Genomic DNA, 54,929 nt, shown 5'->3' with positions numbered 1-54,929 from the left:
AGGCAAGCCGGTTGATTTTGGGCCGGAGGCACTGACCATGCCAGGCGGCTCCATCGCCTTTCCGCAAGGCGACGTAGAGGTACACGTTTTTGATGCGGTAAATGAGAGCGCGCTTCGCCCTGGGCCGAGAAAGGGCGTTCGCCTGGTACACAAGCCGTCCGGTATCGAGGTGAGTCGCTTTACAGAGGACAGTCTTGATTTAAACCGTCAGCGCGCTTTGTTAGACCTGCTGGAAGCGCTTGCAAACCGAGGCAAGACGGCTCCCCTTGCTGGAGTAGAGGCGCTGGCGCTTGGGGCGACCATTTACAGGCGGCCCGAGCGTGGTAACGCCCCTGATTGGGCCGAGGCCGAGCGCATCGCCAATCTGCCTGCCGTTCATGAGGCGCTAAAGAACTTTGCCCATGATGCGACCGATAGCAATGGCGTAGAGATTGTGCTTGCCGTACTGGACGAGGCATTCAAAGCGAAGGGGAGTCGGTAGCATGAAACACAGACCAAAGGGCAGCATGTGCGTGACGTGCGCCCATGCTTTGCGTAACTGCTCGCACCTGCCGTTTGAGGCCATGCCGGTCATTGCCAGGGATCGCGACGGCGTGTCAGTGGTGCGCTGTGGTGACTTCATGCGGGCCGGTAACGACCGCGATAGCACGCGCCTACTGTCGAACCTGGCTGGCGCATATCCTAATAACACCCTAGTACAGGCTGCCTACCGCGCCTACTTGGCTCAGAGCCTGACGTCTAATGAGGCGCTGGCCGAGGTATTCGAAGCCCTGATTGAGTTCCAGCAGGCCCGCATCGCGGAAGACTTGCACAAGGCAATGATGGCCCCGCTATCGCCGATGCTTGGCAAGTTCAACACAACCGTGTGAAATACAGCACCCTGCTAGCAGGACGGCAGCAGAGCGCGTGCTGTACGCTAGCAGGCTGATACCAACTAGAACGTAAGGACAGACGATGAAAATTGCAGTAGCGAACCCGAAGGGCGGCGTAGGCAAAACGATGATAAGCGTTCAGATATCGATAGAACGCGCGCGTATTGGTCGCAAGGTACTGCTAGCGGACGGAGACCCGCAAAAGACCAGCAGCAACGCCACAACGGTGCGTATGCGGGCCGGTATCGAGCCTGTCGTGATGGGCGCGCATCTGCCGCATGGCGATGAGTTCTTTCACCAGGTCGCCAACCAAGGCGCATTGTACGACGATGTGGTGATGGACGTGGGTGGTTTCGACTCCGAGGCCCTGCGTTCGGCCCTGGTACTGGCTGACGTGCTGCTGGTGCCGGTTCATCCACGCGCGTTCGATAGCTGGGCGCTGGGCCGCATGAGCCAACTCATTCAGGACGCCAACCGTTCGCGCGTCATGGCCAATCGCTCGCCCGTCACGACCTACTGCATTCTCAGCAAAGCTGACCCGCTAATTAAGGGCAAGCACACCAGCGACAACCTATCCACCATAGAAGCCATCGATCATTTTGAGACGCTGCCGTATCTCGAAGCCCCCTTGGTTGACCGCAAGTCATTTGCGCTATCGGCGGCAATGGGCCTTTCCGTTGAGGAGATGCCCAAGGCCGAGCGTGACGAGAAGGCGTGCGAGGAGCTGCGCACGTTAATGGCGGCCATCTTCGAGAACGTAATACCGCCGCGTATCGATGAAACAGAGGAAGTAAAACCGTCATGAAAAAAGCACGCCCAAGCCATCTGCCGCCAGATGATGCGGTAAGCCTGGAGCAGGCCACTCAGGCATTCCGAAAAGGAGCCGAGCCTGCCTTTACCGAGCCGGAAAAGGAAGCCCCAAAAGCGCCAGTGCGCCAGCCTAAGACCAAGGCCGGAACCGAGCGCGTCACGCCCGTTCTGGAAACCAGCATGGTGCTGGAGCTGGACGAGGCCGCCGAGATCATGAGCCGCAAGACGGGCACCAAATACAGCCGCAATTCCGTTATCCGCGTCGCCTGCCGTGAGTTCCTAGACCGGCTGCAATCCTCCGACAAGTAAGCCCCTCTGCCGCCTGCCCGTCGCGGGCGGCATCTCCCTCTCAATTCCTGTATCAGACGCTTGCAAAGCCTTTGGCCGTTTGCGAAGATATTGCGTATATTTGCCGCGTCTGGCATGAAATTGTTTCGCATGAGCTAGGAGTTATGGCAAAAAAACGAATCCCTATTGTTGGGCCTACCAAGCGGCCCACGAAAGATGAGGTTTTAGAGGCCCGAAAGGCGGTCGGTTATTCTCAGACCGAGGCCGCCAATGTCATTCGGGTATCGCTGCGCCAGTGGCAAAACTACGAAAGCGGCGAGAGTGAAATGCACCCTATTTTCTGGCGCTACTTCTGCCAAACCTTCAACCTGGAGCCCTAACGATGAACGCTGATTATCAGGCAGAACAAGCAAAGCGCGCCGAGGAGGCTGCGCAGTACCAGGCGTGGATTCATGGGCTTTCGTATGGCGATAAGGTCGCCTATGGGAATGGTCGGACCTGGACCCTTTATACGGTCGAGCGCTTAACCGCTACGCAGATCGTAACTCTTGAGGGCGCACGCTTTCGCCTAAAGGATGGCGGGCAGGTCGGCGTTAATCAGTATTGGCATATCCAGCCGGTCACGGATGAAGTGCAGGCCCAAATGCAAGAGCGCGCCAACCGCACCCGCTTTGCCTGCCTCAAGCCCGAAAGGCTAAGTGCTCAGCAGATTGCTGCTGCGCTCAAGGCCATTGACGACCTGGACCTTAAGCCCATGTGGACAAAGGCGGAAATAACCGAGTTTGACCAGCTGGTAAACGCAGTTAGCAGCCTTAACCAGGTTAAGCGCATCGAGGCCAATTTCAAGCAACGCGAGTTCGTCGAGAAGCATGGCCAGGAGAAGTGCGACGCCATGTTCAAGCACCTGGAGAGCGGCGGCGAGAAAGAAGACGGCCCATTAGTCAAGGCCAGTCCGGCCAAGTAAGGAAAGCGTCATGCTGCGCGATGAGCGGGAGCGTATTCGCAAGGAGCTAGAAGCACATTCGGGGAAGTGCGTTGTATGGCTGGCTGAGCAGTTGTTAGACCTGCTCAATGCCGCCGATAAAACCGAACGACTGGAGCGGCATATACAGCAGCTTGAACTAGAGCTTGCCGAGCACCGCCAGGACACTGATAAACCTTAAGGTGACGTATGAGTAGTCTCACCATAGGCCAACGGATCGCCGAGACCGAGGCCGAAATTGCGCGGTTAGTTGAGGCCGCAAGTAAAGCGCATCAATATTCAGGCTATGCCGATACCGCGCAGGCCCGTCGCGTTGACAAAGAATATGCGTATGAGCTTGATGCGCGCATCAGGAACCTGCGCCGCTCCCTTTCCATTGAGATAGGCGATATCGCGCTCTATCCAATGCCGACCGATCCTGGCGCGGTGGATGCAGATGGCTTTTCGGCCTTTGCCAGGCTCTGCCGCGACGCCGAGGAGGAGCGCAAAGCGGCCCGCCGTGAAGCCATGCGCCCCGCGCTTGAAAATCAGCGCCGGTTCGGAAAGTTAGAAAAAATGACCATCGTCCAGCAGATAGCATGCGGCATCCGATCAAAGACCGCGCCGCATCCGTTCATTGTTGACCCGATTACGCGCGAGCCGTTGACCGCTTAAATCCTATTTTCTGTTCAGGATAAGCCGTATGAACCGCACGCCTCTCGCCGCTCCACTGCTGGATACTGCCAGCACTCCTGCCCCCAAGACTACGGCACGCCCCGCGCGCGTGCCCAAGCCCACCAAGGCCGAGAAGAAGGCCGCCAAGCGTAAGCGCCAGGACCAGCGTTACCTAGTGCCGCTAATGCTGGCTGTGACGCGCCAGAACATTCGCCAGATTCTGGAGAATGCCGAGCAGCACACCTGGCAGCTCCACGACCAAGGCATGCTGAGCCTGCTGCTGAGCCCCGAGGTTGTATTGACCATTGGCAGTAACGAGGACCGCGCGCCTAACACGGCCTGCATCCAGACGCACCGCTATGGCTATGAGCACATGGTTTTGAGTGGCGAGGCTATCGATACCACGTATGTGGCGCACCTGGGCGGCCTGGGCCATGCCCGCCAGGAGGCGACGGTGGACGAGGCGGGCTACAGTCCTGTCGGCTTCAAAGTGTTCTGCGGCCTGGATGAGGTCCGCACCGTTACCTTGCGCATTGGCGAAAGCGTGATTCATACGCCTGACGAGCCGTGCTGCTTTACGCTGGCGCATGGCGCTGTAGTCGTGTCTCGTCGTGACGTTGAGAGCGACCGGCAGACGGCCTACTTCTACAGCCGCAAGGAAGCCCGCGAGAATCTGCCGCGCGTTGCTACTGCATCGAGCGAGGACGTGGCCCGCATCGTCGGCCAGGCCCTTGAGCTGTGGCGCATCTCCAGCGGGGAGGCTGCGTAATGACTCGCAAGCACCAGCATTACTTTCATAGCGTCGAGCACCTGTCCGTCATTGACGTGTACCGCATCTGTGAGATGTATGTGGACGACCCCAGCGGCGCGACGCAGCACGCAATCAAAAAGCTGCTTCTGCCTGGCCAGCGTGGCGGTGGAAAGGGCCGGATTAAGGACCTACGAGAGGCCGCCGATACGATCAAGCGCCGTATCGAGATGCTGCTAGAGGATGAGGCGGCAGAGGCCGTTATTGCTGCGCCCATGCCTGACCTTGATGAAGCGCTTAGCGCTATGTTGGTCGCGCAGCAGGAAGATGCAGTGGAGGCGGGCCAGGCCGTAGCGCCGGAAGGCTGGGAGCGTGGTGACGTGCTACGGCTTCGCATTGATGTGGGCGTAAGCGCTTGGAAGGTAGGTGATGAGCTTTTTGTTCAGCGGCATAGTAAGGGTGCCGCCTGCTCATACATAACGGTTTCAAACGTGCTCAGAGAGCCGCATGCCTTGCCGCCAGAGGGCTGCCATGACTTTTGCTTTCCATCGAATTGCCTGGCGCTTACTCAAGCGTTCGAGTGGATGCGCGCCCGAAATTAGAGCCAGCGCCCTGCTAGCATAATGCACGCATGGGGCTGTCATACTGATAGCTCCATTTTTGAACCAAAAGATAACAAATTTTGTTATCAGGTGCTTGCAAACGGCAAGTGACTTGCGTAGTCTTCTCTCTGCCCGATACAGGGCAAGAATGCGGCATAGATCGCACTTCTATACCTAAGTCCAGCTGGATGGCTGGCCACCAGAGAGAACACAAAATGTCACGTCATAACGTTGTTTTTGCTCGTGCTTTAACTTTCATTTCGTCCCGCTATGGTCGCAAGGCAGCCACGCTGTACGTGCGTCAGCGCCTGCAAGGTTTTACGGCGCGTGAGGCTCGTTTAAATGCCGTTCATGCCGATAAGGCTATTCGCCCATGCTCTGCCGCTGAATACGACGCCGCTCTGTTAAGCGCGGGCGTTCGTGTCGAGTTCAACCGACTAGGCGACATTCTGGTTAAGCGTGAAGGGCAGGTTATTGCCATGTCCGTCGCTCGCGGCTCCGAGATCGCCTACTTCATCGACCAGCGTCAGAAAGCAGCTTAAGGACCGTCCGTAATGAGCTACTACAAATCCAACGATCCGCACGTATTGGCCGCACGCCAGCAGTTCATTGCCGCCTGCCATCGAGTGCAGCGCGAAGGTGAAGCCTTTGCCGCGACCTTTCCCGATGCCGTCGCCGTGTTCCATAACGATGCCAGGGGCCGCCGCTTTGCGGGCCTGCGCTTCACTGGCGTGGATAACGACGCAGTGCTGGACTGCTGGACAGATGCCAACCCGTCGCGCGGCTTCTCTCGCGTACCGCGCAATGTGCCAATGGAAGGCTACCCGCCTGGCCGTGACGATGAAGTCATGGAGGATATCGAGGTGCTACGCGGACGTTGGGTACATAACGCGCCTTACTTCGAAGCCGATATGACGCCGCTACTGGCAACCCTGGGTATCGACCTGCATAGCACGAGCGCAGGGCACGGCCTGCATTGGTTTGACGGCCTGGACGGTTATTTCTACTTCCATGCTCGCACCGCTGCCGATGCGTGCTGCATTGAAATCCTGGGTAGCGAGTACCGCGCCGCCGAAGACGCCCGCATGGCCTCCGAAACCGACCAGCGCCAGCAGGGCCGCGTGTTCTAAATCCCTCCCACCTGAGCGGGCTGTAGAGCCCGCCTTTCCAAAGGTAGACACCATGAGCAAGCACACTATTGCGAGCCTAACGAGAGCGGGCGTTATCAAGCGCGGCGACAAGGGAATGCACGTCGAATTATCAGCCTTACGCCTGGTTGAGAACTTCAATATGCGGGAGGAGGGCGAGCGCCTGGAGAAATCCATTGACGAGCTGGCGGAGGCCATCATTGACGGTATCAAGCGCGGCAAGCCGCTCAAGCTGCCTAATATCGAGGTTGAGCCTAACGAGTTCGGCACGCTGGACGTTGTCGAAGGGCACCGCCGCACCAGGGCTTACCGCAAGGTCGTTGCAGCAGGCTATGACGTTGGCCGCATCTTTATCGATGAGTTCAAGGGCTCGTCAGCCGAGAAGAAGGCGCGCATTGCCAGCAGTAACAACCAGCTGCCGCTACTGCCTATCGAGCAGGCCAGGCTGTATGCCTCCCTGCGCGACGAGGATGGTTTGAACAACCAGCAGATTGCCGACCTTGTGTTTAAGAAGCGCCAGCACGTTGAGCAGATGCTCAAGCTGTATGACGCAGGTCCCGAGGTAATGGAGCAGGTCAGTACAGGCGTGATATCTGCCGCGACCGCTGTGGACCTGGCGCGCAAGCATGGCGATGACACGGCCAAGGTGATCCGCCAGGAGCACGCCAAAGCGATCAAGCAAGGCCAGCAGAAGGTCATGCCCAAGACAATCAAGGCAGGCTCCGTGCCTAAGAGCCTGGTAGATGACCTGGTAGCAGTTGCCAAACGCTTTGCTAGCGAGCTGCCTGCCGAGGTGCTGGCGCAGGTCCAGCGCTACCGCAGCGGGGAGAAAGCGCTAGGCGATTCGACGGCACAAATCAGCATACGCACCCTAAACGCCCTGGTAGCCACTGCCTTGCACGTTAGCGACGTTAAGGCAGACAAGGAGCGCCAGGCCGAGGAAAAGCGCCAGCAGGCCGCGCAGGAGGCTCAGAGCAATGATGTTTAATCCTGGAGACCGCGCAGTGATCGTTAATAGCGAGGATTCGCGCTGCCTTGGCTCAGGCGTGGCTATTGAGGCCGCGCTAGGCAATGGCCCTGATGTTAAGTACCAGGGCGACTGCTGGCGCGTCGAGACAACCGAGCCCGTCTATGCCGTGCGCCTGGTACATGGCCAATTCATGGGCTGTACGATGATAAGCGGCGCGCTTGCAATGGATTCGCCTGTAGACGTGTTCCGCGAAAGCTATCTGATGCCCATAGGCGGGCTTCCTCTGGCCGAAACGGCAGGTCAGCTTGAGGTATCGCTATGATTGACTTTGGTTTCCTTGGCGATGCGACGTTGCGCACTAAGATTCGCTGCACCGCTGATGTGGTTGAAGCGCTCTTGGATAAGCGGTCTCCCAGCGTGGGCACTGTCGCTGCTAACCGCGTGAGTCTGGAAGCTCCGCCGTTCCCTAAAAAGCCAGGCGCAGATAGCCCCGCAGATTGCGAGGCCAGGCGCGAGCTGGGCAAGACGATAGAGGCCATGTTCGCCATGAGCCTTGGCTTTGAGAGCGAAACCTATACCCGCCAGATAGTAGATGTGCCACGCGCGCCAGCCCCCGCGCTCAGGTATCAGGAAATGCTTGATTCAATTGAGAAGGCGGCTACCACTATCAAGGAGGATCGTCTATCCAGCGCGGACCGCAATCTAATGATGCAGTTGCGCCCGACTCCAATGCTGACCGGAACCGTCAATCATTTGCAGGAGCGCAAGTGGGCGCACCGTGTCATGTATCAGCGCCAGCGCCGGTTCAACGAGCGACCAATGTGGATGGTCGTTCGGACAGCTGACGGCCTGTACGTCCATCCTGACCTAGCGCGCAAGATCAGCGAGGCTATCGCCAAGGAGCAGTAAGCGTGTCGTATGCCTTGATGAAGCGGAACCGCGAGGTTCTGGAAATCGCATGGAGGCCATTGATTAAAAACCGGACAGCCGCCAGCGGGGAGCGCGAGCGCTACTGTCCAGCCTGTGAGGAGTGGCTACCGATGACCGATCACTGGTTTAGGTTTATCGCGGCCCGAGGGTATTACCGCAGCATTTGCCTGGACTGCGAAACAAGCGAGGTTCGCGAAAGGCGCAGTAAGGCGCGCGTGCTGGCGCGTATCGAGGTAACGCTATGATGCTTAAAGTTCGCCGGTATAACAAACCACCACGGCCACGAATACCCATCGAGCAACGCAAGAAATGGCGCAAAAACCGACGTGGCCAGCTTGAGCGGCACTGCCGCTGCTGCGAGAAGTGGAAGCCGGTAGAGGCGTTCGGCTTTATCGAAAGCGCAGGGCATTACCGCAGCTTGTGCAAGCCATGCGATAGCCAAGTACAAAAGGAGTACCGACTTCGGAAAATGGCTGCCGCCTAGCCTTTTCTGCCGCTGTACCGTGTCCAGATTCCCATTCTGGACACGCTCCATGTCTGACGCCACACACGACGACGAAGTGCTGCAAGCCTTAAGCGCAGCCTATACCGAAAACGCAACGGAAACCGCCAAACGCTGCCTGGAGCAGATCGTCGCGCACTTTCCTATCAGCGTAGTGCGCGAGGCGTTCAAGCGGCTTGAGGCCGAGTTAGGCTGTGGCTGCTAAGAAACAGTTATCCCTTGTCGCCGATCCGCGCTGGAAGGCGTTTGCTGAGCGCTATGCGCTGGATGCTGCCCGCTTCGCCATCGAAGTGTGCGGCATGTCGATTACTGACCAGCAGTGGGAGCTGTTCGATAGCGTCAGTCCTTTCGGATCAAGAACGACGGTTTCATCCGGCCACGGCTGCTTTGCGGCTGGGACTGAGATCATGCAGGCGGACGGCTCAGTTATTGCCGTCGAGGATGTGCTAACAGGCCATCGATTGATGGCTGATGACGGGATTAATTATCGGACGGTGATCGAGCTAAAGCGCGGTCGCGAAACGATGTACCGCGTCACGTATGCAGATGGCACAAGTCACACGGTCAATGCTTCCCACGCGCTTTGCGTGGCGAATGGCCTGCACGATCCGCTTGAAGAAGTAACCGTTACCGAGTGGCTGGCAGACCCTAACCGTAAGCGATTTTGCCGTCGGGTTTTGCGTGAGTCGGGCCGCAAGCCGAGAGTTGTTGAGCTGCCGATTAAGTCAGTGGAGTGCCTGGGCGAGGGTGACTATTTTGGTTTTACCCTAGACGGCAATCATCGGTTTTTGGGTGGTGACGGGACAATCCTGCGAAACACTGGCAAGACGCGCAGCTTTGCCGTTATCGCACTGTGGCACATGCTCTGCTTCCAAGATTCGAACACCTACCTGACTGCGCCCAAGCTTGCGACACTGCAAGAGGGTATCTGGAAAGAGTTTTCAACCCTTAAGGAGTTGATCGAGCAAGGCGCACAAGGCTGGATTGCCGAATACTTCGAGATCAAGGCCAAGAAGGTCTACGTCAAGGGTGCGGGCCTGCGCTGGTTCGTGACCTGCCGTACTGCGCCGCGTGGCTCGCCAGAAGGCATGGCCGGTACACACGGTAACTACCTGCTATGGCTGGCGGACGAAGCGTCGGGTATTCCAGAAGCCAACTTGAAAGTTATCGCAGGCGCTCTGACAGACAAACGCAACCGCTTTGCGATGGCCTCCCAGCCGACGCGCTCGTCTGGCTTCTTTTATGACTCGCACCACGCCTGGAGCGTGGAGAATGGCGGGAACTGGAACGCGCTTATCTTCAATTCCGAAGAGTCCATTCTTGTCTCGCTGGAGTTCCTGCGCGACAAGATGCTGGAGTACGGCGGGCGCGATTCCGTTGAATATCAGATCAAGGTGCAGGGCCGATTCCCTGAGCACTCCGACAAGTACCTGATATCGCGTAAGAGCCTTGAGCGCCGCATCGGAGCCCCGCGCGTCATTGCCGAGCATGAGCCCTACGGCAATATGCTGCTGGTGGACGTGGGCGCAGGCGTGTTCCGTGACAAGACGGTTGCGATTCATGCGCGCGTCATTGGCCAGGGCGGGCCGGAAGCGCCAGACCCGCGCCGAATGGACGCTATGAGCATTCCGGTATTTACCAACTCCTGGGACTGGACGGACGCCGCTGGTATGGTTGCCCATCATGCTCGTGAGCTTTCCAATTGCACCGTGATGGTGGACGTTGGCGGCCAGGGCGTGCAGTTCGTCAAGCTGCTGGAGCGCCTGGGCGTACCCAATATCATCAAGGTCAATTGGGGACACATGAACTTCCGTAAGGAGTACCGCGACCGCTTTGTCAGTCAGCGGGCACAGTGCAACGTCCACCTAAAGTTTGCTGTTGAAAAGGACCGTATCAGCATCGTCGATCAGCACACTAAAGACCTGCTAGACCAGGGTGGACGTCTGCCGTTTGGGTTCGACGACAAAGGTCGCTGGACGATCATGAGCAAGGATGAAATGAAGCACAAAGAAGGCTTGCCGTCGCCTGACTTATTGGACGCTCTCGCCTTTGGGTTCCTTGAGAGCGCGCACTACATTCAGGCTGATAACGACGTGCAGTCGGAAGCGGGAGACCGCAAACGGCAGAGCGTTAATGCGGCGCTTGAGGCGCTGGGCCTTGCGTCGTAATTTTTGTAATCATATGGTGCAGAATCTGTTATCAGGTGATACAATCCGAAAACTTGGCTAGAGCACCTGACCGCAAGTCACTTGCAAGCCCAGCAGACCAAGGCATAGACCCTGGCAAGCCTTCTAAAGTAATGGAGTGTCACCAGTGAAAGTAACAACCGCAAACGTAACCAGACTCACGCTAACCGAGCTAGCTGAGTTCTCCCTTGATCCTGTGACCGTGATCCTTGAGGACTACGCGAAAGGCCAGGGCAAAATCATTATCGAGTGCTACGGCTCGTCCTGGTCGAGCTATTGGGGCGCAATGGGCGGGCGCAGCGTTGCTCAGTTCTTTATCGACTGCGATAGCGACTACTTGATTGGCTGCATGAGCCATGTCAGTCAAAAGCGATTCGACTCTGAGGCTTTGAAACAGGTCATGAAACGCGCCTTGCTGGCTGCCAGGCGTGACTATTCGATGTGGGGGAAATCGCCTGCCTCGGTTGATCGCTTCCAGCTTTTGCCGTTAGACGCTGGCGCGGCGCGTAATGCGTTTGATGAGCTTGATTCCATCTATGACGGATACGAGTTCTATAACCTGCCATCTCATCTAATGGAGGCCTTTTTCGGTATCGATTGGATGACATACGCCAGCCAATACGGCCAGGTTCCTAACGATGACTACCTGTATCTGGAGCGCATCGTTAAGGCCGTTCAAGCGGGCCTTGCCGAGTCTCTGAAAAGTGCCTCGAACATGGCCGAAAATGAGGCGCAAGACCCTGTAAAAGCTAAGTTTTTACTAGATTTTGCCGAATACCTAAGAGCCGAAGCTGAGCGGATTGGCAACGGCCATCAAGCAGGACTCCTCTACGCAGCCGACCGCGCCGCCGCGCAAGCCTACCAGGCTGATAGGTCGCTTATTCCATCGAGGCAGTAGTAATGAGCGCGACCATTCTTGAGCATGTCAAAGAAGCGTGTATTGAGGCGCTGCAATGCCTGCCGTCGGGCCACGTAAAGCAGCTGACAACAAAGAGCGTGGTCGATAACGACTGGTTTTGTGTATCCAATGGCCTGGGCGCTCCAACGCTTAGCATTGCTACACGCGCCGGTATGACTAACGCAACGTGCCGTGCTGAGCTGATAAAGCTGGCCGCCAGAGGCGAGATTATCAAGATGCAGAAAGCGGCCAGCAAAATAACCTGGTGGCCGGTCGGTCTGTGCGATGAAATCGCCAAGGGCTATTTGCAGCCGCATCGGTAGGAAACCAGCCGTAAAGAGGCCCTTTTCCACCTGGCAAAGTGGCCTCTTTTGATTACCTTCGAGCCATCGCCATGCAAGAGAAACAGACCTGTTTCGTATGCGGCCACGTCACCACGCCGCAAAACCCTCAGTCGCATACCTGCGCGTATGTTCTGCGCAATACCGTGCGCCTGATGAGCGAGGAAATGGCCGCCCTGCGCGTGACGCTAAGCGCTGAGCAGGCCCGCGTAGCAGAAGCGGACGCCCGCGCAAGGGCTATGTATAAGCGCGGCCATAGGGCTGGCCTGCGCCTTGCAATGCGCCTGGTTAAGCGTCTGACGGCTGGCGCGTTCGTGCGCCGTCGTGCGGTGGAAAGTGTTTTAACTGTTATCGAGCACGCGGACCTAGACCGCTAACTGTTCTCATGAGGTTGTTACCATGAGTCAACCTGTAAATTCGTTCACGCCAGGCACGTTTGCCTATGAGGCCGAGGCCCTGCGCCTAAAGGGCCTGCCGCGCCGGACTGCTGCCAAGCAGTTAGGCATTCCTGAAACCAGCTTTCGCCAAATGTGCGCATCGGCTGGCGTCACGAGCTGGCCTAATCATCACTTGGGTGCGAAAACAACGCGCGCCAAGGGCTTGCGCTGCGTCAAGGGTATAACGGGCTCTATCGACGAGCTATGCCGTCATTTTGGCGTCGTCGGTGTCGCGACGGCCTATCGCCGAATCAAAGAGGGCTGGCGCGCAGCTGATGCCGTGTTATTGCCGCGCGGCGCGCCAAAGCCTGCTGGTACGGTAACGCCTGAAAAGCCTGCTGTGGTCGGCGTAATAAGTGTGCCGCCTGAGCTGTATGCGCTGGCCGAAAATACGCCCTTTGAACTGCTGGCCTCGGTGGTCACGCAGTATCGCGAAGCATATCGCTAGCCGTTCGGAAAGTGACCGCGCAGGCTCGCTCTGAGCTTGCGCACACTGCGCTGCATGAAAGAAGCAGCCAACTTTTACAAAGCCGTCCGTACCTTCTCCGCGACTCGCGAGACCTGGCACGACGCAATTCGCTACGATGTTAAGCCCGACGAGGAATATAACCTGCCGCTGGTGTCTCAGCGCGTCTATGGCAATCGTGACGAATCCCTAGCCGTGATGGCCGCCGCTGGCCTGGATCGATTCGACCAGAAGCTTACGCAGCGCACCATTATCCTACCCACACATGCGCAGCTTGAAGCCATAAAGCAGCAGACCGGCTTTACCAGCACCGCCATTATTCAGAGCTGATTATTAGCCTGTAGTTTCTATATAATCGAACCGATAACATTGATTGAAAGGTTCGATATGGCAAGGAAGCACCTTTGTGGTCTTTACAAGATCACAAGTCCAAGCGGAAAAATGTATATCGGCAGTTCGGCCAATATACAGAAGCGAATAAATGAGCATCGCGGCCACTTTGCGCGCGGCGACCACTACAATGCGAAACTTCGGTATGCCGCTCGAAAATATGGTGCGCAGGCCATGCAATTCGATATCGTGCTGCTGTGTGAGCGGGAGACGTTACGAGACCTTGAGCAGCTGGCTATTAATCATATCCAGCCTGAATACAATATTGAGGTAACTGTAGCCAAGGTGCTGCATGACTTCTGGAAAGACCCTGAGTGGCGCAAGAGAAATAGCCAGCGCTGCGCTGTTCAGAATCGAGAGCGCTGGAAAGACCCTGAATACAGGGCCGCGCAGTTGAAAATTATGAGCTGCCAGGCTCAATGCCCTGAGCGTCGCGCCAGTGCTGCCGAGCGCCTTAAGGCAAGATGGCTTGATGAAGAATACAGGCAGAAGATGGCCGTTCAGTCTGGCAAGATATTCAAGCGTCTTTTTGCTGATCCTGAATACCGCGAAAAGCATTCCAGGCGGCAGTCGGCCTTAATGCGCTCTCGCTTGGAGAATAGCCCGTCGTTTCGTGAGCACCTGGCCAAAATCGGAGTCGGCGTAAACAAAAGGCCATTATTCTGCATAACGACAGGAGAGTATTTTCCTGGCGTGGCCGATGCCGCCAAGGCTAAAGGTATATCGGTGTCCGTCATTAACAAGCAGTTTGACGGCAAGCCAACTAGGTCCGCTTTGCAGTGGCGTTACCTGACTGCTGAGGAGCTTATCGCTCGCGGCATTGATCCTGCTAAGGTTCGCACGGACAAGCCTTCTAAGGGCCGGAAAAGGGATTATGTAAAGCCACACAAGCCAGTGCTGTGCGTGGAGCTTAATAAGGTCTTTGCAAGTGCGGGAGAGGCGCATGCGGCTTTTGGCTTGGAGAAGTCTGGAGCGATACCTAGCGCTATAAGCAAAGGTCGGAAAGCGCTAGGTTATAGCTGGCGCTATCTGGCGGAAAATGAGGCACCTAAAGTCTTTGATAGCTATTCGTTTGCTGCCCTGGCTGACCTTCGCAATGAGTCGCGTTGCCGTCCCGTAAAATGCTTGGATACCGGAGAAGTCTATAAGTCGGTCGAGCATGCGGCGTTGTCGCTAGGTCTGGAAAGCTCAGCCAGGTACAGCATATTCGACGCTATCAGGGGAAGAAAAGAAAAAGCCTACGGCAAACGCTGGGGCTATGCCTCTGATAAGGTGCCCAATAGTGCCCAAGATTCGCCCCGAGAGCCTGCCGCCAGCGCGTAATGTTCGCGCGCAATCAATCCGCGCCTTCGCTGAGGAGGTAAGGCAACGCCAGTCCGACCAGGGCCGAGAAGGCAATACGCTAATATCGCCCGATGAGATTGCTGGCGATTATAGTTTCTCCCGAGCACTGTTTACGACGCTTGGGGGAAAACCTAAGATCATCACGGCAGATGATTTAAAGACCTTCACGCATAACGTGAGACAGCTTAAGAATCAAGCTAAGTCTAAGCGCATCTATGGCGGCATAAGAGCGAAAAGTGTCATAGACATGTCGTGGAAGGCTGACCGGCAGCGCGCGAATCGAGAGATTCACATGGCTAACCCGACGCATTACGCCGCCATGACTGAGGGAGGAGGGCAGGGTACGTCACTGGTTGTCCACTTCTATACTAATGCAAGTGCTGATTCTGAATTCACGCACCACAATGTAAACGTCCAGTTCTTGGACTTCGGCGCGGTCGTGGCTTCGCCAGTGAAGTCTGACAAGATTATTAAGCAGATGACGGGTGGACGTTTGCGCTTCGAGTGTAGCTGCCCCCGCCACAAGTATTTCTTCCGCTATGTAGCGACGCAGGCCGAGTATAATTATGGTCGGGCTGAGCTGTCTTTTCCGAAGATAACCAACCCTGGCTTGTCTGGCGTCGCCTGCAAGCACGCGCTGAGGGTAATGCAAGTGATCCTGCATTCTGCGACGTTCAATGCCTATGCTAAGCGCGTTGTTCAGAAGTTTAGGGATGACATATCCCATACGAAAGATATCGCTAAAGTTGCCGATCAGCGCAAGATGGCCGAGGCCATGCGCAAGGAAGACTCGCGCAGACGCAATATCAAAACCAGCAGCGAGAAACGGGCGCAGCGCCAGGCGCAGCCGTCTTACCAGCGGCAATTGGCTGCCAGAGCCGCTGCGCGCGCCGAGGTTGCGAAAAAGCCCGCCGCCAAGGCCAAGATACCCGATGCCAAGTTTATCGCCATGCTGCGCTCTGCTGGCTTTAGCGAGGCACAAGCACAAGCCGCATTGGCTGCCGCCAAGGCAACGACCTGATGGGAAAGCGCAGGCAAGAGCCCTGCGCCAGGCTCCGCAAAATGGAGCCACTTTTAACCCATGAGTGTTTTGCAAATGACTGCTTCTGCTCCCGCCACTGTTTCCCACCATAACAACGCCGTCGCGCAAAAGCTGCGCGCCCTGGCCGACCTGCTCGAAGCCCCTGCGCATCCTGGTGTGAGTACCGCTGTGATTGCAGTCGGCTACGGCAATGAAATGGTGCCGTTTGTGGTCGGCGAGAACGAGTGGCCACGTACCGCAGGCATGCTGCTGGCGGCCTCTCGTGACGTCTGCGACCCGAAAGCGCGCGTCACCCTTTAACCATTAGGTAGAACCATGCTTACCAACGTACCCGTACAAGTGGCCCGCGCGCAGCGGCAAATGGTGCTCCGTGCGCCCAACTCAATGGAATGCACACTGCTGCGCAAAAAGATCAAGCGCAGCTCCGAAGGGGAGGCCATTGGCGGTATGCCGCTATTGGGCGGCCTGGGCGTACTGGATAGCGAGGACGAGCCGGATTACGAGTACGAGGAAATCGGCGAAGGCAGGGTTCTGTTTTGCGGTATCTACCAGGCCGCGCCTGGCAACGTGGTTGATAGCGGCGACGGCGTCATTTACGCAGAGGGCGCAATGGAGTGCCTGGTAGAGCCCAAGGTAGAAGGCGCGTTCGAAGTCAAAAAGCATGATGAGATCATGGTAATGCCAGGCATGGGATTCGTGCTGCCCTATGAGGTGGTCGGCATCACGTCCGTCAGCTCGATTCCGCCGTACCTGCCGCGCCTGATTGTTGAAAAACGCCAGGATTCGAGCGTAGGTATCTAACTCGGAAAGCGCCCGAAAAGGTCGCCATTTTTCACGCCTAACATCGCCAATTATGAATTGGCTAACGGCCTGGTAAACATGGTGAACTTATTAAACGGCCTCAAGGCGGCGTCACGGCGATTCCTGGGCGTCGTCGAGTCGGCACAAAACATCGAGACCGACGCTATAGCCTACGGCTACGACGGCGTAACGGTCTCCATGCTGCTGGGTTCCGGCAAAAACCCTGCCCGATCCCGCGCAACCATTTACGAAAAATACCACTTGATGATGGGCGACCCGATTATCTCCACGGCCCTGCGCGCGCATGTCACGCAAGCGCTAGGCGGGCACGAGACGTCGGGCGACACGATTTTTCTGGAGCCGAAAAAGGACGTATCCGGTGCGCTTAAAAAGCAGGTCGAGGAGATTGCTAGAGCGCTGCTGCCGCTCCTTAATCGCGACGCGCACACGATTGCCTTTAAGGCGGCAGGCTTTGGCGACTCCTACGCGCGGCTAATCAGCAAGAAAGGTGTCGGCGTTACCGAGATGTATACCGGCGACATGATCCTGCCGCCGCTGGTGCAGCCGTATGAGCGTGGTAACACGACGACGGGCTACCTGGTGACGGCCAGCACCAAGAAAATCTCCGAGCGCTTTACCGTCAAGCAGATGGCCCGCTGCAAAATGGCCCGTATGGGCTGGGTTCCGCAGGTCAAGGCGCAAGAAATCGCGCAGGTCATTGCCTTGGCCAAGGACAACGTCGAGGAGTGGCCGCATGTGCCGTCCCTGGTCGGCGGATCGTTCCTAGAGGCGGCTGAGACGCCCTATGACCGATTGTCCACCAGCCTCCTGGGCCTGGTCTCTAACCGCATCCTGGGTTCGATTGATGAATCCCTGATGACCGTCAACATGAGCGGCATGTCGCTTGAGAACCGCAACATGCTGATGGCCTCCCTGGGCAACCTGCTCAAGGCCAGCAAGGAACGCACGCGCAAGCTGATTGAGGAGGGCAAGTTTTCGACCGAGCGCATTACTCATGTGCTGCCCGTCGATAACGAAAAGCAGCTGACGCAAGTCCAGTCGTTTCAGGGCTCTGCCGGTAGCTCAACGATATCGATTGAAGACGTCATGCTACAGGCCAAGCTCCTGGCAGGCGCGCTGGGCATTGACCTTGCGCTGCTGGGCTTTGCTGACCAGTTGGCGGGCGGCCTGGGCGAGGGCGGTTTCTTCCGCACGTCCGTCCAAGCGGCTGAGCGCTCCGAGATTATTCGTACCGCGCTGACTGAGTTCATCCACCACGTTGTAGACGTCCACTGCTTTGACCGCTACGGCTACGTCTTTGACCCGTCCGACCGGCCTTACGCCATCAACTTCTACGGCGCGACGTCGGCCCTTGAGCGTGAGCAGCAGGAGAGTCGCGAGCGCGCAACCAATTCCACCGCGTTGCTCGTGCAGATCATGCAGCAGATACGGGAGCTGGGCCTGCCACGCAAAACCGTTGTGCAGCTTTTTGCCACGAGCATGCAGTACGACAACGACTACGCCGAGACCTTGGCCGAGGGCATCGAGAACGCCAAGCCGCCAGAGCCGCCAGGTGGTCAAGGCGGGTTCGGCGGCGGGTTTGGCGATGACGAAACAGACCCTGACGCGCTTGAAGTAGACGCAAACGATGCGCCTGGCGCAGATGAGGAGGACGACGAGAAATGAGTATTCGCACTGGCATTATTAAGTACAACCTGAGCGAGCGTGGCCGCTTTGCGCGGGGCATAGAACGCAATCTAAATACCCGCGTTGCTGCCAGGATCATTAACAGTCCAAGCGTGCAAGAGCGTGTAAAGCTGGGTGATATGGTCGGTTATTTTGGCCACTGGCCCCGCGTGCAGTTTGGCCTGAATCCGGCTGAGGGCGGCGTCGTGAAGGGCCAGGCTGTGAGCATTGAGCCTGCCTTGCGCCTGGTGTCCATCAAGGCCGAAGACAACGGCGACGTTGAGTACGAAATCGAGTTTTTCGACAACACGTCGGGCAAGATCGCGGCGCGCATGTGGCGTAATAAGGTCGGCGGCTTCTCCAGCGCTATCCAGCTGTCGCCGAACGATCCTGCGATTGCGGTGGACTTCTTTGGCTTTGACTACGTGATCGAGCCGAACTACTCCAACAATCGCGGCTACGCCCTGGACGCGGCGGGCCAGCCGATTTTCGATGCCGTGGCTGAGCAGCGCCAGCTGCTGGAGGAGTGCAACAAGCTATTTGAAAGCGAGCAAGGCCGCGCTGAAAAGCTGCAAGCCATGTATGACAGTGCCATGCAGACAATCAGCAAGCTGGCGGATGAAAACGAATACCTGATTGACCGCTTGGCCAAGACCGGCAAGCCCAAGGCTGCGCTAGATAGCGTCATGGACGTAACGCCGATCAAGGTACACAAGCATTGCGCCCTTGATAGCGCCGATAGCTTCCTGACTGCGCCATTGGCTGAATACGAGCCTGAGCCGGTCGTTAAGGAGCCTGAGCCGCCGAAGACGCCCACACAGCGCCGCACGCTCCATAAGTACGGTATTAGCTAATGGATCGCCTGTCGCTTCGCCATGACAACGAGGGATTTGTTACCGGAGGCACGCCGCTAGACCTTAGCGGCGAGCGCGAGCGCCTGCGCCTACTGAGGTCAATCAAGCGCGATACCGCCGACATGCTGGACGTGATGCACAAGACAGAGCGCAAAACGCCTGTGCCTGAGCGTGCGCCAGCGTCTCAGATAACGCAGCTGTCTGCCTCTATTCGTCGCCTGGCTCAGGTTAATGCGGCCAATGACGCCGTTATGCGGGCGCAGCGGGCGCAGAGTCGTGCGCGTGATGAGCTTGGGCGCTTCCTGCCAAGCACGCCTGCAAGTGACTTGCGCGCGCCTGTGCAGTCCAGCGCGGCGGCTTCTGCTGACGTTGCTGCGCCTGTGCCGGTATCCGCTCCCGCGCCAGCGCCCCTGCAAGCGCGCGAGCCAAGCGCTCGCCGCAATCGGGCACCTATCCTTGCCGAAACCGCCGAAACACCCCAGAGAGGCGCTAACGGGCGTTTTGTTGGGCGTGGCAATGGCGGCAACGGTGAAAGTGATAGCGAGAGCCGCCAAAAGGAGGAGTCACGCACGTCGCGTATCCTGGGCAAGCTCAAGGATATGTTTGGCGGCGCGCGAGACGGTATTAGTGGCGCGGCAGACGGATATGAGCAGGTAGACCCTGCTATCGGGGCGGCAAAAGAGGCTAGCGGTATTGTCTCGCCGTTGATGCGCCCTGTGAAAGGTCTGCTTGGCTTGATCCGCAGGCCAGGCAAGGACCTGGAGAACGCCGAGCGCAAAGTCGTGGTGCCCTGGTATCGCAGGATATGGGACCAGCTGCGCGACCTGAACAAGAAAACAGGCAGGGAGTCTGGCGGCGGCCTGATAAGCAAGGGCTTTGGCCTGATTATGGGCCTTTTGCGCCGCATTCCTGGCTTTGGTCTGCTGGGCAAGGGCGTCAAGGGTGTGGCGGGCCTGGCTGGTCGTGCGCTGGGCGGCCTGGCAGGCATTGGCGGAAAGATTGCCAAGTTCCTGGGACCGCTGGGCAAGCTTGCGCTACCGCTTGCGGGCATGCTGGCTGCCGTCAAAGGCTTTAACACGTCAACCGAGGAATATGCCAAGCGCCTGGGCGTCGAGCTGAACGGCTCGCTTGCGCAAGAGTTGGGCGTTCGCTTTGTGGGCGTGCTGGGCGACTTGGGCAACCTGCTGACCTTTGGCCTGGCCGGTAAGTTTGGTGAGCTGATATCGCCATACCTGCAACCTGTCTTTGAGGGTATTGGCAAAGCCTGGGACGCTTCAATGGAGTGGTTCCAGACTGCCTGGGCAGGCGTCACGAGCGGCGTGACCAAGAGTTGGGACGCTGTCACAAGCGGCATTGCCAAGGCATGGGACGATATCAAGTCCAGCGCTACAAAAGTCTTTGACGGCATCGGCGATTGGATCGATGAAAAGCTAGGCCGTGTTAAGGACGTGGGTAAGGCCGTGGCCAATAAGGCGGGCGAAGCCTGGCAGGGCGCAAAGGATACCGCCTCAAGCGCGGCTTCTACGGTCAAGGACAAGGCAAGCTCCGCCTATGAGGCGGCAACCATTGCAGGCGGCCGCCTGGTCGGCTCGCTGGATAAGGGCTACCGCCACAAGGAGACCTTTGACGGCATCAAGGGTGGCGCGCAGCTGGCCAAGATGGGCAGCTATACCAACGAGGAAGCGGCGCGCATTCGCGAGCTTAAGACCACTGGAGCCAACACGACCGGCAGCCTTAAGGGCGGCATGCCGCTGGACATACAAAACAAGATCATTGCCAGCGCCAAGGCGGCAGGGCTTAACCCGCAGGACATGCTAGACATGGCCAATATTGAGTCGGGCGGCAATGCCAATGCCATCTCGTCTACCGGCGCGATTGGCGTGTACCAGATGACCGGACGGACTGCTACAGGGCTGGGCATTACCGACCGTTTCGACGTTGACCAGAATATCGAGGGCGGTATGAAGCTTGCGCAGCAGAACGCTGCTGTACTGAAAAAGGCGGGCCTGCCGGTCAATCGTGATTCGCTCTACATGCTCCACCAGCTTGGCCCTACCGCTGGCGTAGACCTGCTCAAGGGCGCGGCGCAAGGCAAGAGCATGAACGAGCTGTCTACGCTTACGCAGTCGTCTGCCGCGCTCAACGTGGGCAAGGGCAGCAAGACGGCAGCCGAGTACCTGGCAGCCAACCATAAGGCATTGGATGCGCGCCTGAATAAGGGTAAAGCGGACCTGCCTGCTGGTATCGCCGCACCAGGTGCGCCAGCGGCGATTGATCCGGCCCCTAAAGCCATGCCAGCGGTTGCGCGGGTGGCTCCTGCTGCTGAAAACCTGCGCGTAACCCCTGTGCCCGCAATACCCAAACCCCTGGCCAGCAACGACAAGCCAGCTGCGCCCGCGCCGCTGACAGTTGAGCTGCCACTGACACAAAACCTTTCAGATCGTGGCCTTGCGCACGCCGCAACGGGTGGCGTCGGAATGCAGGCAGGAGTGCGCTAAATGGCGAGCAGTACACTAACAATCAATGACGTGGCGGACATGATCCGCCACTGGCTGAGCACTCCCGTCGATGGCTACCTGGGCAGCGGCTACGGCAGCAACTTAAAGGACCTCCTCCAGCAGCCGCTAAACACGGCCCTGGCTGACGCCTTCCTGGCCAAGCTGACCGAAGACGTACCGATCCTGGCCAAGTTTCCGCCAGGGCAGCTCAACTTGTGGGCGGAAAACGTCGGCAAGGAGACGTTGCGCATTGTTATCGACCTGGGCGTGACTCAGCTGTCAATCGATAGTTTGGGGAATGTGGCGTGAAGACAAAGGCCGAGTATTTAACATTAGCGGAGGGTGCTATTTCCGAGTACCCACAAGCCGCGCTGCTGTACCAGGCAAAAGACCCGCGTCTAATGGCGCTGCTGGGCGCTATGTCGGCCATGCTGTCGCTGCATTCGCAAGAGCAGGATGTACAGGCCAGTGAGCCGTTCGATAAGGTCCGCGACGTCACGGTGCTGGCCGATGCGGCAGCCAAGGGCGTATTGCCGCTGGGCCAGCCGTACCGCGCCCGCCTGGCTATTCAGAACGTTACCGCGACCGCCTTTAGCGTAAAGGCAGGCCGTCGCGTGCTTGATCCGCAGGGCCGTGTTCATGTCGTCACGGTGGGCGCTGACGTACCCGCCAATGGCACAGCAACCGTGCAGACGGTGCAGCAGGTCGAGACGGTCACGGCGCATACGGTCACGACCAGCAAGCCGTTTTATATGATTCCGGTCTCGCAGCCAGAGACCGGCAGCATCGTTGAAATCAAGGTAGCTGACCAGTTTGGTAATGACTTTACCTATCAGCCAAGCCTGACAAATACCGAGCTTGGGGCGCGCAGCTTTACGCTTGAGACCGACGAGAACCGAACCCTTAAAATCGTCTTTGGTGCGGCCAATATCGGCGGCTATCAGCCTGCTATCAATGAAGTGCTGAGCATTACGGTCATATCGACCGAGGGCAACATTACCCTGTCTGCTGGCGCGCCGTTTGTGTTCGAGTACGCAACGACCACTTACGACTCCGGCGCAAAAGTCACGCTAGATTCAGTCGTCAGCGTCGGCTCCGACCCTATGACTATCGAGACCTTGCGCGAGATCACGAGCTATCCGTCACTGTATGACGACGCTGCTGTGTTTCTGGGCAACTTCGACGTCTTGATTCGTAAGAACATCGGCACCTTCCGCTTTTTGTCGGTCTGGAATGAGCGCCTTGAGGAGACTGTTCGTTCGCCAAGTGTGGACAATATGAACACGCTGTTTGTGGCTGCGCTCAAGGATGGCGTAGAGCAAGCCGAGCTTGAGGCTGAAATCAAGCGGGTGATTACGCGCGCTGATGATTCCTACCGTGTGCGGTTCGTGCCCGCCGTGAGGGTAGAGATACCTGTTCAGATTACGCTGCAAGTGCCGTCCATTTATGACGATTCAGCCGTTAAGCAGGCTGCTATCGAGCAGATTCTAGGCCAGTACGGTGAAAATACCGCCTGGGCGCAGCGCGGGCGTGGGCGCGTGCTGTACCGAAAAATCAGCACCCTGTTGCAGTCCAAGATTCAGGCATGCCAGGCCGAGACCAGCGATATCTATATCAAGGTCACTGACGCCGACACGATTCTGCCCGAAAGCTATCGCTATGTGTCCGCCAAAAGCCTGAGCGTGACGGTGGAGACCAGCGAATGAACCCGCTGTTACAGACGTTCCAGAACGGCGACGTTGAGCAGGAGCTGGCCGAGCTATTCACCTGGCTGCATGCGCAGACGCTCAAGGCCGAAGCGGACGAGATCAACGTCTACGGCGCGCCGCACCTGGGCTCTATTGCCCTGATTCAGCGGCATCTGACGCAAGACGGCCTCGTTGTGCTCAATAACGGTGATGAGGACGGCATACGCTATCTGTTCAAAGCCTGGCGCTATCGAAACCCGCGTCGCGGCCTTTCGTTCCTAAGAACTTATCTGCAAGTCCTGTTCGGTTCGGTCTGGTCGGTCGATCAAATGTACCAGAAGAAAAGCGCCGAATATCCCACGGCGCTTAAGTCCGCTAACGAAATCGACTTCGATGGCGAGAGTGAGGCTGACTACTTTCTGACGTCGCGCGTTCGCGTGGATATCCAGACCGATATCGTTCCTGAGCGCATCCTGAAAGCGCTGCTGTCCACCGTGGCGGCTCGGATCGTGCTGAACGTGCGCGTAGCCAGGTTCGTCAAAACCTATGTGCCCGTTGCGCAGGCCATGTATGGCGTAACCGTCATGCGAACGACTGGCGAAGCGCGCGCAGTGATCCCTGAGAAGATTGGTACGGCCTTTGTGGGTACGGCCTCGGTCATGGCCGGTTCCAACCTGGTGATGGCCTTCGCAAGCTCCGAGATACAACCCGCTGTTCGTGATATCAAGCCCGTTAATGCCTTGGCCAACGATGACGGCGCATACGTCATGAATGACGACGGCGATTATGTGCTGGCCAACGATACGCAGCTAATTCCTTCCGGCAACTACGTCACCAATGACAACGACGATTACGTCGTCAACTCAAGCGGCGCATACATGACGCCCGAATAAATCCGCGCCAGGCAGCTGGCGCGCCTAACGTCATAGATGAGTAGTAATGACATGACAAACCAAGTAGTACGGCTCAGCTCTGAGCTATCAAAAATGGGCGTAGTGCTGGCTGAAAATCTGGCCCTTGCGCCTGCCTGCAATCGCTTTGTGTCCGGCTTTGGCGATTCGCGCATCCACTTGTCTTGGTCGGGCTCGAACGGCAACGACTTCCAGAAGGGCTACGGCATCATGCACTGGCTGGGAGCCTATTCGCTGGGCATTGCAATGGCTCCGGTGGGCCTCAATGGCGGCGTGGCGGGCGATACGACCGTACAGATGCTGGCGCGCATCAAGGCGCACATTGCTGCGATGAAGGCCGCAGGCTCCAACCTGGTGGTGCTCTTTGGTTCGACCAACGACCGCACAGGCGGGCGGATTGATCTAGGCACCAGCAAGCGCAATATTCGCGAGATGGTGCGACTGTTCCAGCTGGCGGGGATCACGGTCATTCTTATTAGTGAAACGCCGCGTGGTAACGGCTCAAGTGATTTTGAACTGACCACGCAAGCGCTCAAGAATGACCACTATGCGATGCACGTCTGGATGCAAGAAGAAATGTCCAAAATGTGCGAAGTCGTCAACGTATGGGACGACCTGGTGGACCCATCCAGCGGCACCAATTACTACCCATACCCGCAAATGTTGCGCGACGGTATCCATCCCAGCAAGGTGGGTGCGCAGGTCATTGGCAAGCGCCTTGCGCAGGTTGTTGCAAAATACATTCGCGGTCTGGCTGACTTGCTCGAATCCAACACGCTATTTGACGCAAGCACAAACCCGCTGGGCAGCCTGACGGCCAACCCGTTGATGACGGGCGCGACCGGCACCGTTTCGGCTAACGCCAACGCTACAAGCGGCAGTGTTATGGCAACTGGCTGGACGACTTCTTGCAACAACATGACCGGCCTGCAAACGACCTGGAGCAAAGAAGTGGACGGCGAAGGGGTCGAATGGCAGAAGGTACGCATCTTTGGTGCCAGTGGATCGACTGCGCCAGAGATTACATGCCTGTCCCTTGTCACGCTGTCGAGCCTTTCGGATCAGGACAAAATCAAGGCGACGGGCCTGGTTAAGTCCAAGGGCGTGGGGCTTAGCGCTGTTGGCCTTGCGCTTTATATGGAGCCGTCTTATACGCAAAAGCTTGACGGCGAAGACTCTGATAGCTCCTTGCCTTGGCCAAGCGAGGAGATTGGGCCGCTGTCACGCGAGACGCCCGTTCTAACCTACCTGACGTCAGCCAACCATTCGAAAGTTGCTGCCCGACTCATCGTCAACATTCAGCCGAGCAAGACGGTAGATTGCACAGTCTGGTTCTCCCGCCTGGGCGCGGTCAAAGTCCTGTACTAAGGCAGTTGGGAAAGCGGGCCGAAAGGCGGCCCGCCTACCTCCTCACAATAGCGGCTAACGGTAGCAAACCGTCTTTTCGGGGCGCTACAGGACCGCATTGCGAGGACTCACATGGCAACGGCAAAGGTTTTCAACCCGACGCTTACGGAAGCGGGCCAGGCGGCTGCTTTCAACGCAAAAGCGACGGGGCTTGAGATTGCAATAACGCACGTTTCGTTCGGTACGGGCAGCTTTATCCCGACCGGCAAGGAAACGGCGCTGCTCAATGAGCAAAAAAAGGTCACGATTGCGGGCGGTACTCGCATCACTGACACTCAAATTCGTATCTCGTCCGTCTGGCGCTCTGATGTGGGCACCTATGCGGTAACAGAGGTCGCTTTCTGGGCTGGCGATACCCTATTCGCGGTCTGGTCGAATGCAGGCGAAGTGCTGGGCTATAAAACGCCTGGTGTAGATTTTGTGCTGTTTAACGATATCAGTCTGGCGCAAGTGCCGAGCGGATCGGTGACGGTGCAGATTGACCCTGACCAGTCGGTCGCGCTGGCGGCACTGTCCGCGCACGAGGGCGCAGATAATGCGCATCCGCAGTATGTCCGCTACGACGTGTTCATTGACGCGCAAGTCAACCTGTGGGCCAAGACGGTTGCAGGCACGGCAAACGCCATTGCCCTAACCATGCAGGACGGCGTAAAAGTGGCCGCGTACAAAGCTGGCCAGCGCTTTATCTTCAAAGCGGCAGCCAGTAATTCGGGCGCAGTCACAGCGGCGGTCAATGGCCTGGCGGCGGTCAACGTCTACAAAAACGGCAATCAGAACCTGCTGGCCAACGAAGTCAAGGCGGGCGCGGTCTATGAGCTGATTTACGACGGTAGCGCGTTCCAGATCGTGGGTGGCGTCGGCGGTGGCGGCACGATATCGATTTTTGAGAACGTGGCGAGTGCTGGGCAGACCTCTTTTGATGGCACCTATACGCCTGGTTCGCTCAAGGTGTATTACAACGGGCGTTTGCTTTCCCGTAGCGACTATAGGGCAGAAGACGGCTCTACTGTCGTGCTAACCAAGGGCGCAAACGCTGGTGACGTAATTCTGATTGAGGCGCAAAGCGTCTTTAGCTTGCCTGACTTCTTTACGAAGGCCGAGATGATGGCGCGGGGCCTTATGGTCAGTCGCAGCCCTTATGCAGGCGACTGTAACGCGATGATCGAGCAGGGCACGTTTCGGCTTGATGCGGCAACCGTCAATGGCCCGCCTGGCGTCTCACTTCAGGGCGCGATTCTCGACGTTAAACCGTGGGACGTAAACACGATACTGCAACTGATTTACTACCCCGCGAAGTCGCAAGTATGGTATCGCAGAGCGGCTTCAACGAGCGTGTCTGGAAACTCGAATGGCGCGCTTAACGGGCCTTGGGAGCCGCTGGCGAATCTCAATTCACCTGCTTTTACCGGCGAGCCGACTGCTCCGACCCCCGAGCAATTTGATAACAGTCTAAAACTTGTCACTACCGAGTTTCTACGTCGTGCGGCGGGCAACTATCGAGACTGGGCGTCGCTTCCGGGCAATACAACGCTAACGCAGGATCAGGTCGGCAAGCCGATTCTTGTCCCGTCGGGTAGCACAATAACACTTCCTGCATGCGCTGGCCTGCCGAGCGGGGCGACGCTACTGCTACAGTGCAACGGAGCGTCAGCGGCAACGATTGTCGTCCAAGGCTCTGACGTTATTCGGACGGGACAGTACACGGAAAGTCTGACGTCCATTTCAATGGGGCCTGGCGACACGCTAACGCTTGTGTCCAACGGTTCAAACTACTGGTGGCCTGCTGGCGGTTCGGCGCGACTTCCCTATTCTGACGCTTTCAAGTCGCGCACAAGAGGCATCGCGGCGTCTATTTCCAGCACTGGCACTCCAACGGCCAGCGCTGCGTTTACATGGCGCAAGTCGTACCCGTCATTTGTTGCGCCTTGCGACGGCTATGTCATCGCTATGTCAACAATCAATATCGGCAATGGCACTAACCCTGCGCCTGTAACGAATTCGGCAGCCATTACAGGCTCAAGTTCGGGCACGTCGTCTTCAAGCGATGGCTGCACTAACGGCATGAACAATACGGCAACGCTCAAAGTAGCAAAGGGCGAGACGGTCTCCGTGGTCTGCCAAGCCTACGGCACGGCCACGTCCGTGACATGGATGTCGATGACGCACAACACGCATTACGTGTTTATCCCAACGAACGCAGGTTAAGGCAGCCCAATGCAGATTAAGCATACGATTGAATTTAACGCGGCGGGCCTGCCTTTGGGTGCGTTCCGCTATGAGCTTTCATCCTTTGACGGCTTTGAGCTGCCGAGTGAGCAGGTCGAGTGCTCCGAAAGCCAGCACCAGGACTACCAGGCATATCGCCTGGTCAAGGGCAAGGTCACGGCGACAACCGATGCCGACCTGTTGCCTGCTGCGCTGGAGGCCAAAGTAGCCGAGCTGAACGACGCCTGCGCCGCCGCTATCGTGGCGGGCTTTGAGAGTGACGCGCTTGGGGAGACCTACAGCTACCCGTCAAAGATCGAGGACCAGCTAAACCTAACCGGCGTTATTCAGATGCTGTCCATTTCCCCGACAACCAGTACGACCTTTAAGTGTGCTGACCGTGCGGGCGTGTGGGCCAAGCGCCCGCATACGCTGGAGCAGCTGCAAAAGGTAGGCGTCACGTTTGCCCTGATTAAGCAAACGCTAATCGATGCAAAAGACGACCTCGTGGAAAAAGCCAAGGCGGCTACAACGCTCAATGAGCTGGCCGCAGTAGTCTGGAGTGAGGTGCAAGCATGACTCGTTCATTCGACATGGGTAACACGGACAAGGCTGTCCGTGACTTTATGGATAACCCAACGCGCGCCACTACGCCTGCGCGCGGTAATAACTCGAAATTGCTGGCAGACACCGCGTTCGTCATGCGCCAGGCAGGCAATTTTAAGGATAGCTCACAGCTGTCTGAGGACACGGTATTGACCGCCGATGACCTGGGCAAGGTTTTCCAGTTGGCCGCGTCCAAGGTTATTACTATTACGATGCCGCCTGCCGGTCAGGTGCTTGGCGCAACGCTGGCCTTTTTCAGTAATACCTTTTACGCGATTAACTTTAAGGTGCAGGGCCAGAACTTCATGTCGGCGGGCACTGCCGGTCGAGCCACGGCGATGACGCTAAACCCTGGCGAGAGCGTCATTTTCACGAATACCGATGGCGTGAACTGGTTTGCCATTGGCGGCACCTGGGATATCGACCAGCGTAGTAAGTCGCGCCTGTCGGCCTTTCGCGCTGCTGTGTCTGCATCTCAGGCCATTGCCGCGCAGACCTATACGCGAGTGGTTTTTGGTGCAAAAACACTGGATCAGCTGGAGGAGTTCGACCTTGCTACCGGCCAGTTCACGGTTAAGTACCCTGGAATCTACGAGTTTAGCGCGGAAGTTCATGGCAGTACCGGCTCAGTGGCTGCGCGCGCGCTAGACCTCTATATCAACGGCGTCCAGCGCGCCCGTCTAGGCGAAAGCTCGTCGTCGATAGGGAATACTTCGCTCGGTGGTCATAGCGGCGCGCTGTCGCTCAGTGCGGGCGACAAGATTGCCGTTTATTACTTTAGCAACGTAGCGGATAGCACGTATGCGGACGGTTCGCTGTCCTGGTTTAGCGGTCGGAGAGTTCAATAATGACCTTGCATGAAATCCTGGTTGCGCTGTTTCCGGCGGCTAACCCGAAAACCTCCTGGCAGTTGCGCAATGATGCTGATGATCGAGGCGACTACATTTCTGAATGGGCCCTTGAGGGCGTGCCGCAGCCGACCGTTGCCGAGCTTTCAGAGGCTGCTGCAACGCTTCCGCTCAAGCTTGCGATAGATGCCAAGGTGGCTGAGCTGACGGCAGCGTGCGCAGCGGCCATTACAGGCGGCTTTACCTGTGATGCGCTGGGCGCTGTCTATACCTACCCGTCGCTGGTTGAGGACCAGCTTAATCTGACCGGCTCTATTCAGCTCTCCCAGCTGGAGGATGGTCAGTCCGAGGACTGGACGACGCCATTCAAGTGCGCCAATAGTAGCGGTGAGTGGGATGCGGTCGCGCATACTGCTGCGCAGATTCAAAAAGTAGGAGTGCGATTTACCAAGATCAAGCTTACCTATATCGGCACTAAAGACGCGCTTGTGAAAAAGGCCAAGGCGGCCACAACGTTGGAGGACGTGTCCGCCATTGTATGGCAGACCCCTGCTGTCTGAGAGGAGGCCGCTAAAACCGGCCTTCTGGATGTAAGCGTATCCCTCGGAAATACCGGCGCAATCGGTCTTTCCGTTGGGCTCAACATAGGGCGACTCATTTAACTGGAGTCGCTTTATGTCGTTTTCGGATATCCCGCTAAAATACCGCCTTGCCGCCTTCTGGCAGTGGTTTCTAATCAGCCTGATTGTTATTACAGGCACCCTCCTGACCTATTTCCCGATGGGGCCACTGGTAGCGCTGACAGGTCGCGCCAGCTCCAAGCATCCGCAAGGAAAGGCCCTGAACGCTCGTCATAGCCAGAAGTACCTAGACCTTGGGGCGTCTGGCTGGTGGGAGTATTGGAATAGCCCCTACGCGCTGCTACGGCCCTGGAACAACTATGAGGACGGCCTGTTAGGCGAGCCGTCGGGCAAGACGTCGGCGCGTGATAAGGGCCGCGAGCGCAAGCGCTGGTTTATCTACCTATGGCTGTGCCGCAACCCGTTCAATTGGGCCAAGCGCTCAAGCCGCCTGCTGGCCTGCTTCCCGAATGACTGCGACATTGACTGGTGGGGCTCTGCTGAATCCATTACGGACAAAGCGCCGGTAGCCGAAGGCTGGTACTTCGTAAGGGCCAAGGACCGAACAACGGGCCGCGTGTACTACGGCTACCGCAGCGTCACGCTTAACAGTGACGGCACGGTCAACCAGGCGCGCATTGGCTATAAGGTTGAGCCACGGCACGCCAGAGAGGTGCAGGACGCCGACGACCTGGACAAGGCATTTACGCTGCGTTACCAGATGCACGCCGAGGCCGACTAACATGGAAAGCGTCGTACTGCTGTATAGCCGCACCGCGACGCCTCATAGCCTGGCGATCCGCTTGTTTAACGGCTCGCCTTGGTCGCATGTGGAGTTTGTGGACGGCCCCAACGTCATCGGAGCGCTGCCAGGCGGCGTGCGTATCGATAAGCTGGAGGACCGGCTGCGCAGCGTCAGCAGCTATGCCTTTGTGCGCGTACCGTGCCCTGATGCCCGCCGCGTGCTGACGATGGCGTATACGCAGCTGGGCAAGCCTTATGACTTCCTAGGCATCCTGGGCCTTGTCACACGCTTTCGTGACTGGTCAACCGATGACAAGTGGTTTTGCTCTGAGCTGGTAGCCTGGTGCTTCTCGCAAGCGCAGTGGCCACTGTTTCGTGAGGATCAGATATGGAGGCTGACGCCGCTCCATTTGTGGATGCAGGCGCATCCTACCGTTACCTCGGAAAGCGTGCGCAGGCGGCCTGCGTTTAGTCCTGTACCGTCGCAAGATATCGATTCTTGCGAGCCAGAGTAATGAGCCAATACGGTGAAATGATGCCTCACGCCGAGGCATTAAACCGATTTATCGCCAAGTGGTATAACTCCGAGCTGTATGGCGACACGCCCGCAGTTACGGAGTTTGCCGCGCGCGGTGCAGCCAAGGCGATCAAGGTCGCGTCGGGCCGCATGATTGACGACGTCAATGCCATGCTCGAAGCCTACCAACGTGACCAACAAGGGCCACATGGCAGCAATTCAAAGCTGCCGGTCATGTTTGTGGCAACCTCCCGAGACTTTGTTAATACGCTGGGCGATTGGGGCGGTCGGCAGATACCGCGCCAGATGATTGCATTTACCCGCGAGCGCAATGCGTCCATGTACGGCATGCGCCAGGCGATGCACGACGTTCGTGCGCAGTTCGTGATACTTGCGCCCGAGCGCTGGAGCGCATCGTCTATTGCGGCGCAGCTGTCCAATTACCTGGGCAATCAAGACAACCGCACGTTTATGGCTACGCACACGTTCGGCCAGTACACGATTGAGGTGCCCATTCAGATCGAAAACCCTGACGTCCAGTTTATGACGGCAGGGGAATCCAAGAACATGACGGCCCTGGTCTGCGATATCACGCTCAAAGTAACAACGCCGTTTTTCGATGCGCCCAAACCAGGCGAGCCTAACGACGGTTCGAGCAATAACCCGCCAGGCTACCCGCGCGTCACAAGCGTGGACGTGGTAGACGAGAACGTGCGCGATCAGATGGGCGTAACCGACGACGGTATCGACCGGAGCCCTGCGCCGTGATTCTGTATCTGTCGAAGACCGGCAACCAGGTGCCAGGCGACCTGGTGCTGGACACGATCCAGCGCAGCGACCTTGCGCCGGTTCCGCGTACCCTTGAATTTACGGTGCAGCTGCGTGGCGACCTGGAGTCGAAGCTTAGCGCTGGCGCGTCGGTATGGGCGGGCCGCGAGCACCTGGAATACAGCATTGTGAAGCGCGAGCGATCCGCGCCGACCGGCGTCATTCAGGGCGAAACGCCTGTGCAAGCCATCAAGTACACAGCGTTTCTGGCCAGCTGCAAGTCACTTGCGGAGCCGACGGCGCGCGCGGTTATCGGGCATAACGAGTCGCTGGCGTCGCTGTATCTGGCGTGTGGTGCGCGCGTGGCGATTGGTAATGACTTCAATGTGACCCGTTTCGCTTCACTGGTCGGCGATGTACCAAGCGTGGCCATTGCGCTGGCACTACAAGAGGAGGGCGCAGCGCTGGTCATGCGCGAGGGCAAGCTATCTATCGAGCGGCTTAACGTGCTGATGGCGCAAAAGCCTGTCCATACCATTGGCCAGGGCGATTCGAGCGCCGCGCTCAATAGCGAGCTGCTGGAGCGCCACGAGATAGCAATGGGCTTTTCCATTGCGCCGGATGGCAGCATAGTGAAGGGCAACTATGGAACGTCCCGCCGCACGCGCTTTATTCCGCGTCAGGACGCGCGAACGCTGCAAAACCTATCCAAGGTACTGGTGACGCGGCGCGTGATCGATTCAAGCCCTGCGCCGCACGTAAGAGCGGGCGATATCATTACGATAGGCGGTGTAAGTCAGCTGGTCATTACAGCTGCGCATCGTGACCGCCAGCGCAACGGCGGGATGCAGGACAACGTATCGCGTTTTTGGGTAGGAGACCTTTCGGTATGAGCCGCTGGCCTGCTGTAGTGGTTTCCTATGATCGAGACGCGCGTACCTGCGAGATAGTCGCCGAGGGCCTAACGGACGGCGCAGGCTCGCACTTGATTGCCGAGATTGAGCAGAGCCTGGGCGACCGAAGCCCTGATACCGAAATCCGTATCCTGCCTGGCGATCCTATCTGGATTGACTTTCTAGCGGGCGATCCGCGTTACCCAATCATTACCGGCTTTCGATCACGCAACCTCTCGAACATGATTGGCACGCGCCATTGGGAGCACGAGAACTTCACGATCATTGCCGACGAAACCATTGTGCTAAAAGCGGGCAAGTCGATTCGCCTGGAAGTGGGCGGCTCAACGTTCGAGCTGACGCCCGAGTCGATTGCGCAGGTGGCCAGCGCTAACACAATGAACGGCCCGCTTACGCAAACCGGCGGCGATATCACGAGCGACGGCATTGGCGTTCAAGAGCACCACCACACCGAGCACGACGGCCCGCCAACGTCGGCAGCACAAGCGTAACCGGAAAGCCCCTGCCAGGCCCTTTGCCTGGTGCGGGCACAATAGGCGAAATTCACGAGACCATTGTTATGGCAGACAACATACTTTTCGACTTTGACAACGAGTCGGACGCTAAGCGCTCGCTCAAGAAAGTCTCTCAGATCATGCTGCGCGCAGGTCAGCCGGTTGTATCAAGCAGCTATGACCTTAAGCCCAAGCGCACGGCGGGCGTAGGCTACCGGCAGGCCATGCTGACGCTGGCTAGCGGGCAGACCGTCACGCTAATGGTCAAGCTGACCGGCGACGTATTCCGCGTGCTACTGAACGGCAACGTGCTACCAATCCACCAGCAGGATGCTACCAAGGCGCTAGCAGAAATTGCCGCTGCTGCTAAGGCCAATCAAGCCAAGTTTCAAAAGCAGCTCGCGCGTAAGGCGGTCGAAATACCCAAAGGCATCAAGTCCGCTGCGCCCAAGATCGAGCATGCCCAAGCCGAGCGCATCGAGCAGCTGGCCAAGCAGATCGAGGAGGCCACGACGCGCCGCGATGAGCTTAAGGCAGAGCTTGGCGAGCAGGCGTTAGACTCGGTGCAAGGTACTGCCGAGGAGGAGGAGGAAGACGAAGACCGCGAGCCGTTCGAAGATGACGTGACGGAGCCGCTGTTTGATAGCGCGGATGAGCCCGAAGGTGAGCCGGTCAAGGTGACGGGCACACTGTTCGACGAAGCGTAAGAGAAGCCCGCCAGGTGCGGGCTTTTTTGTGCCGATTAGAACGTGTATGCCTGGTACAGCTGCATGAGTTCGCTGGCCATGCTGGTGATGGCGTTCATGGGCTGCTGCCGGTCGGCAAACGCGCAGGCCGCCAGTATCGCCAGCTGCCCGTTCTGAATGTCGGGGCTGATACGGTAGCGCGGGCCGCGTTCGTCAAAGCTATCCTTAGTGATGGCGTTATCGGGCGAGAAGCGCGCCAGGGCATCCAGCACAGCTAGCGTTTCCTGGCTGGAGCGGGCGTAATACGACGTGATGGCGTCACGAATCAAGTCGTCTGTGAATTTCATGTCAAACGAGTCCGTATCCTGATTCGTCACAACCGCAAAGCCTTCCTTGCGCTCGGTCAAAATCGGGCTTTCGGCTGCAATGGTCAGCACGTTGGTGGAGTCATCGAGCGCGCATAGCAGCGTGACCGGCCTGCCCTGGTAGCCGCCAATACTGACCTGTATTTTTTGCAGGCGTGCAGCCTTGTTTGTTTCTGTAGCTACATCTTTCATGGATATTCCGTCTATGCTGATAGGTAGCACGCTATTGGCCGAAGTGGGAATTACATGCTTACCGAACATGAGTTTAGGGAGGCGCTGGGTATTTCAGTGCCCGTCAAGAAGAAGCCAGCGTATCAGCCAGGTCCAAGCATTCGCGTGACGCTTTCCGTTCGGAAGCCTGATGGCGGACTACCTATCAGATTCGTGGACACTTACCCGACCATGAGCGAATTGCTCGCCACTATCGAAGTGCAGAAGAAGGCGCGCGCCAGCGGGTTGATACCCTGGGCCGTGCTGAGTATCGAGCGCATTACCTGACCTGTGAGCCCCCATGCTTGTCGCTGTCCGCTTTCATAGCCAGTTCCGCCAGGGCCTGAGCTACCGCAACACAACCCGAGAGGAATGCAAGAGAAAGCGCCGTCGCTGGACGCTTCGCGCCTGGCTCTTATGCGTCGATGCCCACGGAAATCTAGCGCGTGTACATAGCACGATTGATACGCCCCGCGCGATGCTGCTGGGCGAGCTTAACCCCACGCTTAGCGAGCTTCTGGACGACCTTGGAAACGATGATGCCAAGGGCATGACCCCGCTTTTTGCCGGATGGCTGGCCGTGTCGGAAAGCGCCAAAAAGAAGGGCTCAAAACGCCGCTAATCTGGCGGCATGAACGATACCTATAGCTCTATCCAATCTGCTGCAAACTCCGGTGCCTTTGGCATCAATGGGACCGCGCAGCCGTCGTTAGCTCAGACCGTCGCGGGCACCTACAAAAAAGGGCGCGTGTCTCTGTACGGCCTGGATATTGCGATTGAGACGCCGCAGGGCCAGCGTCGCATCGGCAAAACGGACGGTGCGCCCTGGTCGGTTATCTGCCAGGCCCACTATGGCTATATCTCAGGCTATGTCGGCGCTGACGGCGACGACGTGGACTGCTATGTCGGGCCGGTCCCTGAATCTAATCGCGTGTTTGTCGTGAATCAGAACGGCAAAGACGGCTCCTTTGATGAACACAAGGTCATGCTGGCGTTTGCTGACGAGGAAAGCGCGCGCACGGCATACATGAACTCATACCAGCGCGGCTGGACGGGCCTGGGCTCCATCGTGAATGCAACGGTTGCGCAGTTCTGCTGGTGGCTCAAGTTTGGCGACACAAGCAAGCCTTTCACGAGCAAGGCTTTACCCTACGATAGCGAAGACGAAAACATGACAAACATTATTTGGGACAGTGCCGCCGAGCCGGTTAGCACGAGCCTTGCGACCTTGCTGTATGGTCTGCGCCGCGAGGACACCGAAGGGCTGCTGCTGGATGCGGTCAGCGTGGCTGACATTCTGGAGGATAGCGAAGGCGTGGTTGCGCTTGACGCTCTGGTTGTCGTTAGCGCCAAGTTGCAAACCAAAATGGAGCAGATACAGCGCGTAATGGAAGGCGTCGGCGAGAAGGTTAAGCCGGTCAGCCTGCAAATTACTGGGCCATTCCGTCAGAAAGGCACAACCAACATTTGCGCGGTGTTTGAGCTGTCCGACGGCCAGACCGTGGCTATCTTCTTCCATAACCCTGACTCTACGCCGAACAAGATTCTACCAACCGACGAGCTGGTGAGCTGGAAGTGGCTGCTAAACAAGCGTGATATCACGATTCTGGTTGCGCCCGAGAATGGCCGCGACCTGAATCCGCGCGAAGTGGCGCGCCGCGTCATGAAGCTGGCCGAGAAGAATAGCGACAAGTTCGCCAAGGCCAACACGGCCCGCGCCGAGCGACTGGCCAGCATTGAATCGAACAAGACCGTGATTGCTCAGCACGAGGACACTTTGCGCGCCCTGGATGCTGAAATCGAGGACCTGGAAGCCAAGGTGGCCGCCAAACGTGCTATTCAGCCGCCGCAGCCTGGCAGTGAGCAAGGCGCAACCGAGCACCCTGAGCCGGTGGCCGACTTTGATGTTGCTGTATTTCTTGCAAACCTTGCTCAAAAGTATGGAGTGTCAGATTCTTCGCGCGTCCCGCTCGAATCCTTTGTGTCCGAGCTGGAGCAGGCCCTTCCTGCGACCTTGCAGAATCGCGACGCCATTAAGCAGCAGATGATTGATAGTCACCAGGCTTCTGTCGCGCGCAACCCTGAGACGATTGCCGATATCGCTCGCCGCTTGATTCCTCAAGAGTATAAGACTCTGTTTAGTGACGTGACCGACTTCGGAGCCGTTGCGGCAGACGGCCTGGGTATTCGAGTTCGCTTGTCGGGCAATGGCAAGTCATTTGCGGGTTTTGTCTTGGAGGAGAAAGGCCAGGATTCAATGGGTACTGTTCCGCGCCAGGGTTCCGACGAGGAGGCCATTAAGGTGATGGTCGATAAAGCGTTGGAGGCCATCGTTACGAAGCGAGGCAGCGAGACGGAGCCGCAGCCAGAGCCGGAAGCCGAGACCCCGCCTGCTGTGGACGAATCTAATCCGCTCAACTTGACGCCCGAGCAGCTGGCGCAGGTCGATGAAACAGTCGAGAACTACCGGGTGCTCAATAGCCTCAAGGCAGGCAGCCAGGTTGTAACACGCGACATGCTTATTGCTCGCCTGGGTGATGAGATTCTGAAAGACCGCACCAAGGCTATGGAGCTGCTGACGGGCACGCTCAATTCCTCCCGCGAGAAGGCCAAGACTGAGCTGGCTGTAGCTGCGCGCGAGCTGTACCGCGAACAAGTGAGTGATGACGCTATTGTCAAAACTGACGTTATGATGGTGGGCGCGGTCAAAACTGGCGCGCTAGACCTTTCGGGCCAGCCGTGGGCTAATGATTTTTACCGCCTGTTCAATATTAAGCCTAGTCAGATCGGCAGTATTGAGGCTGGCAATCTCAATGATGACGCTGCTGCCACGCTCCGCCGCTTCAAGGCAGGCAGCTTCCAGCCGAACGGTGAAAATCCAGTGGACTACCAGGCCGCTGCGCGAGCCTTTCTTGAGGGGGACCTGTCCAAGCAGCCGCTTCCGCCAGCAGGCGCTAAGGGCAGTCGCAACGTGATTGAAATAGAGGGCATTACAAATCTAGCCCTTACGCCTATCGAGAAGAATGTTAAAGAGGCCAAGAGTCCTGCTGACCGCTTCAAGGTCGCATTTGATACAGCGGCCAAGAAAGACATTCGCTCCTACCTGAACGGCGTACACGTTGACGAGGCGGGCAAGCTGATCGTATCTACTGACGGTCATCGGATGATGGTGATTAGCGATGTGGACTTGGCTGGCGTTCCGAAAAAGTCGGAAGTAGCCAAACAGATGGGCTATACCGTTGTTGACGAGAAAGGCAATTGGATCGAAGGCCGCTATCCTGATTGGTCGCGCGTCATGCCGACGTCTGTTCGCAGTGGTGAGCTGCGCCGATTTACGTCTAAGCGCGTGGCGGCCTATGCTCGCGCGGCCTTGAAGGCCCTACGCTATGTAACCGTGCTTAAGTTCATGGGCGTGCGTGTCGAGATTGGCGATAGGTTTGCGTTCATTAATGCCAGCTATCTGCTAGACATGGCGGTCGCATTCCAAAAGCTTGGCTATGCCTCGTTCAAGATGACCTGCGTAGCAAATTCGGGCCGTGATGGTCAAATTTATGCAGAATCTGACGACGGCAAGGTGCGGCAACTGGTAATGGGTATGCGCATGCAGTCTGACGTTCCAATTATCGAGCCGCTGCGCCCCGATGGAGTAGAGGGCGACAAGGCTAAAAAGACCGACGAGCGGACCCATAGCGACTGGCAAGCGGCGATTATCAGCGGCCTGGCTGAAAAGCTGGACATTACCGAAAGCGACGCCGACGCGATTGTGATGGCTAATGCCTTTGTCATGACGCAGGAGTGGACGAAGGGCACCAATGCTGAGGGCGTTATCGAAATTCTGGCCAAGCCTGCCGAGCCTGAGCCTGAGCCCGCGCCAGCACCACAACCTGAGCCCGCTGCCGAACCCGAGGACAATACTGTGAACGAGCAAGACGACCGCACTGGCGAGGCGCGCGCCTACCTGCAAAGCGTGATTGATGGCCAGGTAGACTTTATGGATACCGCATTGGCTGACCGCCTGGAGGCTATCGCTAGTGAGTTCGGTTTAGGGGAGGGCGGCGACTCCGAGCTAGAATCGCTGTTCGAACAAGCTGCAATGGCGTATTCTGACGCCGTTGTAGCAGCTGCCAAGGCAGCGCTGTAATTTCCAGCGGGCGTTAATGGCTCACTGGTGACGGGCTAAGGAAAGCCAAACATTAAAGGCTCGCTGTATGGCGGGCCTTTTTTTTGCCTGCCGGAAAGTGAACGCAAGCCACTTGCACAGCCTGGTGGATGATGAGCCATTGATTAACCTGGCCATTACTCTATGTATCTACTGGATTCAGTTTCGCCGCGCGAGCGGGTAAAGATTGGCGGCGCACTGGCAAAGCTTGCGATGCTGCTTAAGGGGCAACTCAAGGCTCTGGAGCGCCTACGCCTGGCGCGTGAAGCGGTTGCCTTGCTGGACAAGCTTGGCGTATCGGCAGGCGCGCCGCCTGCTACGGTCACGCTACCCTATGGCGACAAGGAAACGGCACGCGCCAGCCTTGAAGCGTACCTTGCCAGCGGTCTGCATGAGCTGCCAAGCGCCCTGGTGCCGTTTGAGGCCCATAACCTGGCTAACATGGCGTCATACCTTGGCGCGAGTGAGGCGGCCACGCAGGCGGCAGCTATTGCGCGCCAGGCAGTCAAGGAGCCAGGCGCGCGCGATGCGCTCTATGAGGCGGCCTATAACGAGTATGCAGGCCGTGGCGTGATAACGGGCGTTCACAGCGAGGCGGTGGCCGGTCAGATCAATGATGCCCTGGCGCGTATGCAAAAGAGCCCAATGGCTGACCCTGAGTACATGCGCCTGTATGAGGCCATCAAGGCCCGCAATGCGAACTTTAAAGAGGAGTCGGCAGCCTTACTGGAGGAGCACCGCCGCCTGCTAAGGGAGCATGACGGCAGTGAGGCAAGCAAAGCGCTTATTGCTAAGATCATTGAGCAGCGCCAGGCCCATGAGGACCGCTACCGCGCCGACCATGACGAGATGAAAGCGCAGTGGGACGCCTACGGCGCGACTCTGGAGGATTACAAGCGCCAGGCGCGTGACCAGGTAGCGTCGGAGGGTGAACACGTCCTGGACGCGATTAGAGCGGCCTCTCCGGTCACGCAGGCACAGGCCGAGAGCTGGGCAGCCAGCCAGGTGATTGAGAAGGCCGCCGCCGACGCCATGAGTCGGGCGGGGTACGCAAGGGAGGCGTTTCTTGCGGACATGGCGGACTATTACCGGCTCACTGGCGGCAAGGTTTCAGCGGTCACGTTTATATTTTCGGATGCCCGCGCCCATGCCGAGAATATAGAGTCGCTGGCAGGCGAGAAGCGCATTAACGTAGGCGCGCGCTTTGACCGCAAAACCCTGTTCCATGAGCTTTCTCACCTGATCGAATCCGACCCTATCGCAATGGCCGCTGCTAATGGCTTTCTAGTCAAGCGCCGCGAGAGCACGACCCGTTACACGATTAACTCCCTAATGAACACAGACCAGTTCAATGCGGACGAAATCGCGTACAAGGATAGTTTCCTGCATCCCTATATCGGCAAAATCTACCCTGGCGGACTTACCGAAGTCTTTTCGATGGGCATTGAGATGCTGGCCACGCCGACCGATGCCGCCAAGCTTGCAGCGCTAGACCCTGAAATGTTCGCGCTGGTATCGGGCTATCTCACCAGCGAGCTGACGCCCGTCATGCAGGCCAGGCGCGACTACCAGGAGGAGCATGTTAAGGCCCTGCGCGAAAAGGCCGCCGAAGAAGCCAGGGAGGCTGCAAGACTTGAAAAGCAGATTACCAAGGATATCAAGTACGTGGCCGCCGAGGTGACGCTTGATAAAACCGACTGGTGGGACGTTATGCAGGAGGACTACGGGAGCATCACTTACTACCTCAAGCGTACCGTGCTGGGCGAGAAGTCGCGCGCTACGTTTGTGGGTGAGAGCGGCGACTATAGGGTGTTTTCAGGATCGTTCCGCAACGAGGCTACCAAGCGAGCAAGCAAGGGCTATATGGTGCTGCATATGCCATTCAATAACGATTCTTCGCCAATGCGCGCAACGATTCACGATTCGCTTGATATGGTCAAGGTGCTAATCTGCTACTGCCGTAACATGGGCCTGACGCCCTATAATGCGTACCAAGCGCTCTTTGTAGGCGACGGTGTGCGCAATCCGCGTAAAAGCATTACGTCGCTGGCCAAATACCTGCGCCAAGAACGGGGAGAAAATGAATGACGAAGTACGATATTTTGACCCCCTACGGCGTCGCTTGCGCGCAGTGGGCCGAGGATGAAAGCGCGCCGGTCGAGTATTCGGGCAAGCAGTCTGCCATTGACTATTTTGCCGACTACCTGGACATGACCGTGCAAACGGGCCGGTTTGGGCGACTGCTATCGGCTGAAAATGTCCAGCCGGTAGACCTGCTGACCCTGATCGAAGCCGACCGCTACGGAATCTCCGTCATGCCGGATGCAGAGACTACAATTAGCATGACGAGCGAGCTGTACGACCGCACCTTGTCGGACCTGACCAAGACGGCGTAGCGCCGGAAAGCCTCGCCGAAAGGCAGTCTTTAACTAGGGGAGTATGAGCCACTGTTTAACGTGGCGATTACTCCCTATGTTTATCTTAGACGCGGCGATAACGCCGCTTGAGCGGGTGCGCATTAACGGCGCGCTTGCCGCCAAGACCAAGCAGCTCAATAGCGACTTGAAGCCACTGGAGCGCGTGCGCGTCTCTCGTGATGCGGTCGAGCTTATGGAGCGCCTGGGCATGAATGCGCCAGCGGCAGACGTCGAGGACGACGGCTTATCTGACGACCCTAGCGCCCCTAACTACCGCTATCGTGATACCGGCTATATCGCTGCCAGCCGCAAGGAGCTTGCGCAGGACCAAATTCGGGCCGCGCGCGACTCTGGTGCTCGCCTGCTGGCGACCGACCTGGACTGGTCTGCTATCGAGCAAAACCCGCGCCTGGCGACCGAGCTGATTGTAAAAAGCAACCTATTCGGGCAGGTCGATTGGGAGGCGCTTAAGACTGACGGCATGGACCCTGCTGCTGGGTTCCTGATTGACCGTATCTATGCCTCTATCGCGCCGCAGCCAAGCGCTGACACGCCGCGCGCCCGCAAGGACTACGCCACGGCCTTGCAGACGATCCGTGACCGCCTGGAGACCTGCCGCACGCCTGGCGAAGTTACCGACGTGCTGGAGGAGATCAAGGACGAGCTTTCGGGTGTGCAGCTCAATGCCGAGGAGTCGGACGACTATCGGGCGCTACAAGACCAGATAGGCGCGCTTTCGGCGAAGCTGCGCGCGCTCAAGGCTGATCGAGCGGTATTGGAAAACGCCCTAAGCACTGTGCGCGGCGACCTGTGGGAGTACCAGCGCCAGCAGGATTCGCGCATTCGTCGCAAGTGGAAGCCAGACCCCGAGCTGCAAGCCAATATCGACAAGCTGACGCCTGCTGTTGAAGCCGCTACAAACGCGCTGATCGATTGGGATAAAGCTAACCCTGAATACAAGGATGTTTACGAGACCAAGGCTGACGAGAATGGCCGGTCGATTCGCCTCTCTGGCGGAATCAATGGGCAGATACAGGACCTGTACCGGCAGCAGCGCGCCATTACCGAGGCGGCCAAGACCCGCAACATTCTTGAATCCGAGCTTACGCGCGGATGGCTGACCTTTGGCGAGCGCTTTTTCGGGCTGCTGCATTGGCGCAGTTACAAGGGCTCTGATGCGTTCGCCAGTCATGTGACCCGCGCCAAGAACGGGAAAATCACTGACTGGAGCTGGTCGGAAAAGGAGCGCACCGTCGTTAAGCGGGCCAAGCGCCAGGAGATCAATTTCCAGCTCAAGGTTGCCGAGCGTTACGAGCGTATCGGTGGCCGCCAGGTCAGTGTCGATTCAACCTTCGCGCTTAAGGACCTGCTCAACTTCCGCGACGTGCAGACCGGCAATTGGGTGCAGAAAGACCCCAATAGCGCCAAATTCCACACTGAGCAAACCGCAGCGGCCATGCTTGACCTGTCCGATATCCTGGGCATCGATGCCAAGGCTGTGGGCCTGGGCGGTCGCCTGGCAATGGCATTCGGCGCGCGCGGGCAGGGTAACGCAGGCTTTGGCGGCGCAGCGCGGGCGCACTATGAGTCGGTACACCGCGTTATCAACCTGACGAAGATGGGCGGCGGCGGAGCGCTGGGCCACGAGTATTTCCACGCCATCGACGACATGCTGGCGGAGCTGATGACCGGCCAGGCGGGACCGGCGCGCAACTATGCCAGCGCTAACCCGTCCGCTTTACCGCCAGGCGTGGTGCAGGATGCCATGATTCGGTTAAGCGGCGTCTTCCGCAGTGGTGATAAGCGCCTAACAGAAACGTTCAAGGTGACGGAAAAGGACCGCGCCCGCGCCAGGCACAACGTTGACGGGTATAGCCCAAACGGCCTGGCCCGCACGATCAAGAATGCAGGCAATGCAGAGGCCGCTATCAAGGGTATCCGTGACTACTTCATGGACCGCAACGACAAGCGCTCTATTGCCAACTGCAAAGCCTGGGTGACGCTGGCCGCTGCCTACTACGCGCCCGATGGCGAAGATTACGTGCAGGTCAAAACCGGACGCCCTGTATCGAGCTTTTATTATGAGGCCGTCCGCCTGGATGGCGGCTCAGAGGGTAAATACTGGTCAGAGCCTCACGAGTTGGCCGCGCGGGCCTTCCAGAGCTATCTGGAGGACAAGCTAGCCAAGGATGGCCGCAAAAACGACTACCTGAGCATCTACGCCGATAACAAGTACCACTACGATGCGCTGCTGGGCATCCAGTGGAACCCCTATCCCGAGGGCGAGGAGCGAACGCGCATCAATGAGGCGTTCGACGCCTTTTTCGACGCCATCCGTTCGGAGCAGGTATTCGAGAAGGCCAGCGCCAACCCTGCGCTACTGGATTCAATTTTCGGCGCAATGGAGCCCAACCAGGAGCTGGCCAACGTGCTGCGCAACCTGCGCGAATCGAGCCCTGGCGCAGACCGTACCCGCATGGCGCAGCGCGTCATGGAGCTAATCCCTATTTGCTTTTTTGACTCGCCCGAGGAGGAGGACGAGATTGTCGCTCGTGTCTCCGAGATACTGGAGGACATGGAATGACAGACCTATCTGTAATGCAGCGGATTCGTCTGTCTGCTGAGCTTGCCAAAGAGAAGGAGGCCCTTAGCGGGGCTTCCGCGCTGGCGCGTGTCGGGATCGCCCGCCGTATCACAATGCTGATACAGCAGCTGGGTGGCCAGGCTCCTAAGCCGGTTGAGCCTGAGCCGGAGCGGCTTAAAAACTTTGGCTGGGACGCCGTCAAGCTTTCGGACTACTCACTAGACCAGCTTAAGCAGCTGCGCGAGCAGGTTGAGCGCGAGCACCTAAACCCGCGAGACGAGAAAGGTCGCTACCTGGAAAATGGTCAGCCGACCATTAACCTCTACGACAAGAAAGGCCGTAAGAAGCTTGAGGCCCTGTCCTGGGCCGTCACGTACAAGCTGCAAGACAAGGCGCGCGCAGAAAAGGAGACGCCTGCACAGGTCTCCGAAGCCGAGCTGATCGACTTGAACTTGCTCAAACAATGGGGCGATACCTGGAAGTACAAGCACAGCATAGAGGCTAGCGGCTTCTTTACCGCCAACTCTAAGGCCGACGCGGTCGAGCGCGCAACGCAAGCCTACTGGAAGGCCAGGCCGGAGGATCGCCTGACGGCTGAGCAGCGATTCGAGAAGGCCAACCGCGACGAGCTTGCCGAGTCGCAAGCTCGCTGGAAGCATTTAAGCTTGCCTGAGCTTATCGCTATGCGTGACAAGCTAGGTGGAGATATAGAGTCACTGCAACGCGCTGCCCGCCGCGAGATGAGCGACGGCGGGCGTCGTACTGCGCCAGCCGTGGCCGCCGAAGGGGCAAGGCAGACTGCCGACACTAGAGCCAAGCTAAACCGCTATATCGAATGGCGGCAGAGCCAGGAACCTACAGCTGCGCCAGAGTACCCGCTATTCGCCCCGCGCCCGCTGTATCACGGCACTGGCCTGCCGTTTACGCAGTACGAAACAGGCCATCGCAAAGGCGGCAACTTCGACCACCAGGGTGCAGGCTTCTACCTGACGACCGACCAGCGTGGCTATGCCCGATTCTTTGCGGGCGCGTCTGCTGTCAAGATGCTTACCAAGATTGAGGAAGGCAGCGGCACGGAGGAGGAGCGAATTTTAGAGGATGGCGGTGTCGTCCTGGATGTGTCCCTGTCCGCAGCAGCGCGCGTGATCGACTTAACCGGCCCTGATGCACCGGCAGACTTGCTGGCGCTGGTGACAAACATCACTAACGGTAACGAACTGCGCCAGCGCGTAGTCGATGCCGGTTATGACGGTGTGGCGTTCGTTGAGCCCAACTCGCCAGAAGGCTGGATTTTGCAACCAGGCGCTATCACGGTTGTGCTCTATAACCCTGCCGTAGCAAACATTGGCGGCTATGAGGAGGCGGCCAAACTCAAGAAGCTGCCTTGGCCTGGCAGAGAGGAAAAGACCGACGAGCCCGCTCCAACGCCCGAGGTTGAGCCCGAGCCCGAGACCAGCACGCCTGCCTATGAGGTCATCGAGCACGTAACAGGGCGCGGCAAGACTCTGCGCGGCATTGTGCGCAAGGACCTGAGCTATGCCGAGGCCAAGGCTATCGATGAATACACGTTCAAGAAGGACGGCGGGTATTTCATTCGTGAAAAGCACTTGGAGTCGATGGGCGTTGCGCCTGCCGAGACTGCGCCCGCCGAGCCGGTAGACCCTGCCGAGGCCGAACGCAAGCGCCAGCAAGCCGAAGCCGACCGCCTGGCCAATGAGCAGGAGCGGGCCGAGCGCAAAAAGACCGAGCAAGTTGCCAAGCTGCGCCAGGTCGCCGCCAGCACGCTGGCCCGCGCTGAGAGTGAAATCAATGCCGACCGGCTAACCAATACGCACCGTCGAGCCAGCATGGCCGCTAGCATCATGGAGCGCGCCGAGAAAGACCGCGCCATTGCCCTGACCATTAACAACCTGGCAGACGCTATCGAGCAGGGCAAGGCCCCGCACCTGGCAGGCGTAGACAGTAAAGCGGCTGTTGAGGCCCTACAGGAGCGCTTGCGCTATGCCCGTGACGAGGCGCATCGGGACAAGACGCACGGCATGAGTTCCTATGAGGCTCACAAGGTAGAAAAGGAGCCGTACAACCTCGCTCACGTTGCTTACGCCAAGCTGCCAGAGCCGACGATGGAAGGGGGCGGCACCAGTCGCGCCAAGCTCTTGGAGCTGATTAAAGGCAAGCGCGGCGCGCCCAAGCTTGCGGAAAAGATCCGCTATGCACGGCTGATTGATTGGGAGACCTATAAGCAGCTGTGCGACATGGTCGGCAAGAAGGAGGCTGATGCCGAGCTTGGCTGGTACAAGGTCGAAACCCTGGCCAGGCTGAACCGGCTAAGCCGTATCGGCATTACAACCAACCAGGAGTTGCGCGCGGCCCTGGCTGAGTACCTGCAATTTGCGGAAGGCGCACGCGCTGAGGACCCGATAGCCAAGGCTGAGCGGGCCATTCTTGGGCAAAAGGTCGGTATCGACTTCTTCCCCACGCCCAAGGCCGAGGCCGAGCGTATGGCGCGCCTGGCGGGCATAAAGAAGGGTGATGACGTGCTAGAGCCGTCAGCCGGTAACGGCAACCTGGCTGACGCGGCCAAGGCGCTGGGCGCGAACGTGGACGTGATCGAGATATCCAGCCAGCTGCGCGACATTCTCACGGCCAAGGGCTACACCGTTGTCGATTATGACTTCGATAGCTTCACGCCTGAGAAGCAGTATGACGCCGTTATCATGAACCCACCGTTCTCCAACCGCCGCGATGCCGCGCACATCATGCGCGCGTTCGGCATGCTTAAGCCTGGCGGGCGGCTGGTGGCCATTGCGGGCGAAGGCGTGTTCATTGGCCAGGATGCCAAGGCCGTGCAGTTCCGTGAGTGGCTAGACCAGCACGGCGCAGACGTCGAGCAGCTGGGTGCCAATACGTTCATGGATAAAAAGCTGCTGGCCACGACCGGCGCGAATGCTCGCCTGATCGTGATTCACAAGTAAGGCAAGACCGCTTAAACCTCGTTTCGTGAGTAGTTGGGAAAGTGCCAAAAAGGGGGCTTGTCAAGCCCCCTTACAGTTAGCACCAGCTCCTAGAGGGCACCTTTTCATTACTCATGAGACGAGTTTTCCATGACTACACGCGCTAACTACGCAAACGAGTCGGCTGCCGATACCGAAGTAGCTTTCGACTCGCTTTATCACGAAACGAAGGGCGGCGTCGCACTGGACAGCGCAAATGGCGGCGGTGCAGTTGATTCGTTTATCAAGTCCAGCACTGAACGCATGCCTGCTTCCCTGAAAAGCACGATGGACTTCTTTGACAGCAAGCTGGACGGCAAAGCTGGCAAGCTGATCGTTGACAGCGTTCTGCAAGGCATGCGCGCTCACGAGAAGCGCCACGGCGTTCTGCCGACCGCTGACGTGATCGAGGCGGCTCTTGACCAGGTTAAAGCCTACGGCATGAGCGCAAAAGAGCTGTTGCTTGACGGCGTCGGCAGCACCGCTGCGCACGACCCGCAGTCTGCCATGCCTGAGAATATTCAGATTGGCCTGCTGACGGCTATCGCCGAGGCGTTTCCTGCCGCGACTTACCTGCCCACCGGCATCGGCTCCAACCAAGCTATCCTGGGCATCGTTTCGCACCTGTCCGCGTCCAACACTGGCGACTACACGCAAGGCGGCTCGCTGGACGGCATTAACATCGGCGGCACGTTCTTTAGCTCCGAGCGTCGCGCGGCTGTTGCGCTGGCAACCGACCGTCTGAGCGGTACAGCTGGCCTGTCACTGACCAAGGGCGGCGCGGCCAATGTCAAGCTGCTGCGTAACCGTACAATCGTTTATGTAAACGGCTTCCCTGTCGCTTACGAAAACTCCAACTCCAACGCCGCCACGGTCAATAGCCCCATTTCTGGCAACGTCATCCTGAAAGGCGAATCTTACGCCATCACAGGCGGCGTGAACCTGGGCACTGGCGCGGTTGTACTGAACTTCGCACCTGCATTGCCAGCCGGTACGAAAGTGACCGTGGAAGGTTTCATTAACTATGAAATCGATCCGTCGGTAACGCCCAAGGTTATGACGCAAGTCCAGACCTACAACCTGTACGCTGTACCGTGGCGCGGTCTGTTGACTCAGACAATTGACTCCAAGACGCAGTACCAGAATGAAATCGGGATGGACCTGCAAGGCGAAAGCTTGTTGGCGGCCCGTAACCAGGTCACTGTCGAGCGTCATCGCTCCATCCTGCGTAAGGCGCTGGAACTGGCGGCGGTCAACGTTGAAGACTTCGACTTTGACTACACCAACCAGATGTCGCAGAAGACCCGCGCGCAAATCTGGTCCGACCTGCCTGCCGTGCTGGGCATCGTTGACCAGAAGATGGCCGAGCTGACAATGGATCGCGGCGTTACGCACCTCTACGTCGGCAAGCTGGTCAAGGCGCAGTTTGAAAACCTGCCGTCCGACCTGTTCGCGCCGTCCGGCCTGACCGCTATTCCTGGCATCTACCGCCTGGGCAAGCTGTTTGGTCGCTTCGAGGTGTACTACACGCCTTGGGAACTGGTGGAAGACGAGGCCGCTGGCACGTCGCAGATTCTCTGCTTGGGCCGCTCCAACTCTCCGGCGCGTAACAGTTTCGTGATGGGTGACGCGGTTCCTGTGACTGTGCTGCCGACTTCGTTCGGTCAGGACATGAATTACGGCCAGGCGCTCTACGCCCGTAACTTCACCAGCGTCAACCCGCACCAGGCATCGGCGTGCGGCGCGGCTCTCATCAACGTTACCGGCCTGTTCAAGGCGGCGTAAGGAGTAGGGTATGACGACGCGGAAAGCTAAGGCTGCCGCGTCTGCTCCTACTGAGCAGACAGCGGAAGAAACCACCACTGTCGCCGCTCCCGAGCAAGCAAACCCGACTCAAGCCGATGCAGGAACCCCTGTACCGGCCCCTGAGTCGGGCGCGCCTGCTTCTGAGGATGGCGATTCCCCCGAGCCAGGCGAGACGCCCGAGACGCCAGCAGCTGGCGAGCAAGGCGACTCGTCTGGTAATGACCAGGACGACGAACCCGCCGCGCTGACGGCAATTCTGGCCAACCACACGCCTATGACCAAAGTCCTGCGCCCGCTGGGCTTTACGCTTGAGCCAGGCGAGGAACGCCTAGTCGTCTTTCGCGATGCCGAGCACCGCGCCGCGTGTGAAGGCCACATTAGCGAGCTGCGCGGCTTGTTCCGTTGGGACGAAGGCGAAGGGCTGCATTGGATGGCTGCGCAATGAGCAAAGTAACGGCCATCGAGCTTGGCAAAAACATGGATGCCCTGGCGCTGGCGCGCAGCTTGTCTGAGGGCTGCGAGTTCCCGCTAGACGTCTGCATCACGCATGAGCTGCCGCACGCATTGGTACTGGCGCAGGCCATTCCAACGCTGGAAATCAAGCCTGGCGCAAGCGCAGTTCACACCTGCCAGAACTTCGACCAGCTGCATCACGTAGTTTTCGGAATAGTCGCCGTGGGTGACGTTTTGGGGCGCGAGAAAATAGGCAGTGTTACGACGAAGTTGCCCAAGGGGGCTGTTAAATGACTGCTATCGCATTCTCTCGCGATAAGATCACGTATCGGTCGGGTGTCCAGCTGCTTAGCCTGGTGGGCGCCACGAATCGCGGTGTCTTATCGAATACCGACCAGATTTTCGCGACGGTCGGTCGCTTCGAGCGCGGCGCGATTGATCGCGCATTTCTGATTGACGAATCCGTGCGTGCGCGCATGATTGGTCAGCCTCAATCCATCCTGGCCAGTGCGCTGAACGAAGCGCATGTGCAACTGTATGAAGCCCTTGATGCTGGCGCATATCAGGCTGTGGTTTCTCGTCTGGTTCCTGCTGCTGCCAAGCTGAGCTTGATGGTTGCGACCGTTCCGGCTACTGCTGACGCACCTGTCTGGTCGGTGGCTGACACGCTGCCTGCTACGGCGCTGATTAGCGTCAAGCACCTGGAGTGCTTTAACGATGGCGTCAAGATCGGCATTCATGCCGTTGAAAAGACCGACGACAATGGCGCAGCCGTGGCCAGCTCCGAGATTAAGCTCAAGCTGATTGACGTTGCCAGCGGTAACGACTTGTTCGACGAGTTCCAAGGCTCGTTGATCGTGACCGACAAAGACGAAAGCGGCATGTCCTACTACCTGCCGTCCATTGTCTCCGGTCTGACCGAGTTCGTCGAAGTCGGCGTTGCCAAGACCTCTGTAGACCCTGCTGCGCCGTTCTACGGTCTGGACAGCGACGGCGTCGAGAAGTGGAGCTATGCCACGCTGAACTACTTTAGCGAGGGCGGCACTACCTACGCCAATGCGGACTATGACACAGCCATTCAGCGGCTGTGGGATACCGATATCGGCTATGGCTATCTGCATGTCGGCGGTTCGCGCAATACCGCACTTATCTCGAAGATGGCGAACTTTGCCTACAAGGTAAACAAGCCGTTCCCCTTCGACGTGCCTGGCGACTTGTCTGTCGAAGGCGTGGTTGCGTTCATGAAGTCGTTGAATCTGACGACGCATTATCCGGTTGCCTACTGGATGCCGGTTGTCTCGGATGACCCGATTAACGGCGGTAAGGCATACATCGGCGCGTCTGGCCTACAGATCGGCATGCGCTGCGCCCGTAACGCTCAGACCGACGCCAACAACGTCGCGCCAAAGCACTATCCGGTTGCAGGCAAGGCATATCCGATTGGCCGAACTGGTATGCGCCAAACCGTCAAGCTGACCGACCCGCAGCTGGATGCCCTGGCGAAAGTCGGCGTGAACCCTGTGTGCTACGAGGTTTACAACGACGGCGGCCTGTACGTCTTCCGTGACTCGCTGACCGTAGCTGCTGCGCTGACTACTGGCGATAAAAAGCTGGCTAGCACCGCAGAGATGTCTGCTGACGTGGATACGGCTATTACAAGCTTTGGTAAGGAGTGCTTGCAGAAGCCGATGAGTGTCGCGCTCAGAGACATGAAAACGTACATCGAGACGCTTTTCCCGACCCTTCAAGCGGCTGAGTGGTTTGTTCCCTCTGACGCCCTGAAAGGCTCTGCGTGGACCGCAACGATTGTGCCGAACGCCCGCTATCCCAAAGAGAAAATGGATGTTCGCTACCAAATTTCCTACAACGGCGTGGCGCGAATCATCACGGTCGGCCAGACGTTGAGCAAGTAAGGAGTAGAAAATGTATATGCAGTATGTACGTGATGCGGCGCGCGCGCGCCGCCTGGCTGAACTGGAGGCCGCCAAGGCCGCTACGCAGGCACTTGACTCCGCCAGCACTACCGCTGACGAAGGCAAAGACGGCAAGGACGAAGGCGAAGGCGAAGGCGAAGGCGAAGGCAATAAGGCCCTGGACGGCGTCACTATGCTGGACGGCGTTACCGTGTTTGACGGCGTGCTAGATGACGTGTCTGCCATTGACGCCGCTGCCATTGTGTACCAGTGGGCCGAGACTGACGACCTGGAGCAGGGCGAAGGCTATGCCGACCGCCTGCTTTCGCTGTGCGTTGGCGCGCTGCCCTATGACGTTGAGGACGACTTGACCGACGAGCAATCCGAGGAGCTGGCCGATATCGTCGATGACGTGGCTACCGTGCTGGAAAGCATGGGTGTTGCAGATGACGACCTAGTGTCCCTGCTGGACGATTGGGATAACGACGCGGGCGAGCGCGTGCAAGAGTTTGTGGCGGCGGCTATCGAAGACGGCAGCGACCCTGCCAGCTTTGTGATGGGTGACGGCTCCGACGAAGCTGCGCTTGATGCGGTCTACAAGAAGCGCGTTGCTATCCGCAATGGCAAGAAGGTGAAGATCAATAAGCGCGTATCGGGCAAGGTGATCCTGTCTGCTGGCCAGAAAGTGGCCGTGCGTAAGATGCTTATGAAGTCGCGCACCAGCATTGCCAAGCTCAAGCGTGCCAAGAGCATGCGTATTCGTCGCAAGATGGGGCTGTAAGCCATGAGCGTCTTTGATTCGATCAAGGGCGCTGCAACCACTGTGACAAGTGCAACGGGTTCCGCCATAAACGGAGCCCGTTCTACTTTGGGCGATGCAGGCAAGTCACTTGCGGGCTTTGCCTCGGACGTGGGCGTGCCGTCGTCTTTAATCAGTGGTGCGCAGCAAGTCGCCTCCGACGTTACCGATAGCCTGGGCTCTGAAATTATCGGCGCGGTAACGCAGTCGGGACCGTTGGGCGGGCTCCTGGGCGGGCTTTTCGGCAGCCTGGTCAATGGCCAGTCGGCAAAGGTCACATGGGGCAACTTAAACCCCAAGCTGATTGCGCAGTTATTTGCGTGCGACAAGAAACGCATACAGGTTCCGACCGAGCCGAGCTATGTGCTTGGCCCCATCTCCGAAGCCACGCTTGAGCTGACTCAAAACTGGCAGTCGCCGTTCGAGGGCGCAGGCCCTGAAAGCAAAGCGCCCATGCTGGCGGCAATGCTCCAGTCTGGCCAGTTCGGTACGGTGCTTAATGCTATCTCTGACGTTCTGCCATCTGAAATTACGGGCGGGAGCGTATCGGAGCAAGCGCAGCAGACCTTGAACGAGCTGGAAAACCGCACCGGCATTACGCGGCTTAACTCGCGCCAGGTGTTTACCGGCATGCTGCCTATGCGCATCAATATGACGCTCCACCTGCGCGCCGTGCGCGACTCGGAAAAGGAGCTGATGACGCAGTACAAACGCCTATTAAGCTGGACATTGCCGCAGCAGCTCTATGCCGACGGCGTGCTGGCTGGCGTGATCCGCCAGGCAGGCGAAGCGCGCACGCTGGACGATGCTGCAAAGCTTATTACCGCACTGTTTCCGTCGATTGCGCCGCTGATGGTGGCCATGAACTACGGAGGCCAGGCGTTTCCGCCAATGGTGATAGAGACCGTCGGGCATCCGCTTGATGCGCCTCGTGATGCAACGGGCCGTTACGTGTATCTGCCGGTTCAAGTCCAGCTTGCCACGCTGACCGCGCTAGACCGGACTGATATCGCAAAAATGTTTACCTAATGAGGTAGTAGTAGCATGACTGTTAGTAACGAAGCGTACCTTAACCAGGTACTGCAAGCTCAGTTGGCGCTTGGCGACAAGATTGTCAACTCCGACACGCACATGGTTATCGATGGATTCGAAGACCGAACGCTGCTGTTTAAGCAGTTCCCGATGCCGATTCTGTCGTCTGAGGGCTCTATCGAAGTGGCTTCGCCTATGGGCATCAAGGTGGGCCAGGCACAGCAAATGAATATCTTTATTCAGGGGCCTGTGCAGATGATCGAAACCAAGCTTAACCACATTCGTGACATGGTGCGCCAGATCAACGAAGGCGGTGGCTATTTCAATTGCCGTGTGTACGAAGGCACTATCGAGAACCCGACGAAAACGGCGCGCATGATTAAGTGCTGGTTCCAGATCGAGCCGATGGACCGCGATACCGAAAACCGTGCGGCGCTGGGTATCTGGACGGGCACGATGTTCGGCCACTACGTCGGCCAGGCGTAAGCCATGAAATGCTCAGAGCTGGTAGCAGCGTACCTGGCGGAACTACCGCTAGGCGTGATCCTGACCGATGAGCAGATAACGCGCAGCCTCAAGCAGGCTGTGCGTTTTTATTGCGGCTATGCAACGCTTAAAAGCGCCCCAAGTGAGTTCGAGCGCATGCAGCAGCAAGCCGCTGCCGATGGCTTGCCGATACCGCAATTTCCTGCCTATGGCCAGGGTGTTCATTCTCCAGTAGACGCCACTAACGGTTTTGAAGGTGCGCAGGATTTTGACCTGAGCGCATCGGAGCTGGCGCTTATCAAGCCCTTGTTTGACTTGTACGTCGAGCTTGAGAACGCCAAGGGGATCGAGGCCAGCCGCGCCAACGGGATCGAGGGCTTTGGGCGTAGTGCGGACGCCGTCCAAGCGGACATAAACGCGCGCCATGAGGCAATGCCAACCATGTCGTTCTACATGGGTGTCATGACGATATGAGCGTGTTTTCAAACATAGCCAACCGCATCGGCAATGATGCGCTTAGCTCGCTAGGCCGTCTCTCGCCGGTTTTGAAAGTCGGCACCGACCTGCTCAATCAGAAGCGCACCAGCAGCGTCAAAGAGGGCAAGCGCGCCTTGTTTGGCGGCCTGTCTGAGTCGAACTGGCGCAGCGCTATCGAAGACGCCATGTCGATCGATCGCGCACGCGGCAACCTGTTTGTCTTTAGCGCGCAGGCACTTGAAACCGGCACCGCACCCAACATGAACATGCTGGTGATTGACTACAGCTACTCTGCGCTAACGGTGCGCGGCGAGTCGGTCAACGTCGGAGCGGGCACTTTTGACAAGGTTGAGGGCGTCGAGGCTGTACAGTTGTCAGTGACCACATATGACGACTTAGGCGGCAGCGTGAAGACCTGGTTTAAGGACCTCAAGCGACGCATTGCGCCTGGTGATGGAACGGTAGGTCTGCCGGTTGACTACCTGGTGCGTATCACGATCACGCAGGGCGTGCCGAGCACCAAGGCGGAGAACGCCAGCAAGGCATTTAGCGAGACGTACATCATGCGGCCTGCCTCCATTGAGTACGAAGGCTCACGCCGAGAGGATGGCTTGCAGGAGCTGCGCCTGTCATTCGTCCAGTTCGATACCTTTTCCAGCCTTATTTGACATCCTCCCCGCCCTAAAGGACGGGGATTCCCACAGATGGACGCTCATGCCCGAGCGCGAGAATGTTTCTGGCCGCATTGATATCGCGGTCGTGAGCGACACCGCACTCACAGCAGGTCCATTCTCTTATACGCAACCCATTGACGCCTTTTGGCCCTGTTAAGGAGCCGCAAGCCGAACAGGTGCGGGTGGTGTACGCCTCGTTTACTTCCTTGAAAACAATGCCTGCGTGATCGCATTTATATTCCAGCATTGTTTTCAGCGTGGACCAGCCAGCATCCAGCACTGACTTGGCCATTTTGGTTTTAACGAGTTTTGAAGGGCTTACATTGCCCACGATTATCGTGCCGTAGCCGTTCACCAGCTGGCGGCTAAACTTGTGTAGAGCATCTTTGCGCCGGTTGGCGATCTTGGCATGAATCGCACGTGTTCTGGCCTTGTTTCGGCTGCGCTGGGCAATGGCTAACTTAGGCTCCAGATCACGATAGAACCTGCCATTTTCCAGCGTTCTGCCGTCACTGCATGTCGCCAAGTCTTTCAGGCCGAGGTCAATACCCACCGCGCCCTGGCCCATTGATGCCGATTCCTCAACATCAACCACAACATTGAAGTACCAGCGCCCGCGCGCATCTTCACTAAAGCTGCCTGAGCGGAATTTATGACCTGCTAGGCCGTAGCTATCCCATACTTTGAAATAGTGGCCGTTATGG

At 58.0% G+C, this 54,929-nt stretch carries 63 protein-coding genes (1 of these 63 running past the window's edge); 61 read left to right on the top strand and 2 right to left on the bottom strand.

What is annotated here, in order from left to right; all coding sequences use genetic code 11:
- From PLU01S_RS18980 to PLU01S_RS18770, 45 genes are all read left to right on the top strand, one after another.
- Positions 1-481, top strand: the 3' portion of a protein-coding gene (locus tag PLU01S_RS18980; RefSeq protein ID WP_074829665.1) for a hypothetical protein. The gene continues 14 nt to the left of window position 1, outside the view; only the last 481 of its 495 coding nucleotides appear in the window; its start codon lies beyond the left edge, outside the window; the stop codon is at positions 479-481.
- A 1-nt stretch (position 482) separates the two neighbouring features.
- Complete coding sequence (locus tag PLU01S_RS18975; protein ID WP_074829663.1) at positions 483-869, top strand: hypothetical protein; 387 nt, start codon at positions 483-485, stop codon at positions 867-869.
- Positions 870-954: 85 nt separating this feature from the next.
- Positions 955-1,677 (top strand): AAA family ATPase, encoded by a 723-nt coding sequence (locus PLU01S_RS18970; protein WP_074829661.1) that lies wholly within the window; start codon positions 955-957, stop codon positions 1,675-1,677.
- Entirely contained in the window at positions 1,674-1,991 is a 318-nt protein-coding gene (locus PLU01S_RS18965; protein WP_074829658.1) for a hypothetical protein, read from the top strand. The genes PLU01S_RS18970 and PLU01S_RS18965 overlap by 4 nt, the downstream gene beginning before the upstream one ends.
- A gap of 143 nt (positions 1,992-2,134) precedes the next feature.
- A complete protein-coding gene (locus tag PLU01S_RS18960) occupies positions 2,135-2,350 on the top strand; it encodes a helix-turn-helix domain-containing protein (protein WP_074829655.1) in 216 nt (71 codons plus the stop codon).
- Between the two features lie 2 nt (positions 2,351-2,352).
- The gene (locus PLU01S_RS18955) at positions 2,353-2,934 is read left to right on the top strand and encodes a hypothetical protein (protein ID WP_074829652.1); all 582 of its coding nucleotides are present in this window, start codon (positions 2,353-2,355) and stop codon (positions 2,932-2,934) included.
- 10 nt (positions 2,935-2,944) lie between these two features.
- Positions 2,945-3,133: a hypothetical protein gene (locus PLU01S_RS18950; protein WP_074829648.1), complete on the top strand. Its 189-nt coding sequence runs from the start codon at positions 2,945-2,947 to the stop codon at positions 3,131-3,133.
- Positions 3,134-3,141: 8 nt separating this feature from the next.
- Positions 3,142-3,606 carry a hypothetical protein gene (locus PLU01S_RS18945; RefSeq protein WP_074829643.1) on the top strand — a complete coding sequence of 155 codons (465 nt, stop codon included), beginning with the start codon at positions 3,142-3,144 and terminating at the stop codon, positions 3,604-3,606.
- 28 nt (positions 3,607-3,634) lie between these two features.
- The gene (locus PLU01S_RS18940; RefSeq protein ID WP_074829640.1) at positions 3,635-4,375 is read left to right on the top strand and encodes a hypothetical protein; all 741 of its coding nucleotides are present in this window, start codon (positions 3,635-3,637) and stop codon (positions 4,373-4,375) included.
- Positions 4,375-4,956, top strand: a complete 582-nt coding sequence (locus PLU01S_RS18935) for a hypothetical protein (RefSeq protein ID WP_074829637.1) — start codon at positions 4,375-4,377, stop codon at positions 4,954-4,956. Before PLU01S_RS18940 ends, PLU01S_RS18935 begins: the two co-directional genes overlap by 1 nt.
- 215 nt (positions 4,957-5,171) lie before the next feature.
- A complete protein-coding gene (locus PLU01S_RS18930; protein ID WP_074829633.1) occupies positions 5,172-5,498 on the top strand; it encodes a hypothetical protein in 327 nt (108 codons plus the stop codon).
- Between the two features lie 12 nt (positions 5,499-5,510).
- Positions 5,511-6,086 carry a hypothetical protein gene (locus PLU01S_RS18925; protein WP_074829631.1) on the top strand — a complete coding sequence of 192 codons (576 nt, stop codon included), beginning with the start codon at positions 5,511-5,513 and terminating at the stop codon, positions 6,084-6,086.
- A 52-nt stretch (positions 6,087-6,138) separates the two neighbouring features.
- On the top strand, positions 6,139-7,092 hold the full coding sequence (locus PLU01S_RS18920) for a ParB/RepB/Spo0J family partition protein (RefSeq protein ID WP_074829628.1): 954 nt from the start codon (positions 6,139-6,141) through the stop codon (positions 7,090-7,092).
- Positions 7,082-7,396: a hypothetical protein gene (locus PLU01S_RS18915; RefSeq protein WP_074829626.1), complete on the top strand. Its 315-nt coding sequence runs from the start codon at positions 7,082-7,084 to the stop codon at positions 7,394-7,396. The genes PLU01S_RS18920 and PLU01S_RS18915 overlap by 11 nt, the downstream gene beginning before the upstream one ends.
- Positions 7,393-7,983, top strand: a complete 591-nt coding sequence (locus PLU01S_RS18910; RefSeq protein ID WP_074829625.1) for a hypothetical protein — start codon at positions 7,393-7,395, stop codon at positions 7,981-7,983. Before PLU01S_RS18915 ends, PLU01S_RS18910 begins: the two co-directional genes overlap by 4 nt.
- Positions 7,984-7,985: 2 nt before the next feature.
- The gene (locus PLU01S_RS25445) at positions 7,986-8,249 is read left to right on the top strand and encodes a hypothetical protein (protein WP_139208925.1); all 264 of its coding nucleotides are present in this window, start codon (positions 7,986-7,988) and stop codon (positions 8,247-8,249) included.
- The gene (locus PLU01S_RS25440; RefSeq protein ID WP_139208923.1) at positions 8,246-8,488 is read left to right on the top strand and encodes a hypothetical protein; all 243 of its coding nucleotides are present in this window, start codon (positions 8,246-8,248) and stop codon (positions 8,486-8,488) included. Before PLU01S_RS25445 ends, PLU01S_RS25440 begins: the two co-directional genes overlap by 4 nt.
- Before the next feature lie 49 nt (positions 8,489-8,537).
- Positions 8,538-8,711 (top strand): hypothetical protein, encoded by a 174-nt coding sequence (locus PLU01S_RS25780; protein WP_159435123.1) that lies wholly within the window; start codon positions 8,538-8,540, stop codon positions 8,709-8,711.
- Positions 8,701-10,674 (top strand): Hint domain-containing protein, encoded by a 1,974-nt coding sequence (locus tag PLU01S_RS18900; protein WP_074829621.1) that lies wholly within the window; start codon positions 8,701-8,703, stop codon positions 10,672-10,674. The genes PLU01S_RS25780 and PLU01S_RS18900 overlap by 11 nt, the downstream gene beginning before the upstream one ends.
- A 145-nt stretch (positions 10,675-10,819) precedes the next feature.
- Positions 10,820-11,590, top strand: coding sequence for a phiTE_072 family protein (locus PLU01S_RS18895; RefSeq protein ID WP_074829619.1), 771 nt, complete (start codon positions 10,820-10,822; stop codon positions 11,588-11,590).
- Between the two features lie 2 nt (positions 11,591-11,592).
- A complete protein-coding gene (locus tag PLU01S_RS18890) occupies positions 11,593-11,913 on the top strand; it encodes a hypothetical protein (RefSeq protein WP_074829617.1) in 321 nt (106 codons plus the stop codon).
- A 71-nt stretch (positions 11,914-11,984) separates the two neighbouring features.
- Entirely contained in the window at positions 11,985-12,308 is a 324-nt protein-coding gene (locus tag PLU01S_RS18885; RefSeq protein ID WP_139208922.1) for a hypothetical protein, read from the top strand.
- Between the two features lie 22 nt (positions 12,309-12,330).
- Complete coding sequence (locus PLU01S_RS18880) at positions 12,331-12,816, top strand: hypothetical protein (protein ID WP_074829613.1); 486 nt, start codon at positions 12,331-12,333, stop codon at positions 12,814-12,816.
- A gap of 54 nt (positions 12,817-12,870) precedes the next feature.
- Positions 12,871-13,164, top strand: a complete 294-nt coding sequence (locus PLU01S_RS18875) for a hypothetical protein (protein ID WP_074829612.1) — start codon at positions 12,871-12,873, stop codon at positions 13,162-13,164.
- A 57-nt stretch (positions 13,165-13,221) separates the two neighbouring features.
- On the top strand, positions 13,222-14,547 hold the full coding sequence (locus tag PLU01S_RS18870) for a GIY-YIG nuclease family protein (protein WP_074829609.1): 1,326 nt from the start codon (positions 13,222-13,224) through the stop codon (positions 14,545-14,547).
- Positions 14,507-15,589, top strand: a complete 1,083-nt coding sequence (locus tag PLU01S_RS18865) for a hypothetical protein (RefSeq protein ID WP_074829607.1) — start codon at positions 14,507-14,509, stop codon at positions 15,587-15,589. The genes PLU01S_RS18870 and PLU01S_RS18865 overlap by 41 nt, the downstream gene beginning before the upstream one ends.
- Positions 15,590-15,664: 75 nt before the next feature.
- Positions 15,665-15,910, top strand: coding sequence for a hypothetical protein (locus tag PLU01S_RS18860; RefSeq protein ID WP_074829604.1), 246 nt, complete (start codon positions 15,665-15,667; stop codon positions 15,908-15,910).
- A 15-nt stretch (positions 15,911-15,925) separates the two neighbouring features.
- Positions 15,926-16,411, top strand: coding sequence for a hypothetical protein (locus tag PLU01S_RS18855; protein ID WP_074829601.1), 486 nt, complete (start codon positions 15,926-15,928; stop codon positions 16,409-16,411).
- A gap of 78 nt (positions 16,412-16,489) precedes the next feature.
- Entirely contained in the window at positions 16,490-18,097 is a 1,608-nt protein-coding gene (locus PLU01S_RS18850; RefSeq protein WP_074829598.1) for a hypothetical protein, read from the top strand.
- Positions 18,094-18,951: a hypothetical protein gene (locus tag PLU01S_RS18845; protein ID WP_074829596.1), complete on the top strand. Its 858-nt coding sequence runs from the start codon at positions 18,094-18,096 to the stop codon at positions 18,949-18,951. The genes PLU01S_RS18850 and PLU01S_RS18845 overlap by 4 nt, the downstream gene beginning before the upstream one ends.
- On the top strand, positions 18,951-21,449 hold the full coding sequence (locus PLU01S_RS18840; RefSeq protein ID WP_074829593.1) for a transglycosylase SLT domain-containing protein: 2,499 nt from the start codon (positions 18,951-18,953) through the stop codon (positions 21,447-21,449). Before PLU01S_RS18845 ends, PLU01S_RS18840 begins: the two co-directional genes overlap by 1 nt.
- Positions 21,450-21,758 (top strand): hypothetical protein, encoded by a 309-nt coding sequence (locus PLU01S_RS18835; RefSeq protein WP_074829590.1) that lies wholly within the window; start codon positions 21,450-21,452, stop codon positions 21,756-21,758.
- Positions 21,755-23,155, top strand: a complete 1,401-nt coding sequence (locus tag PLU01S_RS18830) for a hypothetical protein (protein ID WP_074829587.1) — start codon at positions 21,755-21,757, stop codon at positions 23,153-23,155. The genes PLU01S_RS18835 and PLU01S_RS18830 overlap by 4 nt, the downstream gene beginning before the upstream one ends.
- Positions 23,152-24,030 carry a hypothetical protein gene (locus PLU01S_RS18825; protein ID WP_074829583.1) on the top strand — a complete coding sequence of 293 codons (879 nt, stop codon included), beginning with the start codon at positions 23,152-23,154 and terminating at the stop codon, positions 24,028-24,030. Before PLU01S_RS18830 ends, PLU01S_RS18825 begins: the two co-directional genes overlap by 4 nt.
- 51 nt (positions 24,031-24,081) lie before the next feature.
- Positions 24,082-25,416 (top strand): SGNH/GDSL hydrolase family protein, encoded by a 1,335-nt coding sequence (locus tag PLU01S_RS18820; RefSeq protein ID WP_159435121.1) that lies wholly within the window; start codon positions 24,082-24,084, stop codon positions 25,414-25,416.
- Between the two features lie 111 nt (positions 25,417-25,527).
- Entirely contained in the window at positions 25,528-27,660 is a 2,133-nt protein-coding gene (locus tag PLU01S_RS18815) for a phage tail-collar fiber domain-containing protein (RefSeq protein WP_074829577.1), read from the top strand.
- Positions 27,661-27,669: 9 nt separating this feature from the next.
- A complete protein-coding gene (locus PLU01S_RS18810; protein WP_074829574.1) occupies positions 27,670-28,239 on the top strand; it encodes a DUF4376 domain-containing protein in 570 nt (189 codons plus the stop codon).
- Positions 28,236-29,114 carry a C1q-like domain-containing protein gene (locus PLU01S_RS18805; RefSeq protein ID WP_074829571.1) on the top strand — a complete coding sequence of 293 codons (879 nt, stop codon included), beginning with the start codon at positions 28,236-28,238 and terminating at the stop codon, positions 29,112-29,114. The genes PLU01S_RS18810 and PLU01S_RS18805 overlap by 4 nt, the downstream gene beginning before the upstream one ends.
- Positions 29,114-29,674 carry an XkdW family protein gene (locus tag PLU01S_RS18800; RefSeq protein ID WP_074829568.1) on the top strand — a complete coding sequence of 187 codons (561 nt, stop codon included), beginning with the start codon at positions 29,114-29,116 and terminating at the stop codon, positions 29,672-29,674. Before PLU01S_RS18805 ends, PLU01S_RS18800 begins: the two co-directional genes overlap by 1 nt.
- A gap of 115 nt (positions 29,675-29,789) precedes the next feature.
- Positions 29,790-30,476: a DUF7338 family protein gene (locus tag PLU01S_RS18795; protein ID WP_074829567.1), complete on the top strand. Its 687-nt coding sequence runs from the start codon at positions 29,790-29,792 to the stop codon at positions 30,474-30,476.
- Position 30,477: 1 nt separating this feature from the next.
- Positions 30,478-30,993: a YiiX/YebB-like N1pC/P60 family cysteine hydrolase gene (locus PLU01S_RS18790; protein ID WP_074829564.1), complete on the top strand. Its 516-nt coding sequence runs from the start codon at positions 30,478-30,480 to the stop codon at positions 30,991-30,993.
- Positions 30,993-31,763, top strand: a complete 771-nt coding sequence (locus tag PLU01S_RS18785) for a hypothetical protein (RefSeq protein WP_074829560.1) — start codon at positions 30,993-30,995, stop codon at positions 31,761-31,763. Before PLU01S_RS18790 ends, PLU01S_RS18785 begins: the two co-directional genes overlap by 1 nt.
- Positions 31,760-32,656 carry a hypothetical protein gene (locus tag PLU01S_RS18780; RefSeq protein WP_074829559.1) on the top strand — a complete coding sequence of 299 codons (897 nt, stop codon included), beginning with the start codon at positions 31,760-31,762 and terminating at the stop codon, positions 32,654-32,656. Before PLU01S_RS18785 ends, PLU01S_RS18780 begins: the two co-directional genes overlap by 4 nt.
- Positions 32,653-33,168: a hypothetical protein gene (locus PLU01S_RS18775; protein WP_074829558.1), complete on the top strand. Its 516-nt coding sequence runs from the start codon at positions 32,653-32,655 to the stop codon at positions 33,166-33,168. The genes PLU01S_RS18780 and PLU01S_RS18775 overlap by 4 nt, the downstream gene beginning before the upstream one ends.
- 68 nt (positions 33,169-33,236) lie before the next feature.
- Entirely contained in the window at positions 33,237-33,878 is a 642-nt protein-coding gene (locus PLU01S_RS18770; protein ID WP_074829556.1) for a defense against restriction DarA-related protein, read from the top strand.
- 35 nt (positions 33,879-33,913) lie between these two features.
- On the opposite strand, the gene PLU01S_RS18765 is transcribed toward PLU01S_RS18770, so the two are convergent.
- A complete protein-coding gene (locus PLU01S_RS18765) occupies positions 33,914-34,414 on the bottom strand; it encodes a hypothetical protein (protein ID WP_074829555.1) in 501 nt (166 codons plus the stop codon).
- 54 nt (positions 34,415-34,468) lie between these two features.
- Between PLU01S_RS18765 and PLU01S_RS18760 the strand changes: the two genes are divergently transcribed.
- From PLU01S_RS18760 to PLU01S_RS18685, 16 genes are all read left to right on the top strand, one after another.
- Positions 34,469-34,720, top strand: a complete 252-nt coding sequence (locus PLU01S_RS18760; protein WP_074829552.1) for a hypothetical protein — start codon at positions 34,469-34,471, stop codon at positions 34,718-34,720.
- Positions 34,721-34,733: 13 nt separating this feature from the next.
- The gene (locus tag PLU01S_RS18755) at positions 34,734-35,054 is read left to right on the top strand and encodes a hypothetical protein (protein WP_074829551.1); all 321 of its coding nucleotides are present in this window, start codon (positions 34,734-34,736) and stop codon (positions 35,052-35,054) included.
- A gap of 9 nt (positions 35,055-35,063) precedes the next feature.
- Entirely contained in the window at positions 35,064-38,573 is a 3,510-nt protein-coding gene (locus tag PLU01S_RS18750; protein ID WP_074829549.1) for a defense against restriction DarA-related protein, read from the top strand.
- A 162-nt stretch (positions 38,574-38,735) separates the two neighbouring features.
- Positions 38,736-40,679 carry an ATP-binding protein gene (locus tag PLU01S_RS18745; RefSeq protein WP_074829548.1) on the top strand — a complete coding sequence of 648 codons (1,944 nt, stop codon included), beginning with the start codon at positions 38,736-38,738 and terminating at the stop codon, positions 40,677-40,679.
- Complete coding sequence (locus tag PLU01S_RS18740) at positions 40,676-40,987, top strand: hypothetical protein (RefSeq protein ID WP_074829546.1); 312 nt, start codon at positions 40,676-40,678, stop codon at positions 40,985-40,987. Before PLU01S_RS18745 ends, PLU01S_RS18740 begins: the two co-directional genes overlap by 4 nt.
- 76 nt (positions 40,988-41,063) lie before the next feature.
- Positions 41,064-43,592, top strand: a complete 2,529-nt coding sequence (locus tag PLU01S_RS18735; RefSeq protein ID WP_074829544.1) for an LPD1 domain-containing protein — start codon at positions 41,064-41,066, stop codon at positions 43,590-43,592.
- Positions 43,589-46,567 carry a class I SAM-dependent methyltransferase gene (locus tag PLU01S_RS25435; protein ID WP_074829542.1) on the top strand — a complete coding sequence of 993 codons (2,979 nt, stop codon included), beginning with the start codon at positions 43,589-43,591 and terminating at the stop codon, positions 46,565-46,567. Before PLU01S_RS18735 ends, PLU01S_RS25435 begins: the two co-directional genes overlap by 4 nt.
- A gap of 129 nt (positions 46,568-46,696) precedes the next feature.
- Positions 46,697-48,370 carry an SPFH domain-containing protein gene (locus PLU01S_RS18725; protein ID WP_074829541.1) on the top strand — a complete coding sequence of 558 codons (1,674 nt, stop codon included), beginning with the start codon at positions 46,697-46,699 and terminating at the stop codon, positions 48,368-48,370.
- A 10-nt stretch (positions 48,371-48,380) separates the two neighbouring features.
- Positions 48,381-48,836: a hypothetical protein gene (locus tag PLU01S_RS18720; RefSeq protein ID WP_074829539.1), complete on the top strand. Its 456-nt coding sequence runs from the start codon at positions 48,381-48,383 to the stop codon at positions 48,834-48,836.
- Positions 48,833-49,138 (top strand): hypothetical protein, encoded by a 306-nt coding sequence (locus PLU01S_RS18715; RefSeq protein WP_074829533.1) that lies wholly within the window; start codon positions 48,833-48,835, stop codon positions 49,136-49,138. The genes PLU01S_RS18720 and PLU01S_RS18715 overlap by 4 nt, the downstream gene beginning before the upstream one ends.
- The gene (locus tag PLU01S_RS18710; RefSeq protein WP_083397988.1) at positions 49,135-50,757 is read left to right on the top strand and encodes a hypothetical protein; all 1,623 of its coding nucleotides are present in this window, start codon (positions 49,135-49,137) and stop codon (positions 50,755-50,757) included. Before PLU01S_RS18715 ends, PLU01S_RS18710 begins: the two co-directional genes overlap by 4 nt.
- A gap of 10 nt (positions 50,758-50,767) precedes the next feature.
- Positions 50,768-51,538 carry a hypothetical protein gene (locus tag PLU01S_RS18705; RefSeq protein ID WP_074829531.1) on the top strand — a complete coding sequence of 257 codons (771 nt, stop codon included), beginning with the start codon at positions 50,768-50,770 and terminating at the stop codon, positions 51,536-51,538.
- A 3-nt stretch (positions 51,539-51,541) separates the two neighbouring features.
- Positions 51,542-52,585, top strand: coding sequence for a hypothetical protein (locus PLU01S_RS18700; protein WP_083397987.1), 1,044 nt, complete (start codon positions 51,542-51,544; stop codon positions 52,583-52,585).
- 15 nt (positions 52,586-52,600) lie between these two features.
- Positions 52,601-53,074: a hypothetical protein gene (locus PLU01S_RS18695; RefSeq protein WP_074829527.1), complete on the top strand. Its 474-nt coding sequence runs from the start codon at positions 52,601-52,603 to the stop codon at positions 53,072-53,074.
- A 3-nt stretch (positions 53,075-53,077) separates the two neighbouring features.
- The gene (locus PLU01S_RS18690) at positions 53,078-53,548 is read left to right on the top strand and encodes a hypothetical protein (protein ID WP_074829525.1); all 471 of its coding nucleotides are present in this window, start codon (positions 53,078-53,080) and stop codon (positions 53,546-53,548) included.
- On the top strand, positions 53,545-54,219 hold the full coding sequence (locus tag PLU01S_RS18685) for a hypothetical protein (protein WP_074829524.1): 675 nt from the start codon (positions 53,545-53,547) through the stop codon (positions 54,217-54,219). Before PLU01S_RS18690 ends, PLU01S_RS18685 begins: the two co-directional genes overlap by 4 nt.
- 13 nt (positions 54,220-54,232) lie before the next feature.
- On the opposite strand, the gene PLU01S_RS18680 is transcribed toward PLU01S_RS18685, so the two are convergent.
- Positions 54,233-54,929 (bottom strand): RNA-guided endonuclease InsQ/TnpB family protein (locus tag PLU01S_RS18680; protein ID WP_084339935.1); only part of this gene is annotated, 697 nt, incomplete at its 5' end.

Source organism: Pseudomonas luteola NBRC 103146 (assembly GCF_002091675.1).
GTDB lineage: Bacteria > Pseudomonadota > Gammaproteobacteria > Pseudomonadales > Pseudomonadaceae > Chryseomonas > Chryseomonas luteola.
Note: the sequence above shows the minus strand (reverse complement) of the source record. Positions and strands in the feature narration are given on the sequence as shown.

What these genes read in the sequence shown, in the direction of transcription:
- PLU01S_RS18975 (WP_074829663.1), top strand. Translation starts at nt 483, where the DNA reads ATGAAACACAGACCAAAGGGCAGCATGTGCGTGACGTGCGCCCATGCT.
- PLU01S_RS18970 (WP_074829661.1), top strand. Translation starts at nt 955, where the DNA reads ATGAAAATTGCAGTAGCGAACCCGAAGGGCGGCGTAGGCAAAACGATG.
- PLU01S_RS18965 (WP_074829658.1), top strand. Translation starts at nt 1,674, where the DNA reads ATGAAAAAAGCACGCCCAAGCCATCTGCCGCCAGATGATGCGGTAAGC.
- PLU01S_RS18960 (WP_074829655.1), top strand. Translation starts at nt 2,135, where the DNA reads ATGGCAAAAAAACGAATCCCTATTGTTGGGCCTACCAAGCGGCCCACG.
- PLU01S_RS18955 (WP_074829652.1), top strand. Translation starts at nt 2,353, where the DNA reads ATGAACGCTGATTATCAGGCAGAACAAGCAAAGCGCGCCGAGGAGGCT.
- PLU01S_RS18950 (WP_074829648.1), top strand. Translation starts at nt 2,945, where the DNA reads ATGCTGCGCGATGAGCGGGAGCGTATTCGCAAGGAGCTAGAAGCACAT.
- PLU01S_RS18945 (WP_074829643.1), top strand. Translation starts at nt 3,142, where the DNA reads ATGAGTAGTCTCACCATAGGCCAACGGATCGCCGAGACCGAGGCCGAA.
- PLU01S_RS18940 (WP_074829640.1), top strand. Translation starts at nt 3,635, where the DNA reads ATGAACCGCACGCCTCTCGCCGCTCCACTGCTGGATACTGCCAGCACT.
- PLU01S_RS18935 (WP_074829637.1), top strand. Translation starts at nt 4,375, where the DNA reads ATGACTCGCAAGCACCAGCATTACTTTCATAGCGTCGAGCACCTGTCC.
- PLU01S_RS18930 (WP_074829633.1), top strand. Translation starts at nt 5,172, where the DNA reads ATGTCACGTCATAACGTTGTTTTTGCTCGTGCTTTAACTTTCATTTCG.
- PLU01S_RS18925 (WP_074829631.1), top strand. Translation starts at nt 5,511, where the DNA reads ATGAGCTACTACAAATCCAACGATCCGCACGTATTGGCCGCACGCCAG.
- PLU01S_RS18920 (WP_074829628.1), top strand. Translation starts at nt 6,139, where the DNA reads ATGAGCAAGCACACTATTGCGAGCCTAACGAGAGCGGGCGTTATCAAG.
- PLU01S_RS18915 (WP_074829626.1), top strand. Translation starts at nt 7,082, where the DNA reads ATGATGTTTAATCCTGGAGACCGCGCAGTGATCGTTAATAGCGAGGAT.
- PLU01S_RS18910 (WP_074829625.1), top strand. Translation starts at nt 7,393, where the DNA reads ATGATTGACTTTGGTTTCCTTGGCGATGCGACGTTGCGCACTAAGATT.
- PLU01S_RS25440 (WP_139208923.1), top strand. Translation starts at nt 8,246, where the DNA reads ATGATGCTTAAAGTTCGCCGGTATAACAAACCACCACGGCCACGAATA.
- PLU01S_RS25780 (WP_159435123.1), top strand. Translation starts at nt 8,538, where the DNA reads ATGTCTGACGCCACACACGACGACGAAGTGCTGCAAGCCTTAAGCGCA.
- PLU01S_RS18890 (WP_074829617.1), top strand. Translation starts at nt 11,593, where the DNA reads ATGAGCGCGACCATTCTTGAGCATGTCAAAGAAGCGTGTATTGAGGCG.
- PLU01S_RS18885 (WP_139208922.1), top strand. Translation starts at nt 11,985, where the DNA reads ATGCAAGAGAAACAGACCTGTTTCGTATGCGGCCACGTCACCACGCCG.
- PLU01S_RS18880 (WP_074829613.1), top strand. Translation starts at nt 12,331, where the DNA reads ATGAGTCAACCTGTAAATTCGTTCACGCCAGGCACGTTTGCCTATGAG.
- PLU01S_RS18875 (WP_074829612.1), top strand. Translation starts at nt 12,871, where the DNA reads ATGAAAGAAGCAGCCAACTTTTACAAAGCCGTCCGTACCTTCTCCGCG.
- PLU01S_RS18870 (WP_074829609.1), top strand. Translation starts at nt 13,222, where the DNA reads ATGGCAAGGAAGCACCTTTGTGGTCTTTACAAGATCACAAGTCCAAGC.
- PLU01S_RS18860 (WP_074829604.1), top strand. Translation starts at nt 15,665, where the DNA reads ATGACTGCTTCTGCTCCCGCCACTGTTTCCCACCATAACAACGCCGTC.
- PLU01S_RS18855 (WP_074829601.1), top strand. Translation starts at nt 15,926, where the DNA reads ATGCTTACCAACGTACCCGTACAAGTGGCCCGCGCGCAGCGGCAAATG.
- PLU01S_RS18850 (WP_074829598.1), top strand. Translation starts at nt 16,490, where the DNA reads ATGGTGAACTTATTAAACGGCCTCAAGGCGGCGTCACGGCGATTCCTG.
- PLU01S_RS18845 (WP_074829596.1), top strand. Translation starts at nt 18,094, where the DNA reads ATGAGTATTCGCACTGGCATTATTAAGTACAACCTGAGCGAGCGTGGC.
- PLU01S_RS18840 (WP_074829593.1), top strand. Translation starts at nt 18,951, where the DNA reads ATGGATCGCCTGTCGCTTCGCCATGACAACGAGGGATTTGTTACCGGA.
- PLU01S_RS18835 (WP_074829590.1), top strand. Translation starts at nt 21,450, where the DNA reads ATGGCGAGCAGTACACTAACAATCAATGACGTGGCGGACATGATCCGC.
- PLU01S_RS18825 (WP_074829583.1), top strand. Translation starts at nt 23,152, where the DNA reads ATGAACCCGCTGTTACAGACGTTCCAGAACGGCGACGTTGAGCAGGAG.
- PLU01S_RS18820 (WP_159435121.1), top strand. Translation starts at nt 24,082, where the DNA reads ATGACAAACCAAGTAGTACGGCTCAGCTCTGAGCTATCAAAAATGGGC.
- PLU01S_RS18815 (WP_074829577.1), top strand. Translation starts at nt 25,528, where the DNA reads ATGGCAACGGCAAAGGTTTTCAACCCGACGCTTACGGAAGCGGGCCAG.
- PLU01S_RS18810 (WP_074829574.1), top strand. Translation starts at nt 27,670, where the DNA reads ATGCAGATTAAGCATACGATTGAATTTAACGCGGCGGGCCTGCCTTTG.
- PLU01S_RS18805 (WP_074829571.1), top strand. Translation starts at nt 28,236, where the DNA reads ATGACTCGTTCATTCGACATGGGTAACACGGACAAGGCTGTCCGTGAC.
- PLU01S_RS18800 (WP_074829568.1), top strand. Translation starts at nt 29,114, where the DNA reads ATGACCTTGCATGAAATCCTGGTTGCGCTGTTTCCGGCGGCTAACCCG.
- PLU01S_RS18795 (WP_074829567.1), top strand. Translation starts at nt 29,790, where the DNA reads ATGTCGTTTTCGGATATCCCGCTAAAATACCGCCTTGCCGCCTTCTGG.
- PLU01S_RS18790 (WP_074829564.1), top strand. Translation starts at nt 30,478, where the DNA reads ATGGAAAGCGTCGTACTGCTGTATAGCCGCACCGCGACGCCTCATAGC.
- PLU01S_RS18785 (WP_074829560.1), top strand. Translation starts at nt 30,993, where the DNA reads ATGAGCCAATACGGTGAAATGATGCCTCACGCCGAGGCATTAAACCGA.
- PLU01S_RS18775 (WP_074829558.1), top strand. Translation starts at nt 32,653, where the DNA reads ATGAGCCGCTGGCCTGCTGTAGTGGTTTCCTATGATCGAGACGCGCGT.
- PLU01S_RS18770 (WP_074829556.1), top strand. Translation starts at nt 33,237, where the DNA reads ATGGCAGACAACATACTTTTCGACTTTGACAACGAGTCGGACGCTAAG.
- PLU01S_RS18765 (WP_074829555.1), bottom strand. Translation starts at nt 34,414, where the DNA reads ATGAAAGATGTAGCTACAGAAACAAACAAGGCTGCACGCCTGCAAAAA.
- PLU01S_RS18760 (WP_074829552.1), top strand. Translation starts at nt 34,469, where the DNA reads ATGCTTACCGAACATGAGTTTAGGGAGGCGCTGGGTATTTCAGTGCCC.
- PLU01S_RS18755 (WP_074829551.1), top strand. Translation starts at nt 34,734, where the DNA reads ATGCTTGTCGCTGTCCGCTTTCATAGCCAGTTCCGCCAGGGCCTGAGC.
- PLU01S_RS18750 (WP_074829549.1), top strand. Translation starts at nt 35,064, where the DNA reads ATGAACGATACCTATAGCTCTATCCAATCTGCTGCAAACTCCGGTGCC.
- PLU01S_RS18745 (WP_074829548.1), top strand. Translation starts at nt 38,736, where the DNA reads ATGTATCTACTGGATTCAGTTTCGCCGCGCGAGCGGGTAAAGATTGGC.
- PLU01S_RS18740 (WP_074829546.1), top strand. Translation starts at nt 40,676, where the DNA reads ATGACGAAGTACGATATTTTGACCCCCTACGGCGTCGCTTGCGCGCAG.
- PLU01S_RS18735 (WP_074829544.1), top strand. Translation starts at nt 41,064, where the DNA reads ATGTTTATCTTAGACGCGGCGATAACGCCGCTTGAGCGGGTGCGCATT.
- PLU01S_RS25435 (WP_074829542.1), top strand. Translation starts at nt 43,589, where the DNA reads ATGACAGACCTATCTGTAATGCAGCGGATTCGTCTGTCTGCTGAGCTT.
- PLU01S_RS18725 (WP_074829541.1), top strand. Translation starts at nt 46,697, where the DNA reads ATGACTACACGCGCTAACTACGCAAACGAGTCGGCTGCCGATACCGAA.
- PLU01S_RS18720 (WP_074829539.1), top strand. Translation starts at nt 48,381, where the DNA reads ATGACGACGCGGAAAGCTAAGGCTGCCGCGTCTGCTCCTACTGAGCAG.
- PLU01S_RS18715 (WP_074829533.1), top strand. Translation starts at nt 48,833, where the DNA reads ATGAGCAAAGTAACGGCCATCGAGCTTGGCAAAAACATGGATGCCCTG.
- PLU01S_RS18710 (WP_083397988.1), top strand. Translation starts at nt 49,135, where the DNA reads ATGACTGCTATCGCATTCTCTCGCGATAAGATCACGTATCGGTCGGGT.
- PLU01S_RS18705 (WP_074829531.1), top strand. Translation starts at nt 50,768, where the DNA reads ATGTATATGCAGTATGTACGTGATGCGGCGCGCGCGCGCCGCCTGGCT.
- PLU01S_RS18700 (WP_083397987.1), top strand. Translation starts at nt 51,542, where the DNA reads ATGAGCGTCTTTGATTCGATCAAGGGCGCTGCAACCACTGTGACAAGT.
- PLU01S_RS18695 (WP_074829527.1), top strand. Translation starts at nt 52,601, where the DNA reads ATGACTGTTAGTAACGAAGCGTACCTTAACCAGGTACTGCAAGCTCAG.
- PLU01S_RS18690 (WP_074829525.1), top strand. Translation starts at nt 53,078, where the DNA reads ATGAAATGCTCAGAGCTGGTAGCAGCGTACCTGGCGGAACTACCGCTA.
- PLU01S_RS18685 (WP_074829524.1), top strand. Translation starts at nt 53,545, where the DNA reads ATGAGCGTGTTTTCAAACATAGCCAACCGCATCGGCAATGATGCGCTT.